This window comes from Robiginitalea sediminis, from assembly GCF_002198115.1.
GTDB classification, from domain to species: Bacteria; Bacteroidota; Bacteroidia; order Flavobacteriales; family Flavobacteriaceae; genus Robiginitalea; species Robiginitalea sediminis.
On record NZ_NGNR01000004.1, the window covers coordinates 309,701 to 366,500 of the forward strand.

55 protein-coding genes (1 of these 55 only partly in view) are annotated in these 56,800 nt (G+C 55.4%); 32 read left to right on the plus strand and 23 right to left on the minus strand.

Annotated elements, in window-relative coordinates:
• Positions 1-170 carry the start of an RluA family pseudouridine synthase gene (locus CA832_RS13890; protein WP_088342230.1) on the minus strand. The gene continues 868 nt to the left of window position 1, outside the view, so the window shows 170 of its 1,038 coding nt (coding positions 1-170); its start codon is at positions 168-170; its stop codon lies beyond the left edge, outside the window.
• Position 171: 1 nt separating this feature from the next.
• Positions 172-759 carry a PASTA domain-containing protein gene (locus CA832_RS13895; protein ID WP_088342231.1) on the minus strand — a complete coding sequence of 196 codons (588 nt, stop codon included), beginning with the start codon at positions 757-759 and terminating at the stop codon, positions 172-174.
• Positions 760-834: 75 nt separating this feature from the next.
• On the opposite strand from CA832_RS13895, the gene CA832_RS13900 reads away from it, so the two are divergent.
• From CA832_RS13900 to CA832_RS13920, 5 genes are all read left to right on the plus strand, one after another.
• A complete protein-coding gene (locus CA832_RS13900; RefSeq protein ID WP_088342232.1) occupies positions 835-1,821 on the plus strand; it encodes a D-alanine--D-alanine ligase in 987 nt (328 codons plus the stop codon).
• A gap of 27 nt (positions 1,822-1,848) precedes the next feature.
• On the plus strand, positions 1,849-2,316 hold the full coding sequence (gene coaD, locus CA832_RS13905) for a pantetheine-phosphate adenylyltransferase (RefSeq protein ID WP_088342233.1): 468 nt from the start codon (positions 1,849-1,851) through the stop codon (positions 2,314-2,316).
• 138 nt (positions 2,317-2,454) lie between these two features.
• The gene (locus tag CA832_RS13910; RefSeq protein WP_088342234.1) at positions 2,455-4,305 is read left to right on the plus strand and encodes a PAS domain-containing protein; all 1,851 of its coding nucleotides are present in this window, start codon (positions 2,455-2,457) and stop codon (positions 4,303-4,305) included.
• Positions 4,292-4,696 (plus strand): response regulator, encoded by a 405-nt coding sequence (locus tag CA832_RS13915; protein WP_088342235.1) that lies wholly within the window; start codon positions 4,292-4,294, stop codon positions 4,694-4,696. Before CA832_RS13910 ends, CA832_RS13915 begins: the two co-directional genes overlap by 14 nt.
• A 49-nt stretch (positions 4,697-4,745) precedes the next feature.
• The gene (locus CA832_RS13920; protein WP_088342236.1) at positions 4,746-6,491 is read left to right on the plus strand and encodes a M14 family metallopeptidase; all 1,746 of its coding nucleotides are present in this window, start codon (positions 4,746-4,748) and stop codon (positions 6,489-6,491) included.
• Positions 6,492-6,494: 3 nt separating this feature from the next.
• Here the strand turns inward: CA832_RS13920 and CA832_RS13925 are convergent, their stop codons facing one another.
• Positions 6,495-7,091 (minus strand): NUDIX hydrolase, encoded by a 597-nt coding sequence (locus CA832_RS13925; protein ID WP_088342237.1) that lies wholly within the window; start codon positions 7,089-7,091, stop codon positions 6,495-6,497.
• 7 nt (positions 7,092-7,098) lie between these two features.
• On the opposite strand from CA832_RS13925, the gene pyrE reads away from it, so the two are divergent.
• A complete protein-coding gene (gene pyrE, locus CA832_RS13930; protein ID WP_088342238.1) occupies positions 7,099-7,740 on the plus strand; it encodes an orotate phosphoribosyltransferase in 642 nt (213 codons plus the stop codon).
• Between the two features lies 1 nt (position 7,741).
• The gene (locus tag CA832_RS13935; protein ID WP_088342239.1) at positions 7,742-8,134 is read left to right on the plus strand and encodes an SRPBCC family protein; all 393 of its coding nucleotides are present in this window, start codon (positions 7,742-7,744) and stop codon (positions 8,132-8,134) included.
• A gap of 9 nt (positions 8,135-8,143) precedes the next feature.
• Here the strand turns inward: CA832_RS13935 and CA832_RS13940 are convergent, their stop codons facing one another.
• Complete coding sequence (locus CA832_RS13940; protein ID WP_088342240.1) at positions 8,144-8,875, minus strand: biotin--[acetyl-CoA-carboxylase] ligase; 732 nt, start codon at positions 8,873-8,875, stop codon at positions 8,144-8,146.
• 88 nt (positions 8,876-8,963) lie between these two features.
• On the opposite strand from CA832_RS13940, the gene rsfS reads away from it, so the two are divergent.
• The 6 genes from rsfS to CA832_RS13970 are packed head-to-tail and all read left to right on the plus strand — an operon-like array spanning position 8,964 to position 13,752.
• The gene (gene rsfS, locus CA832_RS13945) at positions 8,964-9,338 is read left to right on the plus strand and encodes a ribosome silencing factor (protein ID WP_088342241.1); all 375 of its coding nucleotides are present in this window, start codon (positions 8,964-8,966) and stop codon (positions 9,336-9,338) included.
• Positions 9,339-9,346: 8 nt separating this feature from the next.
• Positions 9,347-11,398: an ATP-dependent zinc metalloprotease FtsH gene (ftsH, locus tag CA832_RS13950; RefSeq protein ID WP_233131841.1), complete on the plus strand. Its 2,052-nt coding sequence runs from the start codon at positions 9,347-9,349 to the stop codon at positions 11,396-11,398.
• A 13-nt stretch (positions 11,399-11,411) separates the two neighbouring features.
• The gene (locus CA832_RS13955) at positions 11,412-12,026 is read left to right on the plus strand and encodes an LUD domain-containing protein (RefSeq protein WP_088342242.1); all 615 of its coding nucleotides are present in this window, start codon (positions 11,412-11,414) and stop codon (positions 12,024-12,026) included.
• Positions 12,027-12,028: 2 nt separating this feature from the next.
• Complete coding sequence (locus CA832_RS13960) at positions 12,029-12,835, plus strand: phosphatidate cytidylyltransferase (protein WP_088342243.1); 807 nt, start codon at positions 12,029-12,031, stop codon at positions 12,833-12,835.
• Entirely contained in the window at positions 12,825-13,496 is a 672-nt protein-coding gene (locus CA832_RS13965; RefSeq protein WP_088342244.1) for a phosphatidylserine decarboxylase family protein, read from the plus strand. The genes CA832_RS13960 and CA832_RS13965 overlap by 11 nt, the downstream gene beginning before the upstream one ends.
• Positions 13,486-13,752, plus strand: coding sequence for an acyl-CoA-binding protein (locus CA832_RS13970; RefSeq protein ID WP_088342245.1), 267 nt, complete (start codon positions 13,486-13,488; stop codon positions 13,750-13,752). The genes CA832_RS13965 and CA832_RS13970 overlap by 11 nt, the downstream gene beginning before the upstream one ends.
• On the opposite strand, the gene CA832_RS13975 is transcribed toward CA832_RS13970, so the two are convergent.
• Positions 13,745-14,518: a creatininase family protein gene (locus tag CA832_RS13975; RefSeq protein WP_088342246.1), complete on the minus strand. Its 774-nt coding sequence runs from the start codon at positions 14,516-14,518 to the stop codon at positions 13,745-13,747. The two genes, CA832_RS13970 and CA832_RS13975, sit on opposite strands and share 8 nt — an antisense overlap.
• 13 nt (positions 14,519-14,531) lie before the next feature.
• Positions 14,532-15,803 carry a sterol desaturase family protein gene (locus CA832_RS13980; RefSeq protein WP_088342247.1) on the minus strand — a complete coding sequence of 424 codons (1,272 nt, stop codon included), beginning with the start codon at positions 15,801-15,803 and terminating at the stop codon, positions 14,532-14,534.
• Between the two features lie 518 nt (positions 15,804-16,321).
• On the opposite strand from CA832_RS13980, the gene CA832_RS13990 reads away from it, so the two are divergent.
• The gene (locus CA832_RS13990) at positions 16,322-17,239 is read left to right on the plus strand and encodes a mechanosensitive ion channel family protein (RefSeq protein WP_088342249.1); all 918 of its coding nucleotides are present in this window, start codon (positions 16,322-16,324) and stop codon (positions 17,237-17,239) included.
• Here the strand turns inward: CA832_RS13990 and CA832_RS13995 are convergent.
• A complete protein-coding gene (locus tag CA832_RS13995; RefSeq protein WP_088342250.1) occupies positions 17,218-17,853 on the minus strand; it encodes a leucine-rich repeat domain-containing protein in 636 nt (211 codons plus the stop codon). The two genes, CA832_RS13990 and CA832_RS13995, sit on opposite strands and share 22 nt — an antisense overlap.
• A 139-nt stretch (positions 17,854-17,992) precedes the next feature.
• Here CA832_RS13995 and CA832_RS14000 point away from each other — a divergent pair, with 139 nt between their 5' ends.
• Positions 17,993-20,110 (plus strand): glycoside hydrolase family 97 protein, encoded by a 2,118-nt coding sequence (locus CA832_RS14000; RefSeq protein ID WP_088342251.1) that lies wholly within the window; start codon positions 17,993-17,995, stop codon positions 20,108-20,110.
• A gap of 4 nt (positions 20,111-20,114) precedes the next feature.
• Here the strand turns inward: CA832_RS14000 and CA832_RS14005 are convergent, their stop codons facing one another.
• The gene (locus tag CA832_RS14005; protein ID WP_088342252.1) at positions 20,115-20,810 is read right to left on the minus strand and encodes a response regulator transcription factor; all 696 of its coding nucleotides are present in this window, start codon (positions 20,808-20,810) and stop codon (positions 20,115-20,117) included.
• Complete coding sequence (locus CA832_RS14010; RefSeq protein ID WP_088342253.1) at positions 20,791-22,077, minus strand: sensor histidine kinase; 1,287 nt, start codon at positions 22,075-22,077, stop codon at positions 20,791-20,793. The genes CA832_RS14005 and CA832_RS14010 overlap by 20 nt, the downstream gene beginning before the upstream one ends.
• 273 nt (positions 22,078-22,350) lie before the next feature.
• Between CA832_RS14010 and CA832_RS14015 the strand changes: the two genes are divergently transcribed.
• Positions 22,351-23,487: a hypothetical protein gene (locus CA832_RS14015; RefSeq protein WP_088342254.1), complete on the plus strand. Its 1,137-nt coding sequence runs from the start codon at positions 22,351-22,353 to the stop codon at positions 23,485-23,487.
• Positions 23,488-23,499: 12 nt separating this feature from the next.
• Here the strand turns inward: CA832_RS14015 and CA832_RS14020 are convergent, their stop codons facing one another.
• Entirely contained in the window at positions 23,500-26,130 is a 2,631-nt protein-coding gene (locus CA832_RS14020) for a valine--tRNA ligase (protein ID WP_088342303.1), read from the minus strand.
• Positions 26,131-26,330: 200 nt separating this feature from the next.
• Between CA832_RS14020 and CA832_RS14025 the strand changes: the two genes are divergently transcribed.
• Positions 26,331-26,720: a DUF1573 domain-containing protein gene (locus CA832_RS14025; RefSeq protein ID WP_088342255.1), complete on the plus strand. Its 390-nt coding sequence runs from the start codon at positions 26,331-26,333 to the stop codon at positions 26,718-26,720.
• Positions 26,721-26,768: 48 nt separating this feature from the next.
• On the opposite strand, the gene CA832_RS14030 is transcribed toward CA832_RS14025, so the two are convergent.
• A complete protein-coding gene (locus tag CA832_RS14030) occupies positions 26,769-28,109 on the minus strand; it encodes an aspartyl protease family protein (protein ID WP_088342256.1) in 1,341 nt (446 codons plus the stop codon).
• A 171-nt stretch (positions 28,110-28,280) separates the two neighbouring features.
• Between CA832_RS14030 and CA832_RS14035 the strand changes: the two genes are divergently transcribed.
• The 8 genes from CA832_RS14035 to CA832_RS14070 all read left to right on the plus strand — a co-directional run bounded on the left by CA832_RS14035 (position 28,281) and on the right by CA832_RS14070 (position 36,319).
• Positions 28,281-29,480, plus strand: coding sequence for a pyridoxal phosphate-dependent aminotransferase (locus CA832_RS14035; RefSeq protein ID WP_088342257.1), 1,200 nt, complete (start codon positions 28,281-28,283; stop codon positions 29,478-29,480).
• A complete protein-coding gene (gene murB, locus CA832_RS14040; RefSeq protein ID WP_088342258.1) occupies positions 29,470-30,483 on the plus strand; it encodes a UDP-N-acetylmuramate dehydrogenase in 1,014 nt (337 codons plus the stop codon). The genes CA832_RS14035 and murB overlap by 11 nt, the downstream gene beginning before the upstream one ends.
• A gap of 231 nt (positions 30,484-30,714) precedes the next feature.
• Positions 30,715-31,281 carry an RNA polymerase sigma factor gene (locus tag CA832_RS14045; RefSeq protein ID WP_088342304.1) on the plus strand — a complete coding sequence of 189 codons (567 nt, stop codon included), beginning with the start codon at positions 30,715-30,717 and terminating at the stop codon, positions 31,279-31,281.
• A complete protein-coding gene (locus tag CA832_RS14050; RefSeq protein ID WP_088342259.1) occupies positions 31,278-32,036 on the plus strand; it encodes an anti-sigma factor in 759 nt (252 codons plus the stop codon). Before CA832_RS14045 ends, CA832_RS14050 begins: the two co-directional genes overlap by 4 nt.
• 75 nt (positions 32,037-32,111) lie before the next feature.
• Entirely contained in the window at positions 32,112-32,312 is a 201-nt protein-coding gene (locus CA832_RS14055) for a membrane or secreted protein (protein ID WP_088342260.1), read from the plus strand.
• A gap of 46 nt (positions 32,313-32,358) precedes the next feature.
• Complete coding sequence (locus tag CA832_RS14060; protein WP_143542400.1) at positions 32,359-32,934, plus strand: RNA polymerase sigma factor; 576 nt, start codon at positions 32,359-32,361, stop codon at positions 32,932-32,934.
• 61 nt (positions 32,935-32,995) lie between these two features.
• A complete protein-coding gene (gene lipA / locus CA832_RS14065) occupies positions 32,996-33,871 on the plus strand; it encodes a lipoyl synthase (RefSeq protein ID WP_088342261.1) in 876 nt (291 codons plus the stop codon).
• A 273-nt stretch (positions 33,872-34,144) separates the two neighbouring features.
• Positions 34,145-36,319, plus strand: coding sequence for a tetratricopeptide repeat-containing hybrid sensor histidine kinase/response regulator (locus CA832_RS14070; protein ID WP_233131843.1), 2,175 nt, complete (start codon positions 34,145-34,147; stop codon positions 36,317-36,319).
• Here the strand turns inward: CA832_RS14070 and lpxK are convergent.
• Positions 36,316-37,305 (minus strand): tetraacyldisaccharide 4'-kinase, encoded by a 990-nt coding sequence (lpxK, locus tag CA832_RS14075; protein WP_088342262.1) that lies wholly within the window; start codon positions 37,303-37,305, stop codon positions 36,316-36,318. The two genes, CA832_RS14070 and lpxK, sit on opposite strands and share 4 nt — an antisense overlap.
• A 51-nt stretch (positions 37,306-37,356) precedes the next feature.
• Between lpxK and CA832_RS14080 the strand changes: the two genes are divergently transcribed.
• Both CA832_RS14080 and CA832_RS14085 read left to right on the plus strand, forming a co-directional pair.
• On the plus strand, positions 37,357-38,451 hold the full coding sequence (locus CA832_RS14080; protein WP_088342263.1) for a Nif3-like dinuclear metal center hexameric protein: 1,095 nt from the start codon (positions 37,357-37,359) through the stop codon (positions 38,449-38,451).
• 2 nt (positions 38,452-38,453) lie between these two features.
• Positions 38,454-39,236 carry a zinc ribbon domain-containing protein gene (locus CA832_RS14085; protein ID WP_088342264.1) on the plus strand — a complete coding sequence of 261 codons (783 nt, stop codon included), beginning with the start codon at positions 38,454-38,456 and terminating at the stop codon, positions 39,234-39,236.
• A gap of 52 nt (positions 39,237-39,288) precedes the next feature.
• On the opposite strand, the gene CA832_RS14090 is transcribed toward CA832_RS14085, so the two are convergent.
• Positions 39,289-40,659 carry an FAD-dependent oxidoreductase gene (locus tag CA832_RS14090; protein ID WP_394335758.1) on the minus strand — a complete coding sequence of 457 codons (1,371 nt, stop codon included), beginning with the start codon at positions 40,657-40,659 and terminating at the stop codon, positions 39,289-39,291.
• 124 nt (positions 40,660-40,783) lie between these two features.
• Between CA832_RS14090 and CA832_RS14095 the strand changes: the two genes are divergently transcribed.
• The 3 genes from CA832_RS14095 to CA832_RS14105 are packed head-to-tail and all read left to right on the plus strand — an operon-like array spanning position 40,784 to position 43,778.
• Positions 40,784-40,939 carry a DUF2256 domain-containing protein gene (locus CA832_RS14095; protein WP_088342266.1) on the plus strand — a complete coding sequence of 52 codons (156 nt, stop codon included), beginning with the start codon at positions 40,784-40,786 and terminating at the stop codon, positions 40,937-40,939.
• The gene (locus CA832_RS14100; RefSeq protein ID WP_088342267.1) at positions 40,936-42,249 is read left to right on the plus strand and encodes a DASH family cryptochrome; all 1,314 of its coding nucleotides are present in this window, start codon (positions 40,936-40,938) and stop codon (positions 42,247-42,249) included. The genes CA832_RS14095 and CA832_RS14100 overlap by 4 nt, the downstream gene beginning before the upstream one ends.
• On the plus strand, positions 42,246-43,778 hold the full coding sequence (locus CA832_RS14105; protein WP_088342268.1) for a cryptochrome/photolyase family protein: 1,533 nt from the start codon (positions 42,246-42,248) through the stop codon (positions 43,776-43,778). Before CA832_RS14100 ends, CA832_RS14105 begins: the two co-directional genes overlap by 4 nt.
• A 144-nt stretch (positions 43,779-43,922) precedes the next feature.
• Here the strand turns inward: CA832_RS14105 and CA832_RS14110 are convergent, their stop codons facing one another.
• Complete coding sequence (locus tag CA832_RS14110) at positions 43,923-44,471, minus strand: ClpP family protease (protein WP_088342269.1); 549 nt, start codon at positions 44,469-44,471, stop codon at positions 43,923-43,925.
• Positions 44,472-44,762: 291 nt separating this feature from the next.
• Between CA832_RS14110 and CA832_RS14115 the strand changes: the two genes are divergently transcribed.
• Complete coding sequence (locus CA832_RS14115) at positions 44,763-45,431, plus strand: hypothetical protein (protein WP_088342270.1); 669 nt, start codon at positions 44,763-44,765, stop codon at positions 45,429-45,431.
• A 4-nt stretch (positions 45,432-45,435) separates the two neighbouring features.
• On the opposite strand, the gene CA832_RS14120 is transcribed toward CA832_RS14115, so the two are convergent.
• From CA832_RS14120 to CA832_RS14130, 3 genes are all read right to left on the minus strand, one after another.
• The gene (locus CA832_RS14120) at positions 45,436-46,584 is read right to left on the minus strand and encodes an MFS transporter (RefSeq protein ID WP_088342271.1); all 1,149 of its coding nucleotides are present in this window, start codon (positions 46,582-46,584) and stop codon (positions 45,436-45,438) included.
• Positions 46,585-46,639: 55 nt separating this feature from the next.
• Positions 46,640-47,914: a kynureninase gene (gene kynU, locus CA832_RS14125; RefSeq protein WP_088342307.1), complete on the minus strand. Its 1,275-nt coding sequence runs from the start codon at positions 47,912-47,914 to the stop codon at positions 46,640-46,642.
• Between the two features lie 165 nt (positions 47,915-48,079).
• Positions 48,080-48,547: a GNAT family N-acetyltransferase gene (locus CA832_RS14130; protein ID WP_088342272.1), complete on the minus strand. Its 468-nt coding sequence runs from the start codon at positions 48,545-48,547 to the stop codon at positions 48,080-48,082.
• A gap of 120 nt (positions 48,548-48,667) precedes the next feature.
• On the opposite strand from CA832_RS14130, the gene CA832_RS14135 reads away from it, so the two are divergent.
• Positions 48,668-49,309, plus strand: a complete 642-nt coding sequence (locus CA832_RS14135) for an O-methyltransferase (protein WP_088342273.1) — start codon at positions 48,668-48,670, stop codon at positions 49,307-49,309.
• Here CA832_RS14135 and CA832_RS14140 read toward each other — a convergent pair.
• The 6 genes from CA832_RS14140 to CA832_RS14165 form a co-directional block, all read right to left on the minus strand.
• Positions 49,287-49,847, minus strand: a complete 561-nt coding sequence (locus CA832_RS14140; RefSeq protein ID WP_088342274.1) for a phosphatase PAP2 family protein — start codon at positions 49,845-49,847, stop codon at positions 49,287-49,289. The genes CA832_RS14135 and CA832_RS14140 overlap by 23 nt on opposite strands.
• 6 nt (positions 49,848-49,853) lie before the next feature.
• A complete protein-coding gene (locus tag CA832_RS14145) occupies positions 49,854-50,132 on the minus strand; it encodes a Sec-independent protein translocase subunit TatA/TatB (RefSeq protein WP_088342275.1) in 279 nt (92 codons plus the stop codon).
• 82 nt (positions 50,133-50,214) lie between these two features.
• Positions 50,215-52,524: a M1 family metallopeptidase gene (locus tag CA832_RS14150; protein ID WP_088342308.1), complete on the minus strand. Its 2,310-nt coding sequence runs from the start codon at positions 52,522-52,524 to the stop codon at positions 50,215-50,217.
• Between the two features lie 65 nt (positions 52,525-52,589).
• A complete protein-coding gene (locus tag CA832_RS14155; RefSeq protein ID WP_088342276.1) occupies positions 52,590-53,099 on the minus strand; it encodes a DUF6702 family protein in 510 nt (169 codons plus the stop codon).
• 48 nt (positions 53,100-53,147) lie between these two features.
• Complete coding sequence (locus CA832_RS14160) at positions 53,148-53,957, minus strand: peptidase associated/transthyretin-like domain-containing protein (protein ID WP_088342277.1); 810 nt, start codon at positions 53,955-53,957, stop codon at positions 53,148-53,150.
• A complete protein-coding gene (locus tag CA832_RS14165; protein WP_088342278.1) occupies positions 53,929-54,672 on the minus strand; it encodes a hypothetical protein in 744 nt (247 codons plus the stop codon). The genes CA832_RS14160 and CA832_RS14165 overlap by 29 nt, the downstream gene beginning before the upstream one ends.
• Positions 54,673-56,800 lie beyond the last annotated feature (2,128 nt).

Below are 56,800 nucleotides of genomic sequence, written 5' to 3' on the forward strand. Positions count from 1 at the left end.
TTGCCGGCTTTGGCCGCCTGCTGGATTTTATTGCGGGTGGCATTGCGGATCAGGTTCATCAGGAACTTGTCTACCCGGAGCGGTACCTGCCCGGCTCCCGCAGTAAAGCTGTAGTGTTCAAAAAGCTCGTCGGATTCGGCGTCGTCCGTCCCGGGGGTGAATTCGGCCATATCAGTTAGATTCGGCTTGTACGCGGGCCTGGTCGGGGATAGTGCCATTGCCGCATACCAACTCGATGCGCGAGGTACGCGGCAATTTGTCCCCGGGGTTGATATACTTTCCCTGGTGGCGGATGCGATAGACCATATCCTTTCCCAACTCGTCTATGTAGGTGACCGTCTCCACTTCCAACCCAACAGCCCGGAGCATGGAAGTGGCATTGCGCTGGGTGACCTGGATAATATCCGGGACCGTGACCTTTTTGTAGCCTGATGGGTTTACTGTAACGTAGATCTTGCGATTGGCCTTGACCTGGGAGCCGGCCGGCGGGTTCTGTTCTATGATGGAGAAACGGGGGAATTCCGGGTCGAAATTGGCCGAATCCACCACCTCGTAGCGCAGCCCTGCGGCCTCAATAGCTTCCCGCATTTCCGGCACGGAGCGTTTGGCCAGGTCCGGGACCACTACAAATTCGCCATGGCCAGTGGTGCTTTTGAGCCACTGCAGGGTAAGCAGGGCCAGGACAATAAGGACCACAACAGCCAGCCCCAGCTGGATGAGGAAGACTTTGGATCGGAGGAAATTCAGGAAGTTGCGCATACCCGGTGAATTACCTGGCAAATATAGGAAACCCGCGCCTTTTTTAGTTATTTTGGCGGGTTAACCGGCCGGTTTATGGGAAACAAGAAGAACATCGCCGTTATCATGGGCGGCTTTTCCAGCGAATACGAGATCTCCCTGAAAAGCGGAGCAGTGGTCTGCAAATGGCTCGATCCCGAGCGCTACAGGGCCTACCCCGTGGTTATTGGCCGCGAGGCCTGGGAATTCAAAGATCCGGACGGGAATACCTTCCCGGTAAACCGCCACGATTTCAGCGTGGCGCTTCCCACAGGTACGCTGCACTTCGATTGCGTTTTCAATGCCATCCACGGGGCCCCTGGGGAAAACGGGCTGATGCAGGCCTACTTCGAGCTTATCGGAATGCCCCAAACAGCCTGCGACTTCTACGCCTCAGCCCTGACTTTCAACAAACGGGACCTGTTGAGCGTGCTGCGGGTACACCACGTACCCTGTGCGCCGTCCTACCACCTGGACAAGGGGCAGGAAATCCGCATAGAGGAGATCCTGAACAAGGTAGGGCTCCCCTGTTTTGTAAAGGCCAACCGGGCCGGCAGCAGTTTCGGGATCAGTATGGTCCGGGAAGCCTCTGAATTACCCACAGCGATAGCACATGCTTTGCGGGAAGACGACGAAGTACTGATCGAAACCGCCCTGCAGGGGCGCGAGGTATCCGTTGGGGTTATCCGCTACCAGGGCCAGACCCGCGTCCTGCCCATTACCGAGATCATCCCGGAGGGAGACTTTTTCGATTTCGAGGCCAAGTACGAAGGCAAATCCCAGGAAATTACCCCGGCCAACCTATCCGAGGCCGAGGCCGATCGTGTCCGGGAACTGGCTGCCCGGATTTACGACACCCTCAAGCTGAAAGGCTACAGCCGTAGTGAATTTATCCTGGTGGACGGTATCCCGCATCTGTTGGAGGTCAATACAACCCCGGGGCTCACAGAGGCGAGCCTGCTCCCACAGCAGGCCAGGGCAGCGGGCATCTCGCTGCAGGAACTCTTCTCAAGCGCTGTGGAAGAGGCGTTGGCCAAAAAGTAGTACTTTTATAGTCAAAGGAGTTCCGCTATGAAACGCGCCATCTTTCCCGGATCATTCGACCCCATAACCCTGGGGCACTACGACATCATCCAGCGGGGCATTTCCTTGTTCGACGAGCTCATCATAGCCATTGGGGAAAACGCGGACAAGCGTTACATGTTTTCCCTGGAAGAGCGGATGGGCTTCATTAAAGAGGCCTTCCGTGGGGAGAAACGCATCCGGGTAGAGTCCTACGAGGGCCTTACGGTAGACTTCTGCAAAAAAGTCGGGGCTGGCTTTATCCTGAGGGGGCTCCGCAACCCCGGGGACTTTGAATTCGAAAAAGCTATAGCCCATACCAACCGGAAACTCTCGGAAATCGAAACCGTCTTCCTGCTCACCGCTTCGGGCAAGTCGTATATCAGTTCCTCCATCGTACGGGATGTGATCCGCCACGGGGGGGACTACACCGGGCTGGTCCCGGAAACGGTGCGCTTTCAGGGCCCGCGAAGCTGATACCGCAGACGCAAAAGACGGGTATCCGCAAGGCCCAACCCCGGGAATTCCCACCCTCACAACGCCAATCCCCCCTTTCACAACATTACTTGCCTTCTGTAGTCCTTGGCTTATACTTTAGTAGGAAATTTCCTATTTATGATCCGGGATATCCCCTCAGGCATACATACCTACCTGGTCCGGCAACTGCCCGTCCCCACTGCTTTCTTCAACCGGCAGCTGGAGGTGGTATACGCATCGGATTCCTGGATAGCCATTTTCGGGTCGTTGGGGAAATCGGTCCTGGGCAGCACCGTAAAGGAATTGGCGCCCAACGCCCCGAAACGCTGGATGGATATCCTGGAAAACTGCCTGGAAGGGGTTACCGGCCAGAAAGGGACTGAGCGGGTATTTGGTCCGGACAATCAGGAAATCTGGTACGAATATGCCAACAGCCCCTGGTTTGACGAAAACGAAAACATCATTGGCGCCATCGTACAAGTGACCGATGTGACCCAGCGGGTGCGCAAGGAACTCGAATACGAGAAAACCCGCATCCTGCTGGAAGCCAATGCAGAACTCGCCCTTATAGGGAGTTGGGAATATGACGTGGAGCGGGATTCCCTCAAGTGGAGCGATATGACCCGGCAGATTCATGAAGTACCCTTGCATTATACACCTACCCTGGAGTCTGCTATCCATTTTTACAAGGAAGGGTATTCGCGTAATACCATTACCCAAAAAGTGTACTTGGCCATTGACACCGGACAATCCTGGAGTGAAAAACTGCAGCTCATCACCGCCGAAGGGAGGGAAATCTGGGTTGTGGCTTCAGGTAAGCCGCTTTACAAAGGCGGGAAATACATCGGATTGGTCGGCACCCTGCAGGACGTGACCGAAATCACCCTGTCGGAACAGAAAATCACGGAAAGCGAGCGGCTGCTGAGCACGGTGGTAGATAACCTGCCCCTAAACGTATACATCAAGGACCTGGAATCCCGCAAGACCCTGGTCAACAAATCGGAATGTGCCTACATGGGGGTAACCGAACCTTCGGAACTGATCGGTAAATCGGACTTCGACCTATACGATGCCCGGATGGCCCAGGTCTCCAGGGATGAGGACCTCTATGTCATGAACAATGGCAAGTCCATCCTGGGCAAAGAAACGCTCTCCGTGCGAAAGGACGGCTCCACCACCTATTTCCTGTCCTCTAAAATCCCGCTGCTCGATGCCAGCAACCAGATCTATGGCCTGCTGGGGGTGAGCCTCGACATTACCGATCTGAAAAACAAGGAAAACGAACTACGGGACCTGATAGACGTTACCTCCCGTCAGAATGCCAAGCTGCTGAATTTTGCCCATATCGTTTCGCATAACCTCCGCTCTCACTCCGCCAACTTTTCCATGTTGCTCGAGCTATTGGCCGCCGAGGAGGACCCCGAAGAAGCGAGGCGAATCGTCCGCATGCTCACCGGTGCTTCCGACAACCTGATGGAAGCCCTGGAAAACCTGCAGGAAGTCGTGGCCCTGAATGCCTCCACCGAAATCCGGATGACCCCTGTTAACCTGAGGGGGGCGGTAAGCAGGGCGGAAGACCAGCTTGCTGCGTTCCTCGGAGCCAACCAGGCTTGCTTACACAACGATATTCCCGCCGAACTCACCATTACTGCTGTACCTGCCTATATGGAGAATATTCTGGAAAATTTCATCACCAACGCCGTAAAGTACCGGCATCCGGAACGGACGCCTGAAATCCGCCTCTCGGCCCGCAAAGCCGGCGGGAAGATAGAGCTCAGCATTGCCGACAACGGCCTGGGGATAGACCTGGACATGTACGGAGACAAGCTTTTTGGCATGTATAAGACCTTCCATAAACACCCGGACGCCAAGGGTATCGGGCTGTATATCGTCAAAAACCAGATCGAGGCCATGCAAGCTAAAATACTGACCTGCAGTGAAGTCGATCAGGGAACCACCTTTAAAATTTATTTCAATGATGCAGTTTGATTCGATTTGTGTAATAGACGACGACCCCATCGTGGTATTCGGGATCCGGAAAATGCTTCAGGGCGCCTTCCCGGATGCTACCTTCACCTCGTACGAAAACGGCAAGGTCGCCCTGGACCACCTCAGCGCCGCAGTGGCCTCCGCAAGCCCATTGCCCAGGCATATCCTGTTGGACATCAACATGCCCATCATGGACGGGTGGCAGTTCCTGGACGCCTTTATCAGGCTCCCGATAACCGAACCCATGGATATTACCATAATCACCTCGTCCATAGACCCGGCAGACCTGCAGCAATGGGAAACCTTCCGGGGCCTCACGCATCACCGGCTGGAATTCCGAAACAAACCCATTAAAAAAGAGGACCTTATTGCCATAGTCCGCGCCGCCTGAGCTCTTGCTTTTTTGGTACCTTTGCCACATCCAAGCAAAGCGATACCCCATGCAGCGTATAGGCCTGTTTCTGCTCACTGCCGCCCTGGTGCTTACCGGTTGCCGGCAACAGGAAAAAAGCGAGCGGGAGTCCTTCCCTACCCCATTTGAGATTGGGGGCGGGAATACCACCCCCCCTTATTCCGAAGTCGTGGATTTCTATATCCGTCTGGCTCGGGAATTCCCACAGGTCAACATGCAGACCCTGGGGATGACCGACAGCCGCACCCCCTTGCACCTGGTTACCTTCAACCCGGAGGGCAACTTTAATTTCCAGAGGCTGCGGGAAGAAAAAACCGTGCTGCTGGTACTCAATGGCATCCACCCCGGAGAACCGGATGGGATAGATGCCAGTATGATGCTGATGCGCGACCTGGCCACAGGAATACTGGAAATACCCGAGAATACAGTAATCGCATTGGTTCCCGTATACAATATAGGCGGGGCCCTGCAACGCAACAGTACTTCCCGTGCCAACCAGAACGGGCCAACCGAATATGGATTCCGGGGCAATGCCCGAAATTTCGACCTCAACCGGGATTTTATCAAAATGGATACCCGGAATGCGCAGAGCTTTGCCGAGATTTTCCATTTGGTCCAACCGGATTTTTTCCTGGACACCCATGTGAGCAATGGGGCAGATTACGCCTACGTCCTTACCCACCTTTTTACCCAGCAACAAAAACTCGGAGGACCACTGGGCGCCTATCAGGACGCGGTCCTTCGGCCTGCCCTGGAAGAGGCCCTGCTGCAGGAGGGCTGGGACATTACCCCCTATGTAAACGTCTTCAACAGGCCTCCTGACGGGGGGTTTACCCAGTTTATGGATTCCCCCAGATATTCTACCGGTTATACCGCACTCTGGAATACGCCGGGGATGATGCTCGAAACCCACATGCTCAAACCCTACTCCAGTCGGGTTGCAGGTACCTACGCCGTCCTGAAAGCCCTTCTGGGAATAATGGGCAAACATGGGAATACCCTGGTGGAACAACGGGAGGAAGCGGGTCAAAAATGGGTTCCGGGCGCCTACTATCCATTGGGATGGGCTGTGGATAGCAGCGCCTCCCGTATGCTGAATTTCAAAGGCTTCCGTGCAGACACCCTGCAAAGTGCTGTAACCGGTCAGCCCCGGTTGAAATACGACCCGGATACCCCTATGGACATTGCAGTACCCTATTACGATACCTTCAGGCCCACAGATTCGGTGCTTATCCCCAAGGGCTATATGGTCCCAGGACAGTGGGAGCAAGTGCGCGAACGTCTGGACTGGAACCGCATCCGGTACCGGGTCCTGGACAAGGATACCACCATGCAAGTTACTGCCTACCGAATTGCCGGCTACCAAACCTATTCCAACCCCTATGAGGGGCACTACCCCCACTACGCTACCCGGGTGGAAGCAGATACCCTGGAAATCCCCTTCCGGGCCGGAGACCTCTGGATCCCCACAGACCAGGCCGGAGTACGATACCTGTTGGAGACCCTGGAGCCCATGGCTCCGGATTCCTTTTTCAATTGGAATTTCTTCGATACCATCCTGCAGCGCAAAGAGGGTTTTTCCCCCTATGTCTTCGAGGAAACCGCCCTGGCAATGCTCCAGGCCGATTCCGTTTTGAATCGGATTTTTTCGGAGAAAAAGGCGGCAGATCCGGCATTTGCCAACAGCGGCTATGCCCAGCTCAGCTGGCTCTACGCCCGCAGCCCTCACTATGAGGCGGCATACAACCGATACCCCGTGTACCGGGTGGAATAAATGTTAGTGAACCGGATGTTCAAATAAGATCCGGATATTAATGTAGGATTGTTCCAGGGCTTTCTGGATTTTCCGCGGCCCCTTCCACTTGACTTTCAGGATGCCCTCGCTTTTCTGGCCCTCCAGCGGACCCGTATAGGACGTGGTCATGGCATACCAGTGGACCTGTTTGAGTTTGTATTTACCATTCCGCTTAAGTACGTGGTAAGTGGTGCGGAGGAAATTCTCGATTTCGAGGCCCTGTACCCCGGTTTCCTCTTCAACTTCCCGTATGGCGCAGACCTCCAGCTTTTCCTTCTTCTTGCAAACGCCTTTGGGCAGGTCCCATTTCTCGTTGCGGTATATAAAAAGAACCTTGCCTTTTTTATTGGTAACAACACCCCCTGCCGCTACTATCATGGGGATGGCCTGGGTGAATTTATTCAGGATTTCCTCGAGGTTGGGGTGGTAAATGTAGGCCCGGTCGAGCTTTTTCCGATATAGGGCATCCACGGCGGCCTTTACCGACTGGTTGTTCATCTTGAAGTACTCCCCTTCCCCCACATCCATGATTTTATCCGTGAGGATCAGAGGGCGTTCATTCACAAAAACTTTATACATTTACGCCATGGTTTTAAACGAAGAAACGGCCCGTAAAACGGCGGAACTACTGCTGCAAATAAATGCAATAAAATTAAAACCAGAAAATCCCTTTACATGGGCTTCAGGCTGGAAATCTCCCATCTATTGCGATAACAGGATTGTCCTGTCCTTTCCCCAGGTACGCAACTACGTGCGGGACGAACTCGCCCGGGGGGTGGAAACCCTCTACGGCAAACCCGACCTGATTGTAGGGGTGGCCACCGGGGCCATCGGGATAGGGGTTTTGGTTGCCGAAAAACTGGGGCTGCCCTTTGCCTATGTAAGGCCCCAGCCCAAATCGCACGGCCGGCAGAACCAGGTGGAAGGCCTGGCAGAAGCCGGGCAGCAGGTGGTGGTGATCGAAGACCTGATCAGTACCGGGATGAGCAGCCTGAATGCCGTAGACGCCCTCCTGGACCAGGGCCTCAAGGTAAAGGGGATGCTGGGGATATTCACCTATGGCTTCCCATTGTCGGAGGAGCGCTTTAATGCCCGGGAACTCGAGGTACATACCCTGAGCAACTACGAACACCTGATCCGCCTGGCATCGCAGAGCGGCTTCATCAGGGAAGCCCAACTTGAAACCCTGCGGGAATGGCGCGCCAACCCGCAACAATGGAACCCTTAACATGCATATAGAAGCACCCGTGGCCCAGGTGGGCAAATCCAGGGAAGCGGTATTCGCTTTTCTGACGGACCTGAAGAATTTCGAGCAACTCATGCCCGAGAACATCCAGACCTTTGAGGTGCTGGATGAGGACACCTTTCGCTTTGCCCTGAAAGGTATGCCCGAAATTGTGCTCAGGCGCAAGGAGCAACACCCTCATGAAAAGGTGGTTCTCGGGGCCGCGAGCGACAAGCTCCCCTTTACCCTGCAGGCCGACCTGGTGGAATCCGGGCCGGATAAGAGTGAGGTAAAACTAAGTTTTCAGGGGGATTTCAATCCCATGATGGCCATGATGATAAAGGGGCCCATAACCAACTTCCTGGGGACCCTCAGCCAAAACCTGGGCGCCCTGTAATCCCCCGGATCAGTACAACAGTTCTATTTCCTTGAAGCCGCAGGCAAGGGGGGTGTCATCCTCCCTGCGGAGCTGCAGTTTCCCCCTTGGGCCTACCCCGAGGATTTCGGCCCGGAAAGCTTCTCCTCCCGGCAGGCGGAACCGCATAGCTTCCCCCATGCCGTACAATTCCCCTTCATAGCCTTTGCGGTATATCCCGGCCCCGCAAAGTGCCAGGCGCTCCAATTCTTCCAGGATGGCTTTGCGTAATTCCAGTAACAAGGGCTCCCGTTCCACTTCCGCTCCGGTGACCATCCGCAGGGAAGCAGCACGGGGCAACCCCTCAAAGGCTTGCTGGTTTACGTTGAGGCCTACCCCGATAATACTCCGCCGGATATAGGCCCCCTGAAGGGTATTCTCGATGAGGATCCCGCAGATTTTATGCCTACCTGACAAAATGTCGTTGGGCCATTTGATGCGAACTTCGGGGATATCCCGGGCTTTGAGCACCCTGGAAACCGCCATGGAGACCGCCATGGTAATCCCGAATTGGTCCTGGGTTTTGATGTAAGTTTCTTCTTTCAACAAGCTGAAGGTTAGGTTTTTACCCGAATCAGATTGCCAGGAAGCGCCTCGCTGCCCCCGCCCTTCGGACTGAAAGTCCGACCACAGGAGCGTCCCGTCTTTGAGCGCCTCCGTATCGAGGAGCCGCTTCATGGCGGCATTGGTAGAATCCGTGGCACTTATTTTGATCAGGTTCATAAGGCTGATTTACACCGGTAAGGGAATGTTAAAGGGGCCGTCTAAAAAAACAAAAAAATGGTAACTTTGTACAAACTAAATCTTTTGGATGCAGAAAAGGAAAGCTAGCGCAGATGAATTGATTGCCTCAATCTTACACGGAATAGAAGAAGTCAAAGGATTAGACATTAACCTACTGGATTTAAGAGCTATAGACAATACTGTTTGCGACTACTTTGTCATTTGCAGTGGTACTTCCAACACCCACGTTAACGCCATCGTCAATTCCATTCAGAAAACGGTCAGCAAAACCACCCAAGACAAACCCTGGCATACGGAAGGAACGGATAATGCCGAATGGGTGCTGATCGATTATGTAAATGTCGTGGTTCACGTATTCCAGAAACACGTCAGGGAGTATTACGATATTGAAGGGCTTTGGGGAGACGCCAAGGTAACCCTTGTTGAAAGCAGTTATAATTAGGAAAAAACATGGCAAACGACAATAAAACCCCCCAAAGAAAACCGCGGTTCAGTTCCTGGTGGATTTACGGGCTGATTATTATTTTCCTGATCGGGTTCCAGTTTTTTGGAAGCGATACCCTATCCCCCACCCAGAAAACCACCACCTCCGAACTTCAGGAATTCCTCCGCAATGGGGATATCGACAAGATTCTGATTATCACCAATACCCGGCAGGCCAAGGTGTTCCTTACCGAGGAAGCGCTGGCCAAGGACGTGCACAAGGACGTCTCCCAGCAGCCGTTCTCCATTACAACCGGTTCTGTCCCTCACTATGTGTTGGATTATGGGGACTTGCAGAATTTTGAAAACGACATCAAGAAAATCAAGCAGGAAAACAACCTGGACACAGTGGTGGACTATACCACCGAGTCCAATGTTTTCATGGAACTGCTCTTTACCATCCTGCCTTTCGTGCTCATTATCGGGATCTGGATTTACCTTATGCGACGCATGTCCGGCGGGGCCGGGGGCGGAGCCGGGGGCCAGATTTTTAATATCGGGAAGTCCAAGGCCAAACTCTTCGATGAAAAGACCGATACCCGCACCTCGTTTAAAGATGTGGCCGGGCTCGAAGGGGCCAAGGAAGAGGTGGAGGAAATCGTGGAGTTCCTTAGAAACCCCGATAAGTACACCTCCCTGGGGGGCAAAATCCCCAAAGGAGCCCTCCTGGTAGGGCCTCCGGGAACCGGTAAGACCCTTCTGGCCAAGGCCGTGGCCGGGGAAGCCAAAGTGCCTTTCTTCTCGCTGTCAGGCTCCGATTTTGTGGAAATGTTTGTAGGGGTGGGAGCCTCCCGTGTGAGGGATTTGTTCAAGCAGGCCAAAGACAAAGCCCCCTCTATTATTTTTATCGATGAAATCGATGCCATCGGGCGGGCCCGGGGCAAGAACAACTTTACCGGTTCCAACGACGAACGGGAAAATACCCTCAACCAGCTGCTCACCGAAATGGACGGTTTTGGCACCAATACCAACGTCATCGTCCTGGCGGCTACTAACCGGGCCGATGTCCTGGACAAGGCCCTTATGCGGGCCGGGCGCTTCGACCGTCAGATTTACGTAGACCTCCCGGATATCCGGGAACGGAAGGAAATCTTTGAGGTGCACCTGAGGCCCATCAAGACCGCAGAAACCCTCGACCTGGATTTCCTGGCCCGGCAAACCCCCGGGTTCTCGGGCGCCGATATTGCCAATGTCTGCAACGAGGCAGCCCTGATAGCCGCACGGAAAGAGAAGAAAGCCGTTACCAAACAGGATTTCCTGGACGCTGTAGACCGGATTGTTGGCGGCCTGGAAAAGAAAAACAAAATCATCACCCCTGGCGAGAAAAAGACTATCGCCTACCACGAAGCCGGCCACGCCACCGTGAGCTGGATGCTGGAGCATGCCGCCCCCCTGGTAAAGGTTACCATCGTACCCCGGGGGCAGTCCCTGGGAGCCGCCTGGTACCTGCCTGAGGAGCGTCTTCTGGTACGCCCGGAGCAGATGAAGGACGAAATGTGCGCCACCCTGGGAGGAAGAGCCGCAGAGAAGGTAATTTTCGACAAGATATCCACCGGTGCCCTTAGTGACCTGGAAAAAGTAACCAAGCAGGCCCGTGCGATGGTGACTATTTACGGGCTGAATGAAGAAATAGGCAATGTGACCTACTACGACTCCAGCGGGCAAAGCGAATACGGGTTCACCAAACCCTATAGCGAGGAGACGGCCCGGATCATAGACCATGAGATTTCCCGGATTATAGAGGAGCAATATGCCAGGGCCGTGGAGGTACTTACGGAGAACAAAGACAAGCTCACGGAGCTTGCAGAGCTTTTACTCGAAAAAGAAGTTATCTTTAAGGAGGACTTGGAGCGCATTTTTGGCAAGCGACCCTTTGAGGAAAATTTCGATCGGCTTGGGCAGGAGAAATCCATCCCGGAAGAAAACACGGGGGAAACAGCCCCTTCGGACGAGGTGACCCCTGAAGATGAAAACAGTTCAGGCAACTCCGGGCCAGAAACCGCAGTGAAAGAAAAATAAGGCCGCAACGGTCATGGGAATACTCGATAAACTTTTCGGAGGGGGCAAAAAAAAGAAGGGCTCCAGGGAAACGGTGCAGACCCGGGGGGAGCATATGCCCGACCTCCAGATCCCCGTCGATGAGAAGTTTACTATCCACTTTAAGAAAAACGGCGGGAAGTTTCTATACTGCGACAGCTTCGAGGAGGCTACCGCTGCGCTGCGGGACATCATTGAGGAGAACCATTGGGGCACTACGCCCTTTTTCAGTATGAACCCCCACCTGGAAAGTCGGTTTAAGGGGGAAGGCGTCCGCTTTACGGACAAGGTGAGCGAAAGTGATGTTTTCTTCACGACCTGCGAGCACCTGATTGCTCAAAACGGTTCCATTTTGGTATCTTCCAACCAACTGCGGGAGAAAAAACTGCATGAAATCCCCGTGAACATCGTTGTTTTTGCCACCACCAGCCAACTGCTGGAATCCCTGGGGGAAGGGCTGAAATCGATTAAAAAGAAATACCGGCAGCAAATACCGACCAATATCACTACCCTGAAGCATTTCGAGCCTACGGACGACAATTCGAAGGATTTTATGACCTATGGGAGCAGTTCCAAACATTTATACCTGATCCTGCTGGAAGACCTTTAGGTATGAAAGAAGTCTTCCGACGCCTGATCACCGGGGCCGTTTATGTCCTGCTACTGCTTTCCGCCGTTTTTCTCAGCTCGGATGCTTTCGACTTCATTTTCATGGTATTTGGCCTGGCCTGCCTCTACGAGTATAAAAGGCTGGTTCGCCTGCCGGGGTATTATATTTTTATCGCTTACCTGGGGCTCTGGTGGGTTTTTATCTACCTGACCCGGAGCCAGGCCCTCATCCAGACCCTGCTGATCCTTACCCTTATGGTAGACCTGGTCCTGGTAGCGCAATTATTTAACCGCCGGGAACGCCACCCGGGCCTTTTTGAGAAATTCGTCGTCGGGTTATTCTATCTGGGGGGAGGCTGTATTTTCCTCACCATGATCCCTTATCAGGACGACCAGTTTGCCAAATGGCTCATAATGGGCATATTCCTGATTATTTGGGTCAACGATTCCTTTGCCTACCTGGTGGGTAAAACCCTGGGAAAACACAAGCTCTTCCCATCTGTCTCGCCCAAGAAAACCGTGGAAGGGACCATCGGCGGGTTCCTGTTTTCCATGGTCGCCGCCGTATTGATCGGGCATTTCATGCCCCCGGTAATGCGTACCTCCCACTGGCTGGCCTTAACGGTGGTCCTTACCGGGATGGGAACCCTTGGCGACCTGATTGAATCGCGCCTGAAGCGGCGTGCCGGACTTAAAGACAGCGGCGCCATCCTGCCGGGTCACGGGGGGATGCTCGACCGGTTGGACAGCCTGGTTTTTGCCGCGCCTTTTGCCTATCTTACTTTAATTGTACTCCAATATGTTTCATAAAGAGGGACAGCAGATTATCCTGGTAAGTTTCTTTGTGGCCTGTGCCCTGGCCCTGGGAGCCGAATTTTATATTGAGCCCCAATGGCTTCGGATTGGGTTACAGGTGGTGGTGGTGATACTGCTGATACTCATTCTGCAGTTTTTCCGAAACCCCAAGCGGACGGTCGTGCCCAGTTTCGATGAAATCCTCGCTCCCGTAGACGGAAAAGTGGTGGTTATTGAACGGACAGAAGAAAAGGAATACTTCAAGGACGAACGCCTGCAAATTTCCATTTTTATGTCCCCCCTTAATGTGCATGTCTGCCGCTATCCGGCCACAGGGGTGATCACCTATTCCAAATACCACCCGGGCAAGTACCTGGTGGCCTGGCACCCCAAATCGAGCGAGGAGAATGAAAGGACCACGGTGGTGATACGGACCCCCAAATTCGGCGAAATCCTCTACCGGCAGGTAGCGGGGGCCATGGCCCGCCGTATTGTGAACTATGCCGAGGAAGGCGAAAGCGTCCAACAGGGGGAGGATTCAGGTTTTATTAAATTTGGGTCGCGCCTGGATTTGTTCCTGCCCCCGGACTGCCTCCCCGCCGTGCGACTGAACCAAAAAGTAAAAGGGGCCGTATCTTGTATAGCCACCCGAGCGGAGAACGAAAATGGATCGTGAAGCCCTTTACCTGGAATTCGAGAAAGCGGTTGAGGTCATCAACAGCTACACCGAGCCGTTTCCGGCAGACCTCTTGCTGAAGCTGTACGCCTATTACAAAATTGCCAACCAGAATTACAACAACCCGGGCAGTAAAACCCCGCTTATCAACGCCTTTAAAGCCAACGCCCTGATCCAGGCACGGGACATGGAGCCCGAAGAAGCCATGAGAGCCTATATAGAACTGGTCAAAAAGGAAGTCCCCAAACTCAAGTAGCCTCCTGCTGGTAAAAATCTCCTGGGTCTGCCTTGCAGAGATCCAGGAAAAATTGCCCCATTTTTTCCTGTAAAAGTCCTACGATTTCCTGGCCCTTCGCTGCGGTAGCCGCCGAAGGATCTCCCACTCCGGTGTCTACCGTCGCCTCGGACCAGCGGCGCTCAGTCCATGCCCAGGATTCGCCCAGCGCGTCAATTTTAAAACGACGGGAGGCTCCCTTACCCCAGGATTCACGGGGAAGGACCAGATCGGGGCGCAGGTGCAGCAACAGGCTGGTCTCCACCTCATCTGCATGGTCGCCTGGCGCCACCCCCAGGGCTTCGCGGTCCAAAGCCCGGAACCACTCCGTCATACAGATCAGCAGGTCCGGGTACCGCAGACCGAGTTCGCGCAATAGCGGTTTGAAATTGTTTCCTCCATGGCTGTTAAACACCAGTAACTTGGGCACCCCTTGCCTGCTCAGGGTGGCGGCAATATCATCCAGGATAGCCAACTGGGTACTGGGGTTCAGGTTCATATCCAGGTAGATGTCGGACTGCCCTGTATTCACCCCAAAGGGGATGGTGGGCAGCACAACAAGCCTGCCACCACGTTCCCAGGCGTAGGCCGCCGCAGCCGCTGCAAGGGCATCGGCCTCTATGTTGTCCGTTCCATAGGGCAAATGGTAGTTATGGGCTTCGGTAGCCCCCCAGGGCAAAACGGCCAGTTCGAACCGCTGCTCACTAAGTGCTTTCCAATTGGTTTCTGCCAGAATATAAGGTCTCATAATCCGATACGATTTACAGGGTGGTCCCGGATGATACCGGGGCCCCATTGGTAGTGCGCCCCCAATATAGCCCCCCGAGGAGGGTCAGGACAAAATAGAGGGCAACGGCCATAGCCCCAAAGGACCAATACTCCCCGATGCCAAACCAGTCCTGGGTAGTCCAGATCAGCCAGAGACCTGCCAGAGACCTGCCGGTTTCCACCCACAGGGCATAGGGTTTGCGATCCATTAGGGCGGTATACCCGAAAATCCCGACAAAGATAAAAGCCCCGAAGAGCAGCAGGCCCGGGGTCCCGATTTGCCCATAGTTGTAGAACATGAAAATTAACAGCGCCAGGGATACGGTCATTTGTCCGATGGCATAGGCCTTAAGCCCCGCACCTGCGGGGGTCCGGTACCGCTCAAACCCGTAAACATCCCCAATGATTTCCCTAGGGTATACCTCCGCGACATCGGCGGGGCGCCACCCGGTGGGCATAAACCAGATCCGGAATTTATCCCGCCAGCTGCGGGTGCGCCAGGCATCCTGCATAAGACCCCAAAGGTGTTGGAAATTAATGAGTACCGGGTTCCAGGTCCGGGCCGGTTTAAGGACCCCGTACTGCGGGGGTACTTCTTCGAGTTCCTCCTGGAATGTGCCAAAGAAGCGGTCCCAGATGCAGAGGACCTGCCCCAGGTTTTTATCGATATACTGCGGGTTGATAGCATGGTGGACCCGGTGCTGGGAGGGGGTTACGATTACGTATTCCAGCCATCCCATTTTACCAATATGCTGGGTATGGTACCAAAACTGGGCGAAAAGGTGAACGGGCGCCAGGATAGCAATAACCTGTTCGGGAACCCCGAGTAGAGCCGCCGGGATAAGCAGGAGGGAAAAATACCCCACCAGGTTGGAAACCGGTTGCCGCAGGGCACAGGCCAGGTTGAATTCCTCGCTGCTGTGGTGGATCACATGCTGATTCCAGAAGACATTGACGTGGTGGCTGAGCCGGTGGTTCCAGTACCCGGCAAAATCGATAGCGACAAAAGCCACAAGCCAGATGGCCCACCCAGCCTCCAGGCGGACCAGGGCTAAGTGTTCTACCAAAAAAGGATAAGAAACCAGAACCACCACCAGCCCCAGGGAATCCTTGACGATGTTTGTAAGGCCCGAACTGATACTGCTGACGGTATCCATCACCCGGTACTTTTGATTTCGTGCCAGGGCCCCGTAGAGGATTTCCACACCCATCAAGAGAATGAAGAAGGGAATGGCGTAAAGCAGGGCGTTGGCATATGCTTCCATAGGGGGTGCTTTGCCCAAAAATAAGAAAAGAATCGGGCCCAAATAACTAGTGGGAAATTCTAGTGTCCGCCATGGCGAAGGATTCGCTTACAGTTTAGGGAGTGCCTGGTGCAAATGGAATTTCGCGGGTGAAGGGGAGTTGCATGGGAATGGGGTAAATTGTACCTGGGGCTTTGGGGCATTTCCCCAGGGATTTATTTGAAAATTTGAAGAGGTGCCAATTCGAAAATGAAGACGGAACTCCGTAATCTGAACTTTACCGGATAGGAAATTGCAGTGTCAAAGGGTACCTTTTAACCTGGGGCTTTGGGGCATTTCCCCTACCCCCCCAAATCCGAAAAAAGGTGACAACCCCAATACCGACCTTCCGCCCTCTCTGTCCCCCCGCCCTACTCCCCAAAAAAACCTCAGAACCAGGCTATAAAGATCCGTAATACGCGGATATTCATCCCTTCCGGCTTCCCGGATCCGCAAAAGATTCGGTATCTTTAAGAGAGCATTCCAAAGCCCGTATCCGGATGAAAGAATTCGAGAGATTCATACAAGCCTTACAGGGGCTGGACTCCAACGAGCTCTTGGTGCAACTTGCCCAGTTTACCGTTTGGGTCCTTTTTATCCTGCTGATGACTTGGCTGGTGCGAAAGGGGATTAACCGCGCCCTGGACGATAACACTACCCGCTATCGGGCCAAAAAAGTCGTCCGGCTGGTTAGTTATGCCCTTATCCTGTTGCTCGCCCTGGTCACCTTTACCGGCAAGGTGCAATACTTTACCCTGGCAATAGGCCTAATTAGCGCCGGGCTGGCCTTTGCCTTGCAGGAGGTTATCCTGAGCCTTGCCGGGTGGGTAGCCATCTTTGCCTCCGGACTATATAAACCCGGGGACCGGGTGGAGATTAACAACGTTAAAGGGGATGTTATAGACATTGGCCTTACCCGTACCACCCTAATGGAAATAGGGGAATGGGTCCACAGCGATAACTACAGCGGGCGCATTGTCCAGATTAGCAACGCCTTTGTTTTCAAAGGGCCTATCCGAAACTACTCCACAGATTTTCCTTTTGTCTGGGACGAAATCAACCTGCCGGTCCGCTATGGGTCCGATCTGAAACGGGCCCAGGAACTCATCTGGGACATCGCCCAGCAATCCCTTTCGGAATACGCTGAATACGCGCGTACCCAATGGAAAGTTATGGTCCAGAAATACCTGATCGAAAATGCCAATGTGGCCCCTACCCTAAGCCTTAAACTCACCGATAACTGGGTGGAATTCAACCTGCGTTTTGTGGTGGATTATAAAAAACGACGGGTTACCAAGGACAGCCTCTACCGTCAGATCCACGAGGCGATTGCGCAGACCGGGGGAGCCGTACAACTGGCATCGGTGACCCTGGAACTTGTCAACTTCCCCGGGACTCAGGGGCAGTCTAAGGCATAAGTATCCTCGGCATCCTTGGACCAGTTTGGCGGGATACTGGCCAGTTGTTGAGGGCTAACCAGGATACAGGACAGCGGGTTGCCTTCAATGGCAAAAGTGTTCAGCAGGCTGTTGGTAGATACATCTATTCCGGTAACGGCATTGTCGGCCAGGGTAAGCAACTGCAAAGCCGGGTAATCCGCCACATCGAGGCCCGTCATCCTATTCCCGCTGAGGCCTAGCTTTTCAAAGTCGGGGTTCGGACCAATAGTAACCGATTCCAATTGGTTGTTTTCGGCCCAAACGAAGAGTAGTGAGGTGTTGCGGGACACGTCCAGGGTAGTAAGGGCATTGTTACGGACAGAAAGGTTTTCCAGGGCCGCAAAGGCTTCAATGCCCGTAAGATTTGTGATGCCCCTCCCGTCTACATTGAGTTCCCTGATGAAGGAGACAGAGGCCGTTACCACCCCTCCGTCCACGGCATCGTCCAGGCCCAGGTCCACCAGGGCCGATTCAAACGCCGCATCCACGATGGAGGTACGGGGTTGGGGTTGTGGGATGGGCTCAGAATCGGAGTCGTCATCGGAACATGCCAGGAACAACACGGCAAGGGCCAAAGGGATAAGGGTACGCATAGCTTCTTTTTTTTTCAAAAATACGAAATGTTATGCCTGCCCTCCCGCAGTCATTTTCAGAATTGCCTACCGGTTCGTATTTTTATGGAATCCTAATCCGGGGCCAAAACTATCGCGGCCGCAGACCAATACCACTACCATGAAACAGTTTGCTCTTCTCCTCTCCGGTCTTTCTTTCCTCTTCTTCGCCTGTACCCCAACAGGGCAACGGGCCAGTATTGCCTCTCCGGGAGGTATCAATGAAATCGACTTCTTCCTGAGCCCTGAGGGTACCCCCATGTACCGGGTCCTCCACAACGGACAGGTGGTGGTCGACACCTCCTCCCTCGGCTTCGAATTCAGAGACCAACCCCAGTTGGGAAGCGGCCTCGAGCTTATGGAGACCAAAACCGCCACCCTGGACGAAACCTGGGAAATGCCCTGGGGCGAGCAGCGGGAGGTGCGCAACCATTACAACGAACTTCAGGTAAGCCTAAAAGAAAAAGCGGCCCCGGGGCGCAGCATCACCCTGCGCTTCAAGGCGTATGACGATGGTATTGGCTTTCGCTATGAGTTCCCCAAATGGGATGGGGTAGACAGCTTGGTTATCATGGACGAGCACACCCGTTTCCAGCTCACCGAAGACCATACCGCTTTCTGGATCCCCGGAGACTGGGATATCTATGAACACTTATACAACACTACCCGGGTATCCGAAATCGACGCCCTTTCCAAAAGGGACCACGAGGACCTTGCGGCTACGTACATCCCGGAAAACGCAGTCAATACCCCCGTTACCCTGCGCAGCGACTCCGGGCTTCACCTGGCTTTCCACGAGGCCGACCTGACGGATTACGCGGGCATGACCCTCAAGGTAGACCCTGAGAACCTATCCTTTACCAGTGAACTGGTGGGCTCCGACAGGACGGGGTACAAGGTAAAGCGCGCGCTACCCTTCCACACCCCCTGGAGGACTATCCAGATAGCCGACCGCGCCGGGGACCTCATCGAATCCCGCCTGACCGAAAACCTGAACGAACCCAATAAAATTGGCGATGTTTCCTGGTTTACCCCCATGAAGTATGTGGGAATCTGGTGGGAAATGCACCTGGGTGTCTCCACCTGGGACATGGAAGCTACCCAGGATATGAATACCTTCGCCACCCTGGGCAAAGAGCAGACCAGCAGCAAACACGGGGCCACTACGGAAAACACCAAACGCTACATCGATTTTGCCGCGGCAAACGGGTTTGGCGGGGTCCTGGTGGAAGGCTGGAACACCGGTTGGGATCACTGGATCGGGTTCGAAGACCGGGAAGGGGTTTTCGACTTTATCACCCCCTATGCGGACTATGACCTGGAGGAAATCACCCGCTATGCCCGCGAGAAAGGCGTGGAAATGATCATGCACCACGAAACCAGTGCGGCCCCTCGCACCTACGAGCAACAGTTGGATACGGCCTATGGCCTGATGCGCCACTACGGTATGCATTCGGTCAAATCGGGATATGTGGGCAAGATTATACCAAAAGGGGAATACCATCACGGGCAGTGGATGGTCAACCACTACCGCAAAGCCCTGGAAAAAGCGGCCGAGTACCAGGTTGCCGTGAATGCCCACGAACCCATCAAAGCCACCGGGCTGAGGCGTACCTTCCCGAACGAAATTGCCCGGGAAGGCCTGCGCGGCCAGGAATTCAATGCCTGGGCCACCGACGGGGGCAACCCCCCGGAACACCTTCCCATCGTGGCTTTTACCCGGATGCTTTCGGGGCCTATCGACTTTACCCCCGGGGTGTTTGAGATGTCGCTTCCTTCCAAGCCCGACAACCAGATCAACACCACCCTGGCCCAACAGCTGGCCCTCTATGTGGTCATTTACGGGCCCATCCAAATGGCCTGTGACCTCCCGGAAAATTATCAAGGGCAACCGGCCTTCCAGTTTATTCGGGATGTAGGGGTGGACTGGGAGCAAAGCAAGGTCCTCCACGGGGAAGTTGGGGATTTCCTGAGCATCGCCCGGGAAGAACGCGGCACCGGAAACTGGTTTGTAGGCGGTATCACGGACGAAAATGCGCGCGAGGTAACCGTAGATTTCAGTTTCCTGGAAGTTGGGGTCTCCTATTCGGCACGGATTTATAAGGATGCCGAAGACGCCCACTACCGGGACAACCCAACGGATATTTCAATTGAGTCGGCTCAGATAGACAACACCTCGTCCCTGACCCTGGCACTGGCCCCCGGCGGGGGATATGCCATAAGCCTTATCCGGGAATAGCCCATCAGGGCATCCGGAAAATAAAGCCCTGCCCGTGAATGTTTTCTATTTTCAGATCCGGGTCCCCGGCCAGTAGTTTACGCAGGCGGGTCACAAAGACATTGAGGCTCTTGCGGTTGAAATAATCATTGCGCCCCCAGATCTTCTTCAGGATTTCGGAGTGGGTGCACAGCCGGTTGGCATGCTGCACCAAAAAGGCCAGGACCTCGCTCTCCCTGTTGGTCAGTGATTGTACTTCCCCGTCCAGGACCAGTTCCTGGCGGGAGGCATCGAAATGGTACCTGCCTACCTGAACAGGCGTGTCCGGGCGGGAAGCTGTCCGGGGTTCCAGGCGGGCCAGCAAGGTCTCGATACGCACAACCAGCTCCTCCTCGTCTATCGGCTTTTTGAGGTAATCCACCGCACCTACTGAGAACCCTTTCAGCACATCTATTTTCATGGACCGCGCCGTTAGGAAGATAAATGGCACCTCCGGGAAACGCTCATGGATCTGCTGCCCGAGGGTAAACCCGTCCATCCCGGGCATCATCACATCGAGGATAAGCAGGTCAAAAGCCCGCGACTCCAACAGGGGCATTACCTGGGCGGCCTGCTGTTCCCACCGGATTGCAAACCCCTTCATCCCCAGGTATTCGCTCAGCAGGTAGCCGAGGGATGTATCATCTTCAACCAGCAAAATGTTATAGGCCTTGTGTTCCATTCGGGTTTAAAGGTAATACAATGGTAAATTCCGTTCCGCTGCCCTGGGAGCTGGCGACCTGTATCTTGCCCTTGTGGCGGTCTACTACGGTCTTCACATAGCTCAGCCCGAGGCCATACCCCCTCACATCCTGCCGGTCTCCTTTGCTGATGCGGTAGTATTTTCGAAATATCTTTTCCTGTTCTTCCAACGGAATGCCTGGCCCGTGGTCCTTTACCGCTACGGTCAGGTGTTTGGCACCTGATACAGCCTGTAGGGCTATAGCGCTCCCTTCCCCGTATTTCCGGGCATTGTCCAGGAGGTTATTTACGGCGTTCTCCAGGTGAAAGGCCGAGGCGCGGAGCGGGAATTCGCCCGGGTCAAGCCGATAGGAAAATGGGATATTCTCCAGGGCGCACCGGGTCTCAAACTGTAGGCATAACCCCTCCAGGATAGGCCTGAAATCAATGGGTGAAAGCGGTATGGTCGCCGAACCGCGCTCCAGACTACCCAGTTCCAGGACCTGGTCGATATGGTCGGAAACCCTGGCAGTCTGTGTCAGGATCGTATCGGCCAAAGGCCGCTGTGCTTCCCCAACCTTCTCTCGCAGGATTTTGGCTGCCAGGCTTATGGAAAATACAGGGGTCCGCAATTCGTGGGTCAGGTTGTTGATGAATTCATGGGTGGTGGTAATGGTCCGCTGTTGCCAGTAAAATGTTCGAAGCACCCATAGTACGGCCACCACCAGGCCCGCCAGGAAGAGCAAACTGGGCAGCACCAGCCCGTTGAGCTGGAATAGGAAATACCGGTTCAGGCCCGGGAACTGCAATTGGAGGATAACCCGCTGGCCCAACTGGGCGGGAAGGTATCCGTGCAACTCCATGGGGTAGGAATAGGTGTCGGGCCGTGCGTTCCCGCTGGCCGCCGAGGCGAGGTAATAACTGCTGTCCCGGGTCATGAGCGCATAGGTAAATGCAGCGTCAATCTGGTTGTCGATCAGCGTCTCCCGGAGGAATTCCTCCATGAACTGTCGGGACGCATCCGTCATATGGTCCAGGCCGGTATTGAAACGCGTACTGTCCGCCTCAAGCGCGGACTCCAGCAAATAGGTGAGCTGGTTGCGCGAATAGAGCCCGGCGCGGATATCGGTGCCGGCTTCCGCAAGCTGCCGGCTGAACTGCAGACGCGCCAGGCTAAGGCCAATCGTGAGGTACCGGTATTGCACCACCGCCAAGCCGGCAATGGAAATCACAAACAAGCCAATAAACAGTAACCTCTTGCTTCGCATCCTGGCAAAAATCGCAGATTTTCCGTACCGAAACCACCCGTTAACCGGACTTTACTCTTTTTAAGGATTCGTTAATCCTTTTAACCCCGGCATAACCCCCCGGTGCCCGTAGTACTCCTACTTTAGGGGTCAGATAAAGGTAGCACTAATCTTCTCAGATCATACACTTAGTTTAATTCAAGGAAAATAAAGTTAGCCCGACAGCTAACTTTATTTTTTGGCAGAAACCCGGAAGATCGCAGCCTCTTATCCCTAACTGAAACAGCAACTACCATGAAATACACTTCCATCCTGAGGGGAGTGCTGCTTCTCTGTGGCATCCTCCTCGCAAACGCGGCACACGCACAAGGCTGTGTGGCCATCCGACACTTTTCTACCTGTTCCGGGGCAAACCCCCAGGCCAACGTCTTGCCCAAAGGCAGTTTAATCATCGGGGCCAACTACCGCTACTTCAAATCCTTCAGGCACTTCCGGGGCACGGAAGAGGAGCCGGACCGCGTAGCCAACCAGACGGAGGTGATCAACCACTCCCATGCCTGGGACTTTACCGCGACCTATGCGCTTTCGGATCGCTGGTTCGCATCCCTGGTGGTTCCAACAGTCATAAACACCCGCTCCTCCCTTTACGAGCACGGGCGCGATGAGCGTAACACCACCTTCTCCAGGGGGCTTGCCGATGTCCGGTGGAACCTCGGGTACTGGCTCCAGGACCCGGCTGGCCTGCCCAAGGGCAATATTGCCGTGGCCCTGGGCATGAAACTCCCCACCGGCAATTACCAGGCTACCGATATCTTTTACAATGTTGGGGTAGAGGGCCGCCCCGAGGTACGGCCGGTAGACCAGTCCATTCAACCTGGCGACGGCGGGTTCGGGATTACGGCGGAACTCCAGTTCTACCGGGAGCTCAGTCCCTCCTGGTTCCTTTTCGGAGGGGGCTTCTACCTGTCCAACCCCAGGGAGACCAACGGGGTAAGGACCTTCAGGGAAACCCTCAGCCCTATCTTGGAAAACGAGGCCATCATGTCCGTACCGGACCAGTTCTCCCTTCGCCTGGGGGTGAGCCATGTCCTCTCGGACGCGCTCTCTGCTTCCCTTGGAGCGCGTTATGACGGGGTACCCGTAGAGGATTTCATAGGAGGGAGCGACGGGTTTCGCAGGCCGGGTAACGTCCTGGCCATAGACCCGGGCGTTACTTATGCCTCCGGGCCCTTTGCTCTGAATCTGAGTGTTCCGGTGGCCGTTCGACGCGAACGCCCCCAGAGCTTAACCGACCTGGAAACCGAACGCCTCACCGGGAACCCGCGCAACGGGGATGCCGCCTTTGCCGATTACGTCATCAACCTTGGGGTCGTTTACCGCTTTTCCCCATCGAAGGTCGCGCTGTCGAAAGAATTACAAGAGGCTTTTTAAGGAACCGGCTGGCTATTGAAGGCTGGCCAGACTCTTTTCCAGGGTTTCAATCTTGGAAACGGCGTCGGCCGCCTTCTTCCGTTCCAGGGCCACAACCTGTTCCGGGGCGTTGTTCACAAAGCGTTCGTTGGAGAGCTTCTTTTCCACGGAGGCGAGGAACCCCCGGGTGTATTCCAGTTCTTCCCTGAGCTTTTGGATTTCGGCCTCCAGGTCTACGGACCCGGCGAGGGGGATGAAATACTCATTGCTGCCCACCCTAAATGAGAGCGCACTCTCCGGCGCCTCCTTCGAATAGGTAATTTCCGGGGCATTGGAGAGTTTGGATATAATCGGGTCCCATTGGCGATCCAGCCCCGATTCGTCTCTAACTGAAAGGGAAACCGCATCCCGGAAGGGGATGTTCTTGTCCTTGCGAATGGTTCGGATCCCGGAAACGACCTCCCGGGTGGTATCGAATCCTTCCAGGACTTCGGCGTCGTAACCGGCCACCTTGGGCCAGGGGGCCACAATAAGGGCCTGCTCAGGGGTGCGGGGGCGGATATGCTGCCAGACTTCCTCGGTAAGGAAGGGCATAAAGGGGTGGAGCAGCTTGAGGTTCTCCTCAAAGAGCCCGATCACCGCATCGTAGGTTTTCCGGTCCACGGGGCTCCCGTAGGCAGGCTTGGCGATCTCCAGCAGCCAGGAACAGAAATCGTCCCAGATCAGGCGGTAGGTCGCCATAAGGGCATCCGAAATCCGGTACTTGGTATAATGGTCTTCGATTTCCACGAGGGTTTTGGCAAGGCGATTCTGATACCATTTGATGCCGAGGGCTGCTGTCTGTGGCTGGTCGATATCGGCCACCTCCCAACCCTGAACCAGGCGGAAGGCATTCCAGATCTTATTGGCAAAATTTTTCCCCTGTTGGCATAGGCCTTCATCAAAAAGCAGGTCATTCCCGGCAGCTGCGCTTAAAAGCAGGCCCACCCGGACGCCATCGGCCCCGTAGGTCTCTATCAATTTGAGGGCATCCGGGGAATTCCCCAGGCTCTTGGACATTTTCCGGCGCTGGGCATCGCGAACCAGGCCTGTCAGATACACCGTGCGGAAAGGCCGCTCCCCCCGGAAGGCGTAACCGGCCATAATCATCCGTGCCACCCAGAAAAACAGGATATCCGGTGCGGTCACCAGATCCGTGGTGGGGTAATAGTATTTTACTTCCTCGTTATCGGGGTCCAGGATACCGCCAAAAACACTTATGGGCCACAGCCACGATGAGAACCACGTATCCAGTACGTCTTCATCCTGGCGCAGGTCGGTGAGTTCCAGCTTGGGGTTCCCGGATTGGGCCCTCGCCTTTTCCAGGGCAGCCTCGGCCGTTTCGGCTACTGCAAAATCGTCCTTACCCGGGCCGTAGTAATATGCCGGGATGCGTTGCCCCCACCAGAGTTGCCGGGAAATATTCCAATCCCGGATATTCTCCATCCAATGCCGGTAGGTATTGTCGAATTTGGAAGGCACCAACTGTACCTCCCCGGAGTCCAGCACCGCTTCCAAAGCCGGGCGGGCCAGATCCTCCATCCGCAAAAACCACTGGTCGGACAGGCGGGGCTCTATAACGGCACGGGTGCGCTCGGAGGTTCCCACGTTGTTGGTATAGGGCTCCTTCTTTACCAGATATCCCTTCTCCTCCAGTTCCTTCACAATGGCCTTCCGGGCCTCAAAGCGATCCTGGCCCTCATAATGCAGGCCGTTGGCATTCAGGGTGGCGTCGGGGTTAAAGATGTCTACAATGTCCAGGCCGTGTTTCACGCCCAACTCGTAGTCGTTGATGTCGTGGGCCGGGGTTATTTTAAGGCATCCCGTCCCGAATTCCATGGTGACGTAGGGGTCCGGGATTACCGGCACCACGCGGTCACAGATAGGCACCCTGACCTTTTTGCCGTGGAGGTGGAAATACCGCTCATCTTCGGGGTGGACGCACACGGCCGTATCCCCGAGGAGGGTCTCCGGGCGCGTGGTGGCAATGGTCACGGTCTCACCGGTGCCCTCCACCGGGTAGGCAATATGGTAGAGGAAGCCCTGGCGCTCCTCGTAAATCACTTCCTCGTCGGACAGGGTGGTACGGGCCTCAGGGTCCCAATTCACCATGCGGTACCCCCGGTAAATCTGGCCCTTCTCGAAAAGCTCCACGAAGACCTTGATCACCGAGGCCTCCATATCCGGGTCCATGGTGAACTTGGTGCGGTCCCAGTCGCAGGAACAGCCGAGTTTTTTCAATTGCTGCAGGATTACCCCCCCGTATTTATGAGTCCAGTCCCAGGCGTGCTCCAGGAAGTCTTCCCTGCTGATGGAATCCTTGGGGATGCCCTCCTCCTTGAGTTTGGCCACCACCTTGGCTTCTGTGGCAATGGAGGCGTGGTCCGTCCCCGGGACCCAGCAGGCATTCTTCCCCTGCATCCGTGCCCTTCGGATCAGCACATCCTGTAGGGTGTTGTTCAGCATATGGCCCATGTGCAGGACCCCGGTGACGTTGGGCGGGGGAATCACGATGGTATACGGTTCCCTTTCGTCGGGTTGGGAATGGAAATACCCGTGCTGCATCCAGTAGTCATACCACTGATTTTCAACGCGGTTAGGCTCGTATTTGGAAGGGATATCCATTATTTGGTACGGTTTTTGGACCAGTGAACCGGCGCTTTTGGAAAGCAAAGCGGGCCCAAATGTTAAATTGGGCCCGGCACGCCTGAAAAAGCACCGTGTGTAATACGAAACAAAAATAAGTAACGTTAGTAGATAACAAAAGAATTTTGGATGTTCATGCCGCTTTGGCTACATTTGAGGTTCACCCAAACCTTTTTACTATGAGGAAAATAGTTTTACTATTCTTTGTCGGCCTGCTTTCTTACGGGGTTTCTGCCCAGGAGAAAATGGCGAAAATCGAATTCAAGACGGAAACCTTGGATTACGGTGACATCGCCAAAGGCAGCGACGGGGTACGCGTCTTTGAATTCACCAATACCGGGACTGCCCCCCTGGTGATCAGCAAGGTAAGTTCCAGCTGCGGCTGTACTATACCCAAGAAACCCGAAGCGCCTATCATGCCGGGCGATAGCGGTGAGATCCAGGTCAAATACGACACCAACAGGGTGGGACCCATCCGCAAGGCAATCACCGTGATTTCCAATGCAGATACCCCTACCAAAATCCTGAAAATCAAAGGAACGGTAAAAGACAGTCAGGGCACGGAATAACCCTGAGTTTCATAAGAAAAAATCCCCGGCTCTGACCGGGGATTTTTTTTATTCAAAAAGGTCTTTCAGCACAAAACTGAAAAGCAGGTTGCGGTTGTATCGCTCTATGAGGAGTTTGACCCGCTTGCCTTCCCTTTCGTTGATCATCTTAACGATTTCCTGGAGTTTATACTCGTGGATGCGCTTGCCGTTCACCGCCAGGATCACATCCCCTTCCCGAAGGCCCACCTCGTCTGCCGGGCTTCCGGCCCGAATGGCCGAAACCACTATTTCAGGCACCAGACTCACCCGCGTCTGGCCATCCAGCATAATATGGACGTTGCCAAAGGGGTCGCTGTCCTGCATGACCACCCCCCGGGAATCGGAAATGCGCTCTGCGATATACCGCACCCCGGCATGTTCTATTTCGATCCCCGCCATGTTGAAATGGAAGGGGGCATCGAAATGGGCATTCCTGCTTAGGGTGACCTCCCCCTGCGGGTAATTGAAAACCATATTAAAGCGTTTGAGCACCTCCCCGCCCAGGCTGCCGTTGCGGTCGCCGAGTTGGAGCGACTGGAAGGATTCCATATAGGGAAATGCCGCCTTGGCATCCTTTAGGACATAGTCTCCCAGGCGGATCTGTTTGATCTTTGTCCGTTTGCCGTAAATGGTACCGCTGAGGCCCTTACCCAGGAAATCCTCATAGTTCTTATGGGGGATCTCAAGGCCCTTTTCGGTACCCGGGAAGAGCCAGACTGCATCGCTGCTGCCCGTATCCACCAGGAGTTTTACCGGAATCTCACCCTGCTCTGAAACCACGACACTGCCCTTGAGGTAAGCCTTACTGCCCTTGACCTCCAGGGGGAGGGTCACTTCCCTGCTCCTGGGTTTGGACGTATAGTATTGTGGATTGTGGAACCTTAAAAACTTCCTGCCATAGTTGACCTCCACCACCAGGTCGCGGAACAGGTCATACCCGATAATCCCATGGATGGGCACTCCCAGGGCCGGGGAAAAGTTCATCTCCTTGTCCAGGACCACATACAGGGGTTGGCTGGGGTTCAACATCCCGCCTATTTTAAAGGTATTCCCCACCGAGGCCAGCGCCTCGATCGGGTCTCCTGCGCCCAGGCCCTGGATGCTGATACGACTCACATTTTTGAGTTCGATGGAATCCTGGTCTGCCAGGTTGAAGAGGATGGGCTTGCTCACCCCGGAGTCCAGAATGAAACTCAGGGGGGTCCCGTTAACCTCCACGGGGATTACCATCAGGTTGTTGACCAGCTCAAAATGGATTTTGGGCGACCGCTTGCTCCCTCCGGGCAGGGCATAGTATTGGGCCTGCAGGCCAAGGGCGGCCAGCAGCAGCAAAAGGGTTAACGCAACAGGTAAACGGCGGCTTTTCATACCCGGAAAGACACTGGTTTTCTTCAAGGTACGTTTTTTTAGGCTTCAGCTGGTTTTTTTAACATTCCCTTTAGGGGTATAGGCCCCTGCTGATCAACCCGTTAGGAACCGAACCGAAAAAGGTTGCGCGGACCGGGAGTATTTCTCATTTTTGTGAAATAAACCCAGAGAATGCCCCATCTTTCCAACAAAGGCAGGGCCATGCCTGCCTCCCCCATCCGAAAACTGGTCCCCTATGCGGAGGCAGCCCGCACCCGTGGTGTGGAAGTCATCCACCTGAATATCGGACAGCCAGACATCAAAACTCCGGAACAGGCCCTTGAAGCCGTCAGGACCCACCGCCTGGAAGTGCTGGAATACAGCCGCAGCGAAGGCAGTGATGCCTACCGCCAGAAACTCGCAGACTACTACGGCAAACACGACATTTCCATTACGCGTGACCAGATCCTGGTGACCACCGGGGGTTCCGAAGCCCTCTCTTTTGTGATGGGATGCGTGGCAGACCCGGGGGATGAGATCATCATCCCGGAACCTTTTTACGCCAACTACAACGGCTTTGCCGTGGCCATGGGCCTGAAGGTTGTTCCCGTACCCTCCCGCATTGAAGATAACTTTGCACTGCCGCCCATCGAGCAGTTCGAACCCTTAATAGGCCCGCGCACCCGGGCCATCCTGCTGTGCAACCCCGGCAACCCCACCGGGTACCTGTATACAAAGGACGAAATCCGGGCTTTGGCCCAACTGGTGCGCAAGCACGATTTGTTCCTGGTGGCCGACGAGGTGTACCGGGAATTCACCTACGACGGGGAAACTCATTATTCCATCCTGCAGGAACCCGGCCTGGAACAACACGCCGTGGTTGTTGATTCGGTTTCCAAGCGCTACAGCATGTGCGGGGCGCGCATCGGCTGCCTGATCAGCCGCAACCCGGAAGTTATGCACACGGCCCTGAAATTTGCACAGGCCCGCCTCTCGCCCCCCACTTTTGCCCAGATCGCCAGCGAGGCAGCCCTGGAAACTCCACAGTCTTATTTCGATGCCGTCATCCGGGAATACAGCGAGCGGCGCAACCTGCTGATGGCCGAACTCGAAAAAATTCCGGGCCTTAAGGTGGCACGGCCCAGGGGGGCTTTCTACTGCATGGTGGAACTCCCCGTGGCAGATGCCGACGCGTTTGCCCAGTGGTTGCTGGAGGAATTCCAGTGGGCAGGGTCTACGGTAATGGTAGCCCCGGCAGCCGGTTTTTACGCCACTCCCGGGCTGGGAAAAAACCAGATCCGGATTGCCTATGTTTTGGACAAGGACCGGCTGAAAAAAGCCGTCCGCGTGCTGGCCGAGGCCCTGAAAACCTATCCCGGAAATGGAAATTGAACACGGGGTATCCCTGAAACCCTACAACACCTTTGGCATCGATGTGGCCGCCAGCCACTTCCTTAAGGTAGATTCCCTGGAAACCCTGCGGACAGCCCTTAAGGCACCCGGTTTGCCCCCGCCGTTCCTGCTGAGTGGCGGGAGCAACATCCTGCTCACCGGGCCGGTGGAAGCCCTGGTACTGCTTATGGATACCCGGGGGAAGGAAATCCTTTCCGAAGATGCAGATGGTGTAACCCTCAGGGTTATGGGTGGAGAAAATTGGCACGAACTGGTCCTCTGGAGCCTGGAAATGGGCTATGGCGGGCTGGAAAACCTGGCCCTGATCCCGGGGAAGACCGGCACGGCTCCCATCCAGAATATCGGGGCTTACGGGGTCGAATTAAAGGATGTGATGCATAGCTGCGAAGCTGTGGACCTGAGCACGGGAGCCCTGAAGACCTTCACCCGCGAAGCCTGCGGCTTCGGCTACCGGGACTCCATTTTTAAACGGGAAGCCCGCGGGCGCTATGCCATCTGGTCGGTCACCTTCCGCCTTACGCGACGCAACCACCGCATCCGCGACGGGTATGGTGCTATCCGGGAATACCTGGGGCAGGAAGGGGTTACCCAGCCCACCCCGGCAGACATTGCCCGGGCCGTCATGCACATCCGCAGGAGCAAGTTGCCGGACCCTGCCGTGCTCGGCAACAGCGGGAGTTTTTTCAAAAACCCCGTAATCCCGGAATCCCAATACAGGGAACTTCAAACGCGCTTTCCGGACATGCCCGCCTACCCCCAGGAGGGCCAAACCGTAAAGGTACCGGCCGGGTGGCTTATCGATACCCTCGGGTTTAAAGGGACACGGTGCGGAGCGGCAGGGGTCCACGACAAACAGGCCCTGGTACTGGTAAACCACGGTGGAGCCACCGGGCAGGAAATCCTGGACCTGGCACGGGAAATCCAGGATGCGGTAGCCCGCAACTTCGGGATTGCCATAGAACCGGAGGTGAATATTATCTGAGCCTGAAACAGGGGCAAAAAAATAACCCCTGCGGCACTGAGGGGCACACAGGGGTTATACCAAACCAAACTAACCAAAACATATGAAACCCGACTGGCGTAAACGGCACCGTGGAAGGTGGACCGCCCCTTGGCGGGTTCCAAAAATGCTTACCTTAGCATTTCCCTATATACGCGGCGGAAACGGGAAACGGATGCCGGCAGCGGAAAATTTCCCGCAAGCCCCCTGAACATGAGCACACTACTGGAAAAACATATTGTGGAACTTCTGGCAGAGGGGGATGAGAAAGCCATTTCCCTGCTCTACGAGCACTATGGGGATACCCTATACGGGGTGGCGCTCAAGGTAGTCCGGGACGAGGAACTTGCCCAGGACGTGCTGCAGGAGAGTTTTGTTAAAATCTGGAGGAAGGCTGGCACCTACGACGCTTCCAAGGCCAAGCTCTTCACCTGGCTCTTTCGTATTACGAGGAATACGGCCATCGATAAACTCCGCAGCCTCGGCACCAAAAACGACAAGGAAATCCAAATAGACGTTTCGGACGTATATACGATAGGCGTGGACGGGGTACAACCCGAGCTGATGGACATGCGCAAGCACCTGGCCAAAATAGAGCCGAAGTACCAACAGGTACTGGAAGCCCTGTTTTTCGAAGGGATGACCCAGCAGGAGGCCAGCGAGGAACTTGACATCCCCCTGGGCACCATCAAATCCCGGCTCAAGATCGGCCTGAGGGAACTCCGGAAGATTTACGACCCATCGGCCATGGCCCTGTTGATACTAATGCAATGGTTATGAAAGAAAAAATACGATTGTTCCTGGAAACCGACCTGTTGGAGCGCTACCTGCTCGGCAGCACGGATACCGCGGAGAGCGCCCGGGTAGAGCGCTATATCGCCATGTACCCGGAGGTGCGCAGCACCTACGAGGAACTGCAGGAGAACCTGGAGGCCTATGCCCGCCTCCACGCCATTACCCCCCCGGAGGGGCTGCGCGAACGCATCCTCAGGGGTGTCCGACGCGAACAGGCCTACAAGAGGCGGTTTATGCGCTATGGGATGGCGGCCAGCATCGCTGCCGTTTTCCTGATCAGTGCCTCGGTATTCCTGTGGAACCAGAACCAGAACCTTCAGCAGGAGAATGCCCTGGTAAACAACAAGATCCGCGTGCTGGAAGCCGACATGAAAGAGCAACTGGAAGACGTGCGTAACCAGTTTATTGTCCTGAACAACCCGCAGACCCGGAAATTTATGGTCAACGGCAACCGGAAGGCCCGCGAGCTCAAGGCCATTGCCTATGTAAACCCGGTTAAGAAACTCTCCTACATCAACGTGAAGAACCTGCCCAACCTCCCGGAGGACCAGGATTACCAGATGTGGGCCGAAGTAAACGGAGAAATGGTCAATTTAGGGGTACTGCGCAATTTCAGCGATAGCGATAAACTCCTGGCCCTGCCCTATGGCGAGAAAGGCGTAAGCTACATCACCATTGAACCCAAAGGCGGGAATACCACTCCGTCCGTGGAAAACATCGTAGCTGATTTTACCTACTGATTCCCCGGGCCGGATCCCTATAGAAAGCCCCCATTGCGGGGCTTTTTTTATATCTTTGCACAAACGAAATCCCCTATGAAGCTCATACTGCTCAGTATCGGACTCCTCGCCCTGGCCTTTGGTGGCATCGCCATTAAGATTTGGGCCAAGAAAGACGGTGCCTTTGCGGGAACCTGCGCCAGCCAGAACCCTCACCTGAACAAGGACGGGCAAGCCTGTGGTATGTGCGGAAAGCTTCCGGCAGAGCAGGACTGCAGGCACGAAGCCCGGGCCTGAAGCCCGCGGCATCCTTCCATTCCACGGGGCTGAAGCGTAACACTTCTTGGAATCTGACAAAGACACGGTACTGGAAACCATCGCCAGGGCCCGCGAGGGCAACCAAATGGCCTTCAGCAGGCTACTGGACTTGTATTGGCCTGAGGTATACCATTTCCAGCTGAAACGGACCCAGAACGAAAACGATGCCGAGGACATTACCATCCAGACCTTCTCCAGGGCCTTCGACCGGATCGCATCCTATGACCCCACCTACGCCTTTAATACCTGGCTGATTTCCATCTCGAAGAACCTGCATATCGATATGGTCCGCAAACGCAAGCGCAACGTGTTACAGGGCACTGAATCGAGCCAGTCCGATGCCGTTTCCCGAATCCTGGATGAAAGCCCTACAGCCGAGGATAAGCTCATCATCGAGCAAAACCTCAAAACCCTTTTACGGTATCTCAAAGAGCTGAAACCGGCCTACCGGGAGGTGATAGACCTGCGGTATTTCCAGGAGATGTCCTATGCCCAGATCGCGGAACACCTGGGCGAGCCCATAGGCAATATCAAGGTCAAACTCCTGAGGGCCAAAAAGCTCCTCGCCGGCCTGATCGCCAATCACCCAACCCGGGGATAACCCCCTGCCCCAGCCTGCTGCATTCCCTGAATTTAGTTCGTATATTTGCCAAAAATCGCTTATGAGTACCACTACCGCAGAATCGGTCTTACCGCCCAAAGGGAAGCCCAAATGGCTGAGGGTCAAGTTGCCCACAGGGAAGAAATACACCCAGTTGCGCGGCCTGGTGGACACCTACAACCTGCATACCATCTGCACTTCGGGCAGCTGCCCCAATATGGGGGAATGCTGGGGGGAAGGCACCGCGACCTTTATGATCCTGGGAAATATCTGTACCCGTTCCTGCGGGTTTTGCGGGGTAAAAACAGGCCGGCCGGAAGATGTGGACTGGGCAGAACCTGAAAAAGTGGCCCGTTCCATCAAGATTATGGGCATCCGCCATGCGGTAGTCACTTCGGTGGACCGGGACGACCTGAAAGACATGGGGTCCGTCTTGTGGGCCGAAACCGTTAAGGCCATCCGCCGGATGAACCCGGAAACAACCCTGGAAACGCTCATCCCCGATTTTCAGGGGGTGGAACGCCACCTGGACCGCATCCTGGAAGTGGCCCCGGAGGTGATTTCTCACAACGTGGAAACCGTTAGGCGGCTTACCCGCGAGGTTCGTATCCAGGCGAAATACGACCGCAGCCTGCAGGTCTTGAAGTACCTGAAGGATAACGGGGCCCGCAGGACCAAATCCGGCATCATGCTGGGGCTTGGGGAAACCGAGGAAGAAGTACTCCAAACCCTTAAGGACCTCCGGGAAGCGCGGGTAGATGTGGTCACCATAGGGCAATACCTGCAGCCCAGTAAAAAACACCTGCCAGTCAAAGCCTTTATCACTCCGGAACAATTTGACGCCTACAGGGAGGCCGGCCTGGAAATGGGGTTCCGACATGTGGAGAGCGGGGCGCTGGTGCGCTCCTCCTACAAGGCCCACAAGCACGTGGATTAACGCCCCGGAGAGATCCCATTCGACAGGAAAAGATCACCTGTGTAACCTACGCAGGATGTGTGCCTTAAACATCCTTTTGCACCGTTTATCCCCAAAAAGGGATTAAATTAGGCTCCCGGCCTTCGGATTGTTCGTAAAATGTACAATAGTTAGGCCTTCTGAGCGTTTGATTCAATAGCGGTTGCATCTGGGATCCTAACACCGGAAATCCGCATTAGCGTATCGGTATTATTGACTAGAAACCAGTTACATACGCGTTTAATATGCCTTCTGTTGACAGGGCTGTTCTGGGCCATTGGGCTCCGGGCACAAATCCCCAATGCGGCAGAACAGGAATTCAATGCCTACATCCAGAAGGCATTGATCTACCGAAATCAGGGCCAGATGGACCAGGCCCTGGAAACCCTGGACGCCGCTGCCGAATGGTCGGAAAAACAGCAGAACGAGAAAGGGCTGGTAGATAGTTACCACTACTTTGCCCTGCTCTACCAAAAACTCGGAAAACGGGAAACCAGCTCCTTCTACTGGGACCGCGCTGCCCTTTTGCTCGAAAATATACAATACCCCTACGGCACGGCATTCCACCGGTATATTGAAGCCCGCATGCTGCTGGAAAGCGGGAACTATTTCATGGCGCTCAATATGCTGGACATTGCCCGACAGCGCACCAACGACAGGAACCTGCTCAACCACATAATCCTGGCCGAGGCCGAAAGCTACCTGAAAATTGGGAAGACGGACCTGGCCGAAACCAACTACAATGCCCTGCTGATCAACAGCGACCCGCTTGAGCGCGAGTACCTCAGGACACGCGCCTACCTGGGCCTGGCCCACTTGCGACAGGAACAGGGGCAAACCCCTCAAGCCATCGAGCATGCCGAGAATGCGCGCACCATAGCAGCCTCCGAAGGGTTTTCCAATGAGCAAATGGACGCTATCCTGCTGCTGAGCGGGCTTTATGAAAGCAATGGGGACTTTGCCAATGCCCTCCTGTACGAACGCCAGATGGCGCAGCTCAAGGATTCGGTTTTTACCCTGCAAAAGGCCGAAGTGGAGAGCAGCACTGCCAACCAGGTCCAGTTCGAATACCTCGACAAGGAAATCAAAAGGCAGGACGAGGAAATCGTAAGGCTGCATAAATCGGCCAACCGCTCGGAGCTCACCGTGATTTTTACCTCCATTTTCCTGACTATTATCTCCCTCTTGGCGGTATCCCTCTACAGGAACAACCAAATCAAGCTGAAGACCAACGACCTACTGCACACCAAGAACCGGGAATTGCAATCGGCCCGGGATGCGGCTGTCCAGGCCATGGAAGCCAAGACCAATTTCCTCTCCACGGTAAGCCATGAACTGCGGACCCCACTGTATGCCGTAACCGGCCTTACCCACCTGCTACTGGAGGAAAACCCTAGCGAAAGCCAGAAGGAACACCTCAAGGCATTGAAGTTCTCCGGGGACTACCTGCTGAACTTTATCAACGACATCCTCCAGATCAATAAAATCGATGCCGACAAGCTGGAGCCCCTGGAAGTGGAGTGCAACCTGAAAAAGGTATTGGCAGAGGTAAACAAATCCCTGGCGCAGACCGCCAAAGAACGAAAAACCGAACTGATCCTGGACTACGACCCGAGGATTCCTGCCCAACTGATGAGCGATCCGCTGAAACTTTCCCAAATCTTTATGAACCTGGTGGGCAACGCCCTGAAATTCACCAAGGACGGGGAAGTAGCGGTCATCGCAAGGCTTATTGCCCAGGAAGGGAACCAGGCCCGGGTGTATTTTGAGGTACGCGATACCGGGATAGGGATTGACCCGGAACAGCAGGCCAAGATCTTCGACAGTTTTGAACAGGGCTCTATCCAAATCAACCGGGAATACGGGGGTACCGGACTGGGCCTTACCATAGTCAAGAGTCTTCTGGGGTTGTTCGGCAGCAAAATCCAGCTGGAAAGCGAACTGGGCAAGGGCAGTACTTTCTTCTTCGAACTGGATTTCACATGCAAGGACGATGTGGTGGAAGACCTGAACTTCGAGGTTTCAGAGCGGGATTACGAATTCAAAGGGCTGCACCTGCTGGTGGTGGAAGACAACAAGATCAACCAGGTTATCACCCGGAAAATGCTGGGCAAAAAAGAGATCAGCTGCGATGTGGCCAGCAATGGGACAGAGGCCGTGGAGCTGGCGCGCGAGAACCACTATGACGGCATCCTGATGGACATCCACATGCCGGGCATCAGCGGGGTGGAAGCCACCGAACGCATTCGGGCCTTCGACACGGATACCCCCATAATTGCCCTTACGGCCATTTCCCTGGACGACAGCCTGGAGACCTTCTACGCCGCAGGGTGCAATGACGTGGTGACCAAACCCTTTAAGCCCGAATTCTTCTACCGGAAAATCGGGGAGAATATCGTGGAGCACAAAATGCGGAAAACTACTTCCTAGAAGCGGCTTAAAAATGCCAATAACCGCTCCCGGTCTTCAGGGGAAAAGCGGTGTTTTACCCCAATAACCCAAAACGATTCCAGGGTGCCAGCCAGCCGGACGGCATCTTTTTCTGTGGTCAAAACCTGCCCCGCTTTTGAAATCCGTTGCAGGTCCCCGGCCGTAAATCGGTGGTGGTCCGGGAAACTCAGGTGGTCGAAACGGAGGGCGCTTTGCCCCAGGTGCTCCAGCAGCGGACCCGGCTTTGCAATCCCGGTAACAAGCTTAAGCGGGACCGCCTTGTACCGGTCCTCAGCAACCTCCGCCCCGGAAGACTCCCGGATCGCGTCGTACTGAAGGTGGGCGAAGAGCAGTATCTGTCCTTCCCGGGGCCGCAGTGCAAGCTCCACCAGTAACCGGTCTGCTTCGGTAAGGGACCTGGGGCATTTAGTAACGATAATGACGTCGGCCCGTTTGGCCTGGGAACGGTGGTCCCGCAGGTCCCCGCTGGGGAGGTATCCCTGATCCGTATAGAGAGCATCATAGGCCGTGAGCAGGATGGAGGCCGAAGGGGTTACCCTGCGGTGCTGAAAGGCATCGTCGAGCAGGATCAAATCCGGGGCTTCCGTTTCGACAAGCCTGCGGATTCCCCGTCTGCGGTTAGCGTCCACTGCCACAACCGCCCCGGGGAATTTCAGGGCAATCTGCAGGGGCTCGTCCCCTACCTGGTCTGCGGTACTGGAAGCAGTAACCCGCTGGAAGCCTGTACTCTTCCGCCCATACCCCCTGCTCAGGACCGCCACCTTACGCCCCGCGCATGCCTGCAGCAGCCATTCCACCATGGGGGTTTTTCCAGTACCTCCCACACTAAGGTTGCCCACGCACAGAATCGGCACGGGAAAGCTTTCGGATGCCAACCACCCCCAGTCGTAGGCCTTATTCCGCAGGTAGGTTACCCCGGCGTAGATCCAGGAAAAAGGCCAGAGCCATTTGCGCAATACCTCCATAGGAGCGAAAATAGTTTATTTATCTTTGAAGGAACCCAAACCTCCCGCAGGATGACCGTAAAAGAGATCACCGATCTGGTGGAGACCCTCGCCCCGCCGGCGTTTGCCGAAGACTTCGACAACACCGGCCTGCTGGTGGGCCGCCCGGATACCCCCGTGAGGGGGGTCCTGATTACCCTGGACTGCCTGGAAGCCGTGGTGGAGGAGGCCATTGCAAAGGACTGCAACCTCATATTGAGTTTCCACCCCATTATTTTCCAGGGCCTCAAACGTCTTACAGGCGCCACCTATGTGGAACGCGTAGTGGCCCGGGCACTGGAAAAGGGGATTGCCATTTACAGCATGCATACGGCCCTGGACAACGTACCCGGAGGGGTAAACAGCGCCCTTTGCGAGGCCCTGGGTATCGAAAACCCCCAAATCCTGATCCCGAAAAAAGGGATGATACGCAAACTGGTGACCTATGTGCCCCACCAGGACCGCGAAGCCTTGCTTAACGCCCTGTTCCAGGCGGGGGCAGGCAGCCTGGGGCATTACTCCCATTGCAGCTTCCGCAGCCCGGGGGAGGGAAGTTTCCTGCCCGGGGAAGCGGCTAACCCCGCCATTGGCCAACGGGGCACTCTTCAAAAGGAACCCGAGGACCAGCTCCATCTGACCTTTACTGCTGACCGGGAAAAGGCCGTGTTACAGGCCCTGTTTACCCACCATCCCTATGAGGAGGTGGCCTACGAACTCACCACCCTGAACAACGCTTATAACCACCTGGGCATGGGGATGGTGGGCACCCTGCCCGAAGCCGTTGCACCCACAGCCTTCCTGCAACAGCTCAAAGACGTGCTGGGCACCCCCTGTATCCGCCACAGTGCGCTTCCGGAGACACCCGTGCGCCGCATTGCCGTCCTGGGGGGCAGCGGGGCCTTTGCCATAGGCCCTGCAAAAGCCGCAGGGGCCGATGTTTTGGTTACAGGGGACGTGAAATACCACCAGTTCTTCCAGGGCGAAGACCGGCTGCTGATCGCAGACGTGGGGCACTATGAAACTGAGCAGTTTACAAAAAAATGCCTCTACGACTATCTTAGCGAAAAAATTCCTAATTTTGCCATCTCTTTATCGGAGACGAAAACGAACCCCGTCAACTATTTTTGAATATGGCATCGAAGACCGAAGTGACTGTAGAGGAAAAACTCAGGGCCCTGTACGACCTGCAACTGATCGACTCCCGGGTAGATGAAATCCGCAATGTCCGCGGGGAGCTGCCTCTGGAGGTGGAAGACCTCGAGGATGAAGTGCAGGGACTCAAGACCCGTGTGGACAAGCTCAAGACCGATGTGGAGACCATCAACTACGAGATCACCTCGAAGAAAAATATGATTGAGGATGCCAAGGCCCTGATCAAAAAATACAACGAGCAGCAGAAAAACGTGCGCAACAACCGGGAATTCAACTCCCTTTCCAAGGAGATTGAATACCAGGAGCTCGAAATTCAGCTTGCCGAAAAGCACATCCGGGAACACAAGGCCCAGATTGAGCAGAAAATAGAGGTGATTTCCGAGACCAAGGAAAAGCTCAGCGAGCGCGAAACGCACCTCAAACACAAGAAAGGGGAACTGGACGCCATTCTGGCCGAGACCGAAAAGGAGGAAAAAGCCCTGCTTTCCAAAAGCGAGGAATTCGAAAAGAAAATCGAGGCGCGTCTGGTAAATGCCTATAAGCGCATCCGCGGCAGCGTGAAAAATGGCCTGGCCGTGGTTCCGATAGAGCGCGGCGCTTCCGGAGGGTCCTTCTTTACCATCCCACCCCAGATCCAGGTGGAAATCGCCTCCCGCAAAAAAATCATTACCGACGAGCACAGCGGGCGAATCCTGGTAGATCCGACCCTGGCCGAGGAAGAGCAGCAAAAAATGCAGGAGCTCTTCGAGAGTATCAAATAACGATTGGGAATTTTCCCCGTCTCAAAACCATCCGGACCCCCGGGTGGTTTTTTTATTCCACCCCAATGGGATTCGCCTCCAGCAGATGGAGGATGCGTCGGGTAACCTCCGGGCTGTCCCACCGCGATTCCAGGTCGGGCATTTCCATGACCTGCTGCATGATGGCCTCCTGGCGGTCGCCCACCTGCAGGGCCTCCACATAGGGTCGGTCCGAAAAGGTAACCCGGGAGTAGGCCGGGACCCATTTATCCGGGTACTGGAGGGCAAAGTGCTTCTCGATTTTCTTCTGTAGCAAAAACCGCGGGTCTGCGGTTTTGGCGCTCATCTCCTCGAAGTTCCGATAACTGAGCTCCGCAATGGCGTCCGCATTCGGCTTGCGCTCGCGCTGGTAGTTAAGAAAGATGGCCTCCCAATCGTCGCCATGGGTGCCCATAAGCCGGTACAGGGTACCGATATCTTCGAACCCGGCATTCATCCCCTGTCCGAAAAAAGGAACGATGGCGTGGGCGGAATCGCCCACCAGGGCTACCTTGTCCCAGTAGGTCCACGGAAAGCACTTGACGGTTACCAGGGCCGAGGTGGGGTTCTTGAAAAAATCGCCGGTGAGGTTCTCGATCACCGGGGTAACCGTAGGGAAATACTCCAGGAAAAAAGACCGGGCGGCTTCCCGGGTCTGCAGGCTCTCAAAGGAAATCTCCCCCTCGAAGGGCAGGAACAGGGTACAGGTAAAACTGCCGTCCAGGTTGGGCATGGCGATAAACATAAACCGGCCCCTGGGCCAGATGTGAAAGGCATTGGGGTCTAGCTGGTGGGTCCCGTCCGGATTGGGCGGGATGGTCAATTCCTTATAGCCCACATCCAGGAAATCCTGGGAATAATCGAAACGGCTGCGCCGCTGCATTTTATGGCGGATACGGGAGAAGGCCCCATCGCACCCGAAGATATGGTCGAATTGATAGGCCTGCCAGGCCCCTTTCTCGGTTTCGCCTGTAAAGAGCTGGGCTGTGGGCAAGTCCACATCCCATACCTTTTCCTCGAACCGGAATTCGGCCCCTGCCGCCTCGGCCAGGTCAATCATGCGGCGGTTCAGCACCCCGCGGGAGATGGACCAGATGGCCTCCCCTTCCTTCCCGTACTTCTGGAAATATACCGGTTCTCCAACTACATGCATTGCCCGTCCGTAGAGCGGGATGGCCAACTTCCGGATTTCATCCTCAATACCGGCCTCCTTCAGGGCTTTCCAGCCGCGGTTGCTCATGGCCAGGTTAATGGAGCGGCCAGAAAATTCAGTAGTGCGTATGTCGGGCCTGCGGTCGAAGACCGTAACCTTATGCCCGGCTTTCCGCAGGTATATGGCCAGCAGGGCGCCAACCAAACCGGAGCCCACGATAGCCATTTCCTTCAGGGATTGCTTCATTGCGATGCCATTGGTTGGCCTAAAGGTACAAAATAGGGGCAGACGCAGGGCGGGGCCATTGGGTAGCACCAGGATTTAGGGAATCCCTAACACAGAATTTGTTTACTTTTTTATTTATTTGCTTAAACAAATGAGTGCGAAACAACATCTTCCCACTAAAATCTGCCCGGTTTGCGGCCGGCCCTTCCAGTGGCGGAAAAAATGGGAGCGTTCCTGGAACGAGGTTCGCTATTGCAGCCGGCGCTGCCGGGGCAATAAACAAACCCTAAATACCCCCACCCCATGAGTGTTGCTCTCTACTGGTTTCGAAACGACCTGCGGGTCTCGGACCACCCGGGCCTTACGACAGCCTGCAGGAGCGATTCCGTCCTAACGACCTACTGCCTCAACCCCGGGCATTTTGATGCCGGCGATTACGGGGTGAGGCGCACCGGCCCATACCGGGCGCGTTTCCTGCTGGAAACCCTAACGGACCTGGAAGAAGGACTGCGCGCACAGGGAATCCCTTTTTACCTGCTACAGGGGGAACCCGGGAAAGCCATTGCCGAACTGGCCCGAACCCACGGGGTCACGGAAATCCACCTGCAAAAGGAATGGACCCGGGATGAAGCCCGGGAACTGGAGGCCGTGGCCCGTGCACTACCCGGGGTGCGCCTCGTGGAACACTACAACCAGTTCCTCTTCCACCCTGAGGACGTCCCTTATGATTCCTTTACCCGCATCCCTGAAGTCTTTACTGCCTTTCGCAAAGCCTGTGAAAAACAGGTGCAGGTGCGCAGGCCCCTTGCCCCTCCCCGGCCGAAGCGCAACAACATGGCTCTTCCTGAAAAGCAAAAGGTTCCAGGACTTGCGCAACTAGGCCTCCCCCTGGTGGAAACCGATCCCCGGACGGCCTTTCCCTTTGCAGGTGGCTGGCAGGCCGCCCGGGAGCGACTGAATGCCTGGTTCTGGAAAAACCGCCGCCTTTCCTACTACAAACACACCCGAAATGGGCTGGTGGGCACCGAATACAGCTCCAAGTTCTCCCCCTGGCTGGCCAACGGGTCCCTCTCCCCCCGGGAGATTTACTGGGAGGTTAAACGCTACGAACAGGAGGTTGTGAAAAACCAGGACACCTATTGGCTGATTTTTGAACTGATCTGGCGGGATTACTTCAAGTATATCGCACTGAAACACGAGGACAGGATTTTCCACCCCGGGGGTATCCGCAACCTGGTGGTGCCCCGGGAAGACTCCAGGGTGCTTTGGTTGCAGTGGACCCGGGGGGAGACCGAAAACGATTTTGTAAATGCCAATATGAAGGAATTGGCCCTTACCGGGTGGATGAGTAACCGCGGGAGGCAGAATGTAGCCAGCTACTGGTCGCAAAGCCTGGGGCAGGACTGGCGCCTGGGGGCCGCCTGGTTTGAATACCTGCTTCTGGATTACGATGTCCACAGCAACTGGGGCAACTGGATGTACAACAGCAAGGTGGGCAACGACCCCCGACAACGCTCCTTTAACCCATCGCTCCAGGCCAGCCGGTACGATGCGGACGGTCGTTTCCGCAAGACCTGGCTCCAGCCCACCCTGTTCGAAAACCCCGTATTCTCATGAAGGTACTCCGACTGATCCTGGGCGACCAGCTCAACCCGAAACACAGTTGGTACCAGACGGCAGACCCCGAGGTGACTTACCTGATGGCCGAAATGCGGCAGGAAACAGATTATGTCCGCCACCACCTGCAGAAGGTGATGGGTTTCTTTGCTGCCATGCGGGCCTTTGCAGCATGCCTGGAAGCCGGGGGCCACAAGGTCCGGTATCTGAAACTCTCCGAACCGGGCAACCCCCAGGCCCTGCCCGACATTCTGGAGCAGGCCCTTAAAGTAACCGGGGCCCGAAAGCTGGAATACCAGGAACCGGACGAATACCGGCTGGACCGGCAACTCCGGGAGTTTGCCGCCTCGGCGGGGGTCCCATGCCAGATGGTTTCCAGCGAACACTTTTACACCGACAGGCAGGAGCTGGCCTCGTTCTTTAAAGGCCGGAAACAAATGCTGATGGAGTCCTTTTACCGGATGATGCGGCGCAAACACGGGGTGTTGATGGACGGAGACCAACCCGAAGGCGGGCAGTGGAACTTCGACAAGCAAAACCGCAAGAAATGGAAAGGGGACCCGCCCATCCCCCCGGCCCGGAGGTGGGAAAGGGACCTGCGGGAGATCGAGGCTGAAATCCGGGCTGCCGGGGTAGAAACCCTAGGAGAATCGTGCTCTGATGCCTTCCCCTGGCCGCTTACAAGAGAGGAGGCCCTGGAAGCCCTGGAATACTTCTGCCGGTACCTGCTACCCAGGTTCGGGGATTTCCAGGATGCCATGCATACCACCCAACCCTTCCTGTTCCATTCCCTGCTTTCCTTCCCGCTAAACACCAAGATGATCGGGCCTCGGGAAGTGGTAGGGGTTGCCGTAGCCGCATACCGGGAAAACCCTGGAGCTATTGCCATTTCCCAGGTGGAGGGCTTTGTGCGACAGATCCTGGGGTGGCGGGAATATATGAGGGGAATTTACTGGAAGGAAATGCCGGATTATGCCGGGAAAAATGCCCTGAACAATACCGGAAAGCTCCCCCGGTTTTTCTGGACGGGCGAAACTCAGATGCGATGCCTGTCTGAAAGCATTGGTCAAAGCCTGCGCCTGGCCTATGCCCACCATATCCAGCGCCTGATGATTACCGGGAACTTCGCCCTGCTGCTGCGGACCCACCCGGACCTGGTAGACCAGTGGTACCTGGGGATCTACATCGATGCAGTAGAGTGGGTAGAACTCCCGAATACGCGAGGGATGAGCCAGTATTCCGATGGGGGTCTGCTCTCCACCAAACCCTATATTGGGGCCGCAAACTACATCGGTAAAATGAGCGACTATTGCTCCCGATGCCCCTATGACCCGGGCAAACGCACCGGGAAGGATGCCTGCCCCTTTAATGCCCTGTACTGGGACTTTCTGGCCGAGAAGCGCCCCTTGCTGGAAAACAACCCCCGCATGGGGATGATGTTCCGCCTGCTGGATCGCATGGATGCGAATACCCTGCAAGGGATACGGGAGCGGGCACGGGAGATCCGGGAGGACCCGGATGCGTTTTAGGTTTTTTTAACGCCCGGGCAGCATCCGGGGTACAAAACCGAGGCGTATATATATCGGATTCACGCTTAGGCGACGCTATAACCACAAGAAAAGACCTTTGGGGCATGGCCCCAAAGGTCTTTTTGATTCCGCATTTAGTGCGGTTTATTCCAGGATTCCGTCTACGATGCCGTAAGCCACGCTTTCCTCGGCATCCATCCAGTAGTCGCGGTTGAAATCCTTCATGATTTTATCGAAACTCTGGCCACAGTTCTCCGCCAGGATACGGGCCCCGATTTCCCTGGTTTTCAGGATTTCGCGCGCCTGTATCTCAATGTTGGAGGCCTGTCCGCGGGCCCCGCCGCTGGGCTGGTGGATCATGACCCGGGCATGGGGCTGTACAAACCGCCGTCCCTTGGCCCCTACCGAAAGCAATATGGACCCCATAGAGGCTGCCAGTCCTGAGCAGACTGTGGATACGGGGCTCTTGAGCGCCTTGATGGTATCGTAAATAGCGAAGCCGGAGGTGACATAACCCCCCGGGCTGTTGATGATCAGTTGGATCTCTTTGTTGTTCAGCATGTCCAGATACATCAGCCGGTCTATCACGTGCTTGGCAGAATCGTCATCTACCTGGCCCCAGAGGAATACTTTCCGCTCCTCCAGCAAACGGGTATCGATAAGCTCCTGTACCTTTCCTTTTTTTGCGCTCATAGGCTCTATTGGTTACCCGTCAAAAATAGTGATTTTATAAGAATCCAACGGGGAGAAAGCACAAAGAATAACCCGTCGGAACCACGCCACTGCTGTAGTTGCAACAAGGCAAAACAGTCTTCCTTCCCCAAAAAAAATGACTCTTAACCCTTGCACCCTTTCCGCCAACTTCAGGCCCGGGCTTGTATTTATCCGTGTCCAGACCCCGGGATTCAAAATTAAGACACTCCAGGGGGCACCCTGGTGGTTCCCTGCCTAAAAGACCTTACCTTTGGGTAAAATCCAATCGCTATGAAATATCTGATTCCATTGTACTGCCTGCTGGTCCTGGCCTCCTGCAGGAATACCCCTGAAACCCAGGTCCAAACTGAAGCCCCGGAGCGCCCCCTTCTGGAGCAATTGGCCGCTGCCCATGGGTTTGACAACTGGAAAGAGGTAAACCAGATCCGGTTTACCTGGAATATAGACCGGGACACCACCCATTTTGAGCGGACCTGGATCTGGGATGTCCGCCAGCAGGAAGTAACCCGCATCATGGCCGGGGATACGGTTACCTACCTGCGGGCCGAAGTGGATTCTACCCTGGCCCAGGTAGACGGTGGCTTTATCAATGATAAATACTGGTTACTGGCCCCGTACCAATGGGTCTGGGATGGGCAGAACATCACCCACACCTATCAGGAAGGGGTAAATGCACCCCTCTCAGGGGCTGCTGCAGACAAACTGACCATTGTATATGGGGATTCCGGAGGATATACCCCGGGAGATGCCTATGACTTCTACCTGGATGCCGATTCGAAAGTGATGGAATGGGCCTTCCGGAAAGCCAACCAACCGGAACCCAACCTGATCACCACCTGGGAAGGGTACCAGGATTACGGGGGCTTGCAGCTCTCCACCATGCGGCAGAACCCGGAATCCGGATTTAAACTCTACTTTACCGGGATCGAAATCAGGTAAGGCCTTATCCCTGGCGACGGCCCAGGCGGAAAGTAGCCACAAGGACCAGAAGGGCACAGGCCAGCAGCACCCAGAAACTGGTTTTCAGGGAAAAAGATTCGGCCAGGTATCCCAGAATTGGGGGCGCCGCCAGGAACCCGCTGTACCCGGTACCGGCCACAAAGGCTACACCCCGGGAGGAATCCACGTCCTTCACATTCCCGCCAATCCGGAAGAGCTCGGGGATAATAACCGAGAACCCAAGTCCAATAAGGGCAAACCCCACCACGGAAAGCAGTACCAGGCCAGACAAGACTCCGGCATAGCCCACACTGGCCACTGCTGCGCCCAGGGCTACGATCCGAACCGAACCGATGCGCGCACTGATCCCGTCGCCCAGGAACCGCCCCAGGGTCATGGTTACCGAAAAAGCCAGGAAGCCGCTGCCCCATAGCCAGGAAGGGGCCCGGGAGACCTCCTTCAGGTAGAGGCCACTCCAATCTACCACAGCGCCTTCCCCACCCATCACCACAAAGGAAATAACCCCCAGCAGGAACAGCGGCCGCAGCAGTTTCAAGCTAAAACTCCCTTTTTCCTGTACCTCTGCCCGGAGGTGGAAATAATGCTTCCTGAAATAGAGGTTTACCCCAAAAACCAGGACCACCACCCCGGCCATGTGCAAAGGTGGCAAACCTATAAAAGGGATCAGGAAACTGCCCAGGCCCGCCAGCACCCCACCCAGGCTGAAAAACCCGTGGGCGGCAGACATGAATTTCACCCGGTCTTCCTTCTCGATTTCGGTGACCAGGGTATTCATGGAAATATCGGTAAACCCATTGGCCATCCCAAAGAGGAACAGGGAACCCACCAGGGCGAGGTAAGTGGGGGCCAGAAGGGGCAGCAATGCCGTAAGGCTGCACGCCAGGACCCCATACCATGTGGCGCGCCCCACCCCGATGCGGTTGATAATCCCGGCAGCTACCGGGAAGATGGCGAAAACCCCCAGCGACAGGAAAAAAATGGCAAAACCAAGCTCCGCCTTATCGATTTGCAGGCGGGTCTGCACCCTGGGGATATAGATGGCCCAGGTCCCGAACCACAGGTTCAGGCTGGCAAACACCCAGGCCGGTGCAAAATACCGCGGGTGGGTCAGGATTAGCCTCAGGGAGTTCATGACTGGTGTTGGGTTTTAGGCGCGGAAAGATAACCAATTCCGGCGGGCAGAAGCACTAGGCCCTTCCTTTGAGGATCCCTTCCTTGAGGATCTGGCCAAACCGGTACATATCGGTAAAAGAACAATAAAATGGGGCCGGCGCCAAGCGGATGACATTTGGCTCCCGCCAGTCGGCAATCACACCCTGCTCCATCAGGTAATCGAAAAGGGGCCTTCCTTCCCCATGAAGGAATACAGAGAGCTGGCACCCGCGGGCCTCCGGGGTAATCACCTCAAAACGGCTTTCGACCTGGGCGTCTATCTCTTGCAGGACAAACTCCAGGTACGCCGTGAGTTTACGGCTTTTGGCTACCAGGGCATCCATGCCTACCTCCTGGAAGAGTTCCAGGGACGCCAGGAACGGGGCCAGGGAGAGGATGGGCGGGTTACTGAGTTGCCAGGCATCGGCAGAATCCGCCGGCTCAAAATCCGGGCGCATCAGGAAACGGGTCTCCTTGCGCGTACCCCACCAGCCTTCGAAGCGGGGCAGGTCCTCCCGGTTCAGGTGCCTCTCATGGATAAACACCCCGGAAGCGTTCCCGGGGCCGCTGTTCAGGTATTTATAGCTGCACCAGGAGGCAAAATCGACTCCCCACTCGTGCAGCTTCAGGGGGATGTTCCCTGCGGCATGGGCCAGGTCCCAGCCTACCATGGCACCGGCCTGCCGGCCCGCCCGCGTTATGGCCTCCATATCGAACACCTGCCCGTTGTAGTAATTCACCCCGCCTATAAGGACCAGGGCCAGGCTGTCTGCGTGTTCGGCAATGGCCGAGAGGACATCCTCCGTATGCCAATGGTGCCCGCCGTTTCTGCGCGGGACTTCCACCAGGGCTTCCTCAGGGTCCAGCCCGTGGAACCGCAACTGGCTTTTGAGCATATACTGGTCCGACGGAAAGGCCTTCTCCTCGCATAAAATCTTATAGCGCTTCGCATCCGGGCGGTAAAAACTCACCATAAGCAGGTGGAGGTTTACCGTTAAGGTATTCATCACCGTAATTTCCTCCGGGAGCGCACCCATTATGGAAGCGAGGGGCCCGCGAAGGCGCTCGTGGTAGGTCCACCAGGGCTTCTCCGCCTTAAAATGCCCTTCTACGGCAAGGGACTTCCAATCCTGCATAACCTCCGCAACAAAGGAGTCGGCGGCTTTAGGTTGCAGCCCAAGGGAATTGCCGGTAAAATAAATGACATCCCGACCCCCTATCCTCGGGAAATGAAAGCGTTCCCGATACGGGGCCAGGGGGTCTTCCTTATCCAAAGCGGCGGCAAAGCCGGCTGTATTCTCAAAGTCCATATGCAGCATTTGTTCAAAAATACGACGAACAATACAAAGCCGGGGCTTTTTTGAGGGTCCTTTGGGCATGACTGATTGGGGAGTGCAGGGGGGTGGGGTAGATTCATGGGTGGGCGGGTGGGGGGCCCACCCCTACCCTGGCTCAAAACGAAGTCAAAAAACCGCTTATTTCCTTTCCTTACCCAACCGCATCTCCACAATATGAGAGGTAAACCCAGCCTTCTCATAGGCCCGGATGGCCGGTTGGTTCCCGGCATAGACGGTAAGGCGGATCTCGTTAAGGCCCCTGGCCCGGGCCCATATTTTCAGGACCTCCATCACCTTCCCGTTTAACCCCTGGCCGCGGAACTCCGGCAGGGTATACATAAAACCGAACAGGGCATAGGCTTCGTGATCCAGATAGTGGCGGGGAGACCGTCTGGCCGCATAGCCGCAGCTCACTATACGCCCCCCGGCATCGGCCACCACCAAATGCGTGTCCGGGTCCTTGAGCATGGCGGGCAGGTCGTAATACTGTACCGGGTCCGGGCGGATCGTGGGGTCATAAGGCCGCTCGTCCCGTATCAGGCCCTGCTCCATTTCCAGGAGTTGCCCCAGGTCCCTTTCCTCTGCAGTACGGATAACAGTCTGCATAGCGCAAATTTACACGGGAAAGGTACGCAATTCTCGAAAGGGTAGCCCGGCAATCCGGGGTCGGCCCTAAAAGGTCAAAACCGTTTCGGATTCCCTACTTTTGGGGAAATTTCCGCAATCATGCATTTTTTATCTGCCGCCCTGGAAAGCTATATCGCCCAATGTTCCGAAGCGGAGCCGGAACTGCTCCGGGAACTCACCCGGGAAACCCACCTGAAGGTCCTCCGCCCCCGGATGATAACCGGGCACTACCAGGGGCGCGTTTTAAGCCTTATTTCCCGCCTGGTACGGCCAACCTATATCCTGGAAGTGGGGACCTATACCGGATACTCCGCACTGTGTCTGGCCGAGGGGATGGCCCCGGACGGGCAGCTACATACCATAGACATCAACCCGGAACTCACGGAACTGCAGCGCCGGTATTTTGACAGCAGCCCCTATGGCCAGGCGATTATCCAGCATACCCGCCCCGCCCTTGAGGTGATTCCCGGCCTGGACCTGACTTTCGACCTGGCCTTTATCGATGCGGAAAAAAAGGAATACCCGGAATACTTCGAAGCCATCCTGCCCAAGATGCGCAAGGGCGGCCTCATATTGCTGGATAATGTATTGTGGTCCGGCAAGGTACTGGACCCCATTGAGAAAAAAGACAAGGTAACCCCCATCCTGAAAAACCTCAACGAATCCCTGCCTTCCGACCCCAGGGTACGGACGGTGTTGCTTCCCATCCGGGACGGGCTTACTGTATGTACGGTTGAATAAGGCTGCGGTAGACCCTGTAAAACACCAGGGCCAGGACGATACCGGCAACGGTGCCCACCAGGATGTCCAGGGGGTAGTGTACCCCCACATAGATACGGCTGAAGGCAAACAACAGGGGCCAGAGGAAAATCAGGAATGCCCAACGGGAATGGTGCCGCAAAAAGAGGAAAGTAAAGGTACTCACCGAAAAGGAGGAAGAGGCGTGGCCGGAGAAAAAGCTATAGGTGGATGGACGTCTGAGCACCCGGATCAGGCCATTTACCCCCAAATCGTTGTTGGGCCGCAGCCGCCCCACCCACTCCTTGGTCAGGTCGGTCAGCAGCAGCATACAGGTGAGCATCACCAGGGCCGTAATCAAAATAGCCAGCCCTTCCCGGGTATGGAATTTCCGGAAAAGCAACACGATGAGGAACAGGAAAAGAGGTGCCCAGGTATGGATATCCGTCACCGCCTGCCAGAAACCGTCGTAGGTTTCTATCCCGAGTCCGTTCAGGTAAATCAGGACCTCCCGGTCCCATTGGAGGAGGCGTTCGAGCATGAGGGGTTATTTGCGGCTGATGGTGCCCCCTACATCATCCAGGTTCTTCTTGACCGACTTGATATCTTCTTCGATTTCCTTGGTAAAGGAAGTATCGATCCCCTGCTTCTCCGCGCTCTTGTGGATTTCGCGTTTGATATCCTCGGTGGCGTCCTTCAGCTGCCGCATGCCCTTGCCAAGGCCCTTGGCAATACCGGGGATTTTATCGGCCCCGAATACCATGACCACAATAAAGAGGATGAAAAAAATTTCCGCCCCGCTGATGAAAAGTAGATACAACGCCATAGCACAAATATAAGCAAGTTTCAGACCCGCCCATAAAAAAAGTCCCGATGGCTGGCATCGGGACTTTCCTGGGTTTTAAGGGTTATTTCCCCTTGATATTCTCCTTGAATTGCTCGAATTCGGAAGGGGCCTCCTCGCTGGGCCACTGGTTGTTTTCCGTATCGATATCGGCTGTTTCCGCGTCCGGGTCTACCACGATCCCAACCAGTTCCTGGCTGGAAGAAAGCACCCGGCTGACCTCCTTATCGTTTTTTCTCCAGATTTCCGGCGGGTAGGTCACCCGTTCGGTACTGCCGTCGGCGTAGGTATATTCCACGATCAGCGGCATGGGGATGCCTCCCGGTTTCTCGAAGGTCACCTCATAGAAGAACTTAGGCTCTTCCAGGCGCTCGCGCTCTTCAGCCGTCATATTGTCCATCATGAATTCCTTGAGCGGCTGGGAAATCTCAGAGGGCTTTTTACCCTTCAGGTCCGGGTCGTAGTCCTCGCTGTCTTCCTCGGCCAGGTATACCAGGGGCGGCAACTGGTCCTCGGTAATACCGTTGTTGGCCATATATTCCTTCATCTGCTGGGTGGGCTTGTCGGAAACGTAATATTTCTTTACTCCCTTAACCCCGATGTCCACGTAATCGGTAGTATAGAACCAGGACCTCCAGAACCAGTCCAGATCTACGGCAGAAGCATCTTCCATGGTCCGGAAGAAATCCTCCGGGGTGGGGTGCTTAAACTTCCAGCGCTGGGCATAGGTCTTAAAGGCGTGGTCGAAAAGCTCGCGGCCCATAACGGTCTCCCGGAGGATATTCAGGGCCGTGGCAGGCTTTGCATAGGCGTTCGGGCCCAACTGGTAGACGTTCTCCGGGTTGGACATGATTGGGGCAATGTAGCTCTGGTCTCCCGCCATATAGGGTACTATGGCAGAAGGGGCGCCCCGGCGCGAGGGATATTTTTCATTAGGCGAAATCACCTGCGGATATGCCTCCCCGAATTCCTGTTCGGCCAGGTACTGCATAAAGGTATCGAGGCCTTCGTCCATCCAGCCCCACTGGCGCTCGTCCGAGTTCACAATCATGGGGAAGAAGTTGTGGCCCACTTCGTGGATGATCACCGAGATCATCCCGTACTTCACGCGGTCGGAGTAGGTACCGTCTTCGTTCGGGCGGCCGTAATTCCAGCAGATCATGGGGTATTCCATGCCCTGGTTTTTGGCGTGAACGGAAATGGCTTTGTGGTAAGGGTAGTCGAAGGTGTGGGCCGAATAGCTCTTCAGGGTGCTGGCCACAACCTTGGTGGAGAGCTCTTCCCAAAGCGGGTTACCCTCCTTAGGATAGAGGGAAACGGCCATCACGTCCTTGCCCCCGATTTTTACGGCCATCATATCCCAGATGAATTTCCGGGAGGTGGCGAAACCGAAATCGCGGACCATATCGGCCTTGAACTTCCAGGTCTTGGTCTTGTCCGAGAACCCTTTTTCGGCGGCTTCCACTTCTTCCTGAGTAACAATCATCACCGGCTGGTCGTAGGTCTTTTTGGCCTGCTCATACCGGCGCATCATTTCTTTGCTGAAGACCTCTTTGCGGTTCTGAAGGACCCCTGTGGCATCCAGCACGTGGTCGGCCGGAACGGTGATATTCACCTCGTAGTTACCAAAGGGCAGGGCAAATTCCCCGCTCCCCCAAAACTGGTGGTTTTGCCATCCTTCCACATCGTTGTAGACGGCCATACGGGGAAAGAACTGGGCAATCACATAGGCGCGGTTGCCGTCCTTGGGGAAATACTCATATCCGGAACGGGCCCGGTTAACGGTGTGGTCCGGGATGTTGTACCACCATTTAATGCTGAAGGAAACCTGCTCCCCGCTTTTGAGCGGCTGAGGGATGTTTACCCGCATCATGGTCTGGTTCACCGTATAGGATAGCGGCTTACCTTCGGCATCGCGCACATATTCAATGTTAAAACCGCCATCGAAAGGCTCCCCGAGGTATTCCCCCGCAAAGGACCCTGTGCGGTAGGCCAGCGGCACCCCACCCCCATTGCGCAGGGGCGATTTGGAATCCTTGGCCCTGACGTTCTGGTCCAGTTGTACCCAGAGGAATTCCAGGACGTCCGGGGAATTGTTGTGGTAGGTGATGGTTTCTTCCCCGTAAATCCGGGCCTCCTTGTCGTCCAGGGTGATGTCCATCTTGTAGTCGGCCTGCTGCTGGTAGTAATCCGGCCCGGGGGCCCCGGAAGCAGAGCGATAGGTATTGGGCGTAGCCATTTCCTGGTACATCTGGCGGAATTTGCTCTCATTCAGGTGCCCGGGTTGCCGTTCCTGGGTTTCCGGTTCCTCCTGTGCAAAAAGCGCCGCTGCAAAGAGGTAGCACACGGCGGTGAATACGTACTTGATTCTCATAGTGGATATGTTGGAAATTTTGTCGCGGGAAATTAACATTTTACCCCGAATTGCCCTGTCAGGGCTCATAAGTTTAACATTCCTTTATTGTTCTCCCGGATCAGTACAAAGCTTTTACGCTTGCCCTGAACTTTTATATGAACGAGGTTTTTTTGCTCCTCGAACAGGTCGGTGAGCACGTCGTTACGCACTTCCACTGTCTTGAGGTTTTCCGGGGCCACCCCGGGCACCTCGAGATAACACACAATCAGATCCTTGTCGAAACGGTAGCCCACAAAGGTGAAGTCCCGTGCCTCTCCGTTCACGGCGAAGCCGAACTTGGTACGGAAATACCGTTCTACATAAGCCTTGGCCAGGCCCGATTCCTCAGGTGTCCCCAAACGCGCCTGAACATCGTAGCGCTCCAGCAGCACCGCCTCCAGGTCGTCTATAAATACCCGGCTGATGACCTGCAGGGCCTGGTCCTTCTCGGAATACTCCACGTTGGTGACACTTACATAGAACTTATGAAGGGCTGTAAAACTGCTCATGGTACCCATCAGGATAAGCAGCAATAGGGAGATGCGGTTTTTCATCAGGTAAGTATTCTTTCCGTTATCCGGCAAAAGGCATGCCAGGTATTCTTATTCATCCATGGGGTTATACCCCTTGTATTCTTCGCTTTTCCTGCGCAGGAAGGCCCAGATCTTCAACTGGTCTTCGGAAGCTGCAACTTCCTCAAAAAGGGAATCCACCTCGCAAAAGTACATGAAGTCCTCTATACGGGGGGCCGGGATCCCCAGGTCCTGTACAATAACGCTGTCTGTGACCTGCAGGCGGATGCGCCGGGCCTGGTCGTAACGGCGTTCGTAGGCCAGTTGCTTCTTAAGCCGTCGTGTACGCCCGGTTATGGCATTCAAAATCGGGTTAAGGGGGACAATCCCGCCCCCGGTGGTGGCTTCGTTCAGGCGGTTTTCCGTGGGGGTCCACTTGCGGGCATTGGCGTTGGGCAGCCCCAGAGACCAGGAGGTCACCACCTCCTTTTCCGGCAGGCGTTCCAGGTCCTTGGTCAGGTCCCCGGTAAGGTCGTAGGGGGTAACCACCACCTCCTCCAACTCATTGACAAAGGGTTCCAGGGGCACGCGGATGGCAGCCACCTCAAACATGGCCTCCCTTACCACCAGGGTCTGCCTGCGGTAGCGTACGGCAGAGAACAACAGGGTATCCCCTGTCTCGGCATTGATGCGAAACTGACCTGTCTCGTTTGAAATCGTTGCAGTCTGGGCAGAAAGGTTAAGCACGTGGACGTCGGAGACCCCCTGGTCCCCTTCCACCACCTCGCCCCTCAGGAACCGCTCCTGCTGGCCATGGGCCTGAAAGCTGCTGAGCAACCCCGCAAGGGCCAGGGCAATTACCCAGCCGGGCCTATTCCATCGTTTTGCGGAACGCGTCACTTTGCTTGACCAAAAAATCGATGAGCTCAAACTCGTTCTCCTTCCTCAACAGGCTCCTCGGGGGCATCTGGTTGTCGCAGAAATCCAGGAATTGACCGATGCGGTCCGGGGGGATTTTCAGATCGCGGATAAAAAACGCTTCGTCGTAAATCTGCACCAGCACATCGCTCATTTTCAGGGTGGGCGCCTGCTCCTCCGCGGTGTCCTTTTTCAGGGTGCCGGCCAGCAGTTTGAAGATGTTGACGAAATTCAGGCCGTACTGCATTCCCCTCACAGTCTGGTCCTCGGCGATATTCTGGAATTCGGAGGTCTCGTCCGTATCGTAGTCGAACTGCTTAAAGTCCTCATTCTGAAGGCGCAGGAACTCCTGTTGCTCCTCCGGGCTTACGGTAACCTCGTCCAGCTCGGTCACCTTCTCGTTGACCTCCACCACCAGGCGGTTGCGCCTGAGGATTTCCTCGCTTACCTCAACGACCTCCAACTCGTAGTTCAGGGCCATAAAAACCAGTTCGTCACCCAGCTTAACGGGAATGGTAAAGGCCCCGCTGTCGTCGGTAATGGTGGCCAGGCCGGCCGTGGTATTGATCACATTCTCATTGGGCACCGGGGTGTTGCGGTACAACACGCTCCCGCGGAGCAGTTCCCGGTCCTCATCCTGAGCTGCTACCGGCGAAAAAATCCCGAGTGTCAGCGCCAGTATCAGCAGTTTTTTCATGATGTGCAAATCTGGTAACGAATATAAAGAAAGCGCACGAGGGCCTAAAAAAAAACCCGGGGGCCTTAAACTTATGTTAATCCCCCTGAAAACGGCCAATTCCCTGCTTGCCCCCTGCGGTGCCGAAGGCCAATTTTGCCCCTTAGCCCACTCCGTTCAACGCAATTTTCAGCCCTTCGGGCTAATTTCTATGACGGTAACCTTCAGAATTTTAATTTTGTAGGGTAGGCCAATTCCCGCAAGGCGATGCACAAACGCCCCGGGCAGACGGCCACCCCCAAAAAATCGCCATATGAGAACTCGATTCCTGCTTGCCCTTGCCGGGGCTTTGCTGCTGCAGATGCCCCTCAGCGCTCAGGTTAAAATCGGCAACAACCCCCAAACCATCCACCCGTCTTCCCTGCTGGAGCTGGAGAGCTCGGACCGGGTCCTGGTCATCTCCCGGGTCAGCACGGCCCAGATGGAGGCCATCGTGCCCGAACGCGGTGCCCTGGTCTACAACACGGACGAGCAATGCCTTTTTTACTATGACGGGCTGCAATGGCAGAACGTCTGCGCCTCCCTACCCTACCAGTTTACCACGGACCCCATCGTCAATACGGCGGAGACCATTGTGATTACCGAAAACGGGGAGGTTTTTAATTTTGAGGTAGGCGAGATCCGCAGCGAGAATATCGCGGATTTCAGCATCTCGGGGGTAGACATCCAGAACAACGCCATAGGTGCAGACAAGCTGGCCCCGGATGCGGTGGGCACCGAGGAGTTGCAGGACAATTCCATTGCCGATGCCGAGATCAACTTTGCCGAGGTGACCCTCTCGGATTTTACCAACGACGCCGGGTACCTCACCACGGCAGACCTGGTGAGCGCAGACGACGATAACGTGCTCTTTAACGGAACCGACGGCGGGGTGTATTACAACGACCAGTTCCTGATAGACGCTATTGACCTGAACACCACCCTGCTGAACGCCAAGGAAAACCTTTCCAACAAATCCGACGATGCGCTCCTGGGCGATACCAACCCCTCCACCACCCTCTACCCTACCCAGAATGCCGTAAAGACCTATGTGGACAACGCCATTGGCGGGGCCACCATTACCGGCGACCCCAATGGGGTGTTTTTTGCCGATGCGACCACAGGGGCGCCCACTACCAACGCGCCCTCCTTCCAATGGGACCAGACCAAACGCAATGGCCTGGGGGCTTTGGGTATTGGTATAGACGATGGCTCATTCGGGAACCACGCCCGGGTGCAGATTGCCGAGCGCAGGTCCGGGCAGGTGGCCTACCCGCTGGAGATCCAGAACCGCCTGAATATCGACAACAACGGGACTGCTGCAGCCATCCTGTTCTCGGTGGAGAATTCCGCCACCGCCTTCGGAAAAGGGGCGCTGGCCTATGAACGCACCAATTCCTTTGCCCGGGGCTCCTTCCACATATTACAGAACCAGGCCACCAATACCAATATCCCCACCCTGGCCGATGCCGTCTTTACGGTGACCAATGCCGGACAGGTCGGGATTGGCACCACTACCCCGGCAGGCGCCAACCTGCTGCAGGTTGCGGGCAGGACACAGACCTCAGAGCTTTCTGTAACGGGATCCTTGCTGGATTCCGGCGGGAATGCCGGGGCTGCAGGCCAGTTGCTCAGCAGCACGGGCGGGGGCACCCAGTGGATTGCCGCCCCCTCGGGCGCAGACGGGGTAATCACAAATATCACCCCCGTAGCCAACGGGTTTAACGTAACCGGGGCTGGCGGGGCCTTCAACGGGACTGTAGACCTGGATCCCAATTTTGTCACCGAAACCGAGTTGGCTGCGTTATCTGTGGACGATGCGGATGCCAACCCCACCAATGAGCTGATTCAGACCTTTCAGATCAATGGCACCAATCTGGAGCTCGTTGAACAGGGGAATACCTTCAGCGTACCCACCACCGGGTTTGGTACAGACGACCAGGTGGCTGCTGAAGTGGGCGTGACCCTGACTCCTTTGAACTATTCCCCTTCGGACGTGAGCGTAGAAGGGCACCTGGAAGGAATTGATGCGGCGTTGGCCGGAGGTGGAGGTGCTGATGACCAAACCGCTGCAGAAGTACCCTACGACCCAACCGCCTCGGGACTCGCC

Coding starts and splice junctions, on each gene's coding strand:
- CA832_RS13895 (WP_088342231.1), bottom strand. CDS start 759: ATGCGCAACTTCCTGAATTTCCTCCGATCCAAAGTCTTCCTCATCCAG.
- CA832_RS13900 (WP_088342232.1), top strand. CDS start 835: ATGGGAAACAAGAAGAACATCGCCGTTATCATGGGCGGCTTTTCCAGC.
- coaD (WP_088342233.1), top strand. CDS start 1,849: ATGAAACGCGCCATCTTTCCCGGATCATTCGACCCCATAACCCTGGGG.
- CA832_RS13910 (WP_088342234.1), top strand. CDS start 2,455: ATGATCCGGGATATCCCCTCAGGCATACATACCTACCTGGTCCGGCAA.
- CA832_RS13915 (WP_088342235.1), top strand. CDS start 4,292: ATGATGCAGTTTGATTCGATTTGTGTAATAGACGACGACCCCATCGTG.
- CA832_RS13920 (WP_088342236.1), top strand. CDS start 4,746: ATGCAGCGTATAGGCCTGTTTCTGCTCACTGCCGCCCTGGTGCTTACC.
- CA832_RS13925 (WP_088342237.1), bottom strand. CDS start 7,091: ATGTATAAAGTTTTTGTGAATGAACGCCCTCTGATCCTCACGGATAAA.
- pyrE (WP_088342238.1), top strand. CDS start 7,099: ATGGTTTTAAACGAAGAAACGGCCCGTAAAACGGCGGAACTACTGCTG.
- CA832_RS13935 (WP_088342239.1), top strand. CDS start 7,742: ATGCATATAGAAGCACCCGTGGCCCAGGTGGGCAAATCCAGGGAAGCG.
- CA832_RS13940 (WP_088342240.1), bottom strand. CDS start 8,875: ATGAACCTGATCAAAATAAGTGCCACGGATTCTACCAATGCCGCCATG.
- rsfS (WP_088342241.1), top strand. CDS start 8,964: ATGCAGAAAAGGAAAGCTAGCGCAGATGAATTGATTGCCTCAATCTTA.
- ftsH (WP_233131841.1), top strand. CDS start 9,347: ATGGCAAACGACAATAAAACCCCCCAAAGAAAACCGCGGTTCAGTTCC.
- CA832_RS13955 (WP_088342242.1), top strand. CDS start 11,412: ATGGGAATACTCGATAAACTTTTCGGAGGGGGCAAAAAAAAGAAGGGC.
- CA832_RS13960 (WP_088342243.1), top strand. CDS start 12,029: ATGAAAGAAGTCTTCCGACGCCTGATCACCGGGGCCGTTTATGTCCTG.
- CA832_RS13965 (WP_088342244.1), top strand. CDS start 12,825: ATGTTTCATAAAGAGGGACAGCAGATTATCCTGGTAAGTTTCTTTGTG.
- CA832_RS13970 (WP_088342245.1), top strand. CDS start 13,486: ATGGATCGTGAAGCCCTTTACCTGGAATTCGAGAAAGCGGTTGAGGTC.
- CA832_RS13975 (WP_088342246.1), bottom strand. CDS start 14,518: ATGAGACCTTATATTCTGGCAGAAACCAATTGGAAAGCACTTAGTGAG.
- CA832_RS13980 (WP_088342247.1), bottom strand. CDS start 15,803: ATGGAAGCATATGCCAACGCCCTGCTTTACGCCATTCCCTTCTTCATT.
- CA832_RS13990 (WP_088342249.1), top strand. CDS start 16,322: ATGAAAGAATTCGAGAGATTCATACAAGCCTTACAGGGGCTGGACTCC.
- CA832_RS13995 (WP_088342250.1), bottom strand. CDS start 17,853: ATGCGTACCCTTATCCCTTTGGCCCTTGCCGTGTTGTTCCTGGCATGT.
- CA832_RS14000 (WP_088342251.1), top strand. CDS start 17,993: ATGAAACAGTTTGCTCTTCTCCTCTCCGGTCTTTCTTTCCTCTTCTTC.
- CA832_RS14005 (WP_088342252.1), bottom strand. CDS start 20,810: ATGGAACACAAGGCCTATAACATTTTGCTGGTTGAAGATGATACATCC.
- CA832_RS14010 (WP_088342253.1), bottom strand. CDS start 22,077: ATGCGAAGCAAGAGGTTACTGTTTATTGGCTTGTTTGTGATTTCCATT.
- CA832_RS14015 (WP_088342254.1), top strand. CDS start 22,351: ATGAAATACACTTCCATCCTGAGGGGAGTGCTGCTTCTCTGTGGCATC.
- CA832_RS14020 (WP_088342303.1), bottom strand. CDS start 26,130: ATGGATATCCCTTCCAAATACGAGCCTAACCGCGTTGAAAATCAGTGG.
- CA832_RS14025 (WP_088342255.1), top strand. CDS start 26,331: ATGAGGAAAATAGTTTTACTATTCTTTGTCGGCCTGCTTTCTTACGGG.
- CA832_RS14030 (WP_088342256.1), bottom strand. CDS start 28,109: ATGAAAAGCCGCCGTTTACCTGTTGCGTTAACCCTTTTGCTGCTGCTG.
- CA832_RS14035 (WP_088342257.1), top strand. CDS start 28,281: ATGCCCCATCTTTCCAACAAAGGCAGGGCCATGCCTGCCTCCCCCATC.
- murB (WP_088342258.1), top strand. CDS start 29,470: ATGGAAATTGAACACGGGGTATCCCTGAAACCCTACAACACCTTTGGC.
- CA832_RS14045 (WP_088342304.1), top strand. CDS start 30,715: ATGAGCACACTACTGGAAAAACATATTGTGGAACTTCTGGCAGAGGGG.
- CA832_RS14050 (WP_088342259.1), top strand. CDS start 31,278: ATGAAAGAAAAAATACGATTGTTCCTGGAAACCGACCTGTTGGAGCGC.
- CA832_RS14055 (WP_088342260.1), top strand. CDS start 32,112: ATGAAGCTCATACTGCTCAGTATCGGACTCCTCGCCCTGGCCTTTGGT.
- lipA (WP_088342261.1), top strand. CDS start 32,996: ATGAGTACCACTACCGCAGAATCGGTCTTACCGCCCAAAGGGAAGCCC.
- lpxK (WP_088342262.1), bottom strand. CDS start 37,305: ATGGAGGTATTGCGCAAATGGCTCTGGCCTTTTTCCTGGATCTACGCC.
- CA832_RS14080 (WP_088342263.1), top strand. CDS start 37,357: ATGACCGTAAAAGAGATCACCGATCTGGTGGAGACCCTCGCCCCGCCG.
- CA832_RS14085 (WP_088342264.1), top strand. CDS start 38,454: ATGGCATCGAAGACCGAAGTGACTGTAGAGGAAAAACTCAGGGCCCTG.
- CA832_RS14095 (WP_088342266.1), top strand. CDS start 40,784: ATGAGTGCGAAACAACATCTTCCCACTAAAATCTGCCCGGTTTGCGGC.
- CA832_RS14100 (WP_088342267.1), top strand. CDS start 40,936: ATGAGTGTTGCTCTCTACTGGTTTCGAAACGACCTGCGGGTCTCGGAC.
- CA832_RS14105 (WP_088342268.1), top strand. CDS start 42,246: ATGAAGGTACTCCGACTGATCCTGGGCGACCAGCTCAACCCGAAACAC.
- CA832_RS14110 (WP_088342269.1), bottom strand. CDS start 44,471: ATGAGCGCAAAAAAAGGAAAGGTACAGGAGCTTATCGATACCCGTTTG.
- CA832_RS14115 (WP_088342270.1), top strand. CDS start 44,763: ATGAAATATCTGATTCCATTGTACTGCCTGCTGGTCCTGGCCTCCTGC.
- CA832_RS14120 (WP_088342271.1), bottom strand. CDS start 46,584: ATGAACTCCCTGAGGCTAATCCTGACCCACCCGCGGTATTTTGCACCG.
- kynU (WP_088342307.1), bottom strand. CDS start 47,914: ATGGACTTTGAGAATACAGCCGGCTTTGCCGCCGCTTTGGATAAGGAA.
- CA832_RS14130 (WP_088342272.1), bottom strand. CDS start 48,547: ATGCAGACTGTTATCCGTACTGCAGAGGAAAGGGACCTGGGGCAACTC.
- CA832_RS14135 (WP_088342273.1), top strand. CDS start 48,668: ATGCATTTTTTATCTGCCGCCCTGGAAAGCTATATCGCCCAATGTTCC.
- CA832_RS14140 (WP_088342274.1), bottom strand. CDS start 49,847: ATGCTCGAACGCCTCCTCCAATGGGACCGGGAGGTCCTGATTTACCTG.
- CA832_RS14145 (WP_088342275.1), bottom strand. CDS start 50,132: ATGGCGTTGTATCTACTTTTCATCAGCGGGGCGGAAATTTTTTTCATC.
- CA832_RS14150 (WP_088342308.1), bottom strand. CDS start 52,524: ATGAGAATCAAGTACGTATTCACCGCCGTGTGCTACCTCTTTGCAGCG.
- CA832_RS14155 (WP_088342276.1), bottom strand. CDS start 53,099: ATGAAAAACCGCATCTCCCTATTGCTGCTTATCCTGATGGGTACCATG.
- CA832_RS14165 (WP_088342278.1), bottom strand. CDS start 54,672: ATGAAAAAACTGCTGATACTGGCGCTGACACTCGGGATTTTTTCGCCG.